A 54,321-nucleotide genomic window follows, 5' to 3' on the forward strand; every position below is an offset into this window, starting at 1 on the left:
GACGCTTCGTCATCGTGACGGCACGGTAACGGCCCGCCAACACATCTCGCGAAATCTTCACTTGCATCAGACATCCGGCTGGTTCACGTGTGGGTTGTATCGCTCACCCAAGCGTCTTCCGCACACCGGAGATTGAAATGCTGCGCCGCTGTCTTCTGGCAACGATCGGCCTGCTCGCATCGATGAGCGTCCTCCACGCGCAGACACCGCCGAGCCCTCCGCCCGCAGCCGAGGGCCCGCCCGTCGAAGCCATGGAAGAGCCGCTGCTCGGCGACCATTGGACCTATGAGCTCCGTGACGAGATCACAGGCGATCTCAAATCGACGATGACGCACACCATTACGGACGTCAGCGCCACCGAGGTCAGCATCCGCATTGCGACCGTTGGCAAGAACGACAGCGGCTTCCAGACTTATAATCGCTCGTGGGACATGGTTGGCGGCCTCTGGCGCTTCACGCCAAACGACGGAATGGGCATTCGCACTCCACTGGAGATCGGCAAGAGCTGGCCGGTGAAATCGACGGCATTCAACAGCTCGAATGGCACCAGCCTCAAAATCTCGGGGACGTCGAAGGTGACGGCCAGGGAGACCGTCACCACGCGGGCCGGCACGTTCGAGGTCTACAAGATCGAGACGTCGATCGAATCGCGAAATGCCAATGACGCGACCAAGAAATTCCTGACTGAGCAGCAGACCTGGTATGCGCCGGCCATCGATCATTGGGTGAAGCGCGCAACTGTCAACCGGTTCGAAGGCAGGGTTCGCGACCGTGCCCAGGTCGAGCTGGTCGAATACGGCCGCCGCTGACCGGTCGGCAGAAATCAATGCCATGGTGGGAGACGTTCCGATGCTTCGTCGATCGATGATGGCGCTCGCTTGCGTGCTTGCCGTGAGCACATCGGCCCGGGCCGCAGGCGATGCGCCGGCAACACCCGCGCCCGTTGCCGCAAAGCCGGCCATCGCGATGGAGGAGCCTCGACAAGGCGACTTCTGGACCTACGAGGTGCACGACGAGATCAGCGGAAAGGTGAGCGCCGTCCGCAAGCACCTGGTCACCGAGGTTTCGCCGACCGACATCAGCATCCGCGTCACGACCGAAGGCAAGGAGTCCGAGGGCCTGGTCGTCTATGATCGATCGTGGAATGTGAAGAACGCCGGTGAGTGGAAACATCAGCCTGGCGATGGCAGCGGCATCCACACGCCGTTGAAGGTCGGCGACAGCTGGAAGTTCTCCGGCGACGACGTCAACAACGCCAAAGGCAACATCTGGAAGCGCTCGGGCCAGTCGAAGGTCGTCGCCCAGGAGACCGTCACGACCAAGGCCGGCACGTTCGAAACGTACAAGATCGAAACGACGCTCATGAGGCGCCCGACCAACGATCCGACACGCAAGAACGACATCATCGGCGTGATCTGGTACGCGCCGGCTATCGATCACTGGGTGAAGCGCAACTTTGCCTCGCGGGGCAATGGCCATCTGCTGGTCAACAACACCGTCGAACTCATCGAATACGGCCGGAAGAACTAGGCGGCCCCTGCCGCCCACTCGACCTCTCGGCCGCAATGCCCTAACCAGCGGCGATGACGACTTCCTCACCTTGGCGCGCGACGGTGCTGACGCTGTTTCCGGAGATGTTTCCGGGACCGCTCGGTGTGAGCCTCGCCGGCCGGGCGCTGGCCTCCGGGCTCTGGGAGATCGAGGCGCGGGACATCCGGGCCTCCGCCACGGATCGCCACCGCAGCGTCGACGACACCCCGGCCGGCGGCGGCCCGGGCATGGTGCTGCGCGCGGATGTTCTGGCCGCGGCGATCGATGCGGCCGAGATCGGCCCAGATCGGCCAAAGCTCCTGATGAGCCCACGCGGTCGGCCATTGACCCAGGCCCGCGTCCTGGAACTCGCCAATGGCCCTGGCCCCCTGATCGTCTGCGGGCGGTTCGAGGGTATCGACCAGCGGGTGATCGACGCCCGCGACCTGGAGGAGGTCTCGATCGGCGATTACGTGCTGTCCGGGGGCGAAATCGCAGCTCTGGCCCTGATCGACGCCTGCGTTCGGCTGCTGCCGGGCGTGATGGGGAAAGAGGCCTCGGGAACCGAGGAGAGCTTTTCGGACGGCCTGCTCGAATACCCCCAATACACCCGCCCGCAGCTGTTCGAGGGAACTCCGATCCCGGAGATCCTGACCTCGGGCGACCATGCCAAGGTTGCCAGCTGGCGGCGGGCGCAATCCGAGGCCCTCACAGAGGCCCGGCGGCCCGATTTATGGGCCCAAATCCCGCCCAAGCCCCCGAATCGGGCCGGGCGCCGAAAAACGCCAAAAAACACGACAGACGGGTGACAAACGCTCCGGCTTGCCTTATAGCAGCGGCCACATCCGCAATAGCTGGATCAACGAATTTCGCGCAGCCCCCGTCCTGCGGCTGGGCGCGCCGATGGAGATTACCCCATGAACCTGATCCAACAGCTCGAAAAAGAGCAATTCGACAAGCTCTCCGCCGGCAAGGAGATTCCGGAGTTCGGTCCCGGCGACACCGTGATCGTCAACGTGAAGGTCGTCGAAGGCGACCGCACCCGCGTGCAGGCCTATGAAGGCGTCTGCATCGGCCGCTCCGGCGGCGGCCTCAACGAAAGCTTCACCGTTCGCAAGATCTCCTACGGCGAAGGTGTCGAGCGCGTGTTCCCGGTGATGTCGCCGATGATCGACTCGATCAAGGTGGTGCGTCGCGGCAAGGTGCGTCGCGCCAAGCTCTATTATCTCCGCAGCCTTCGCGGCAAGTCCGCCCGCATCGTCGAGAAAAAGTCCGAGCACGCCAAGGCGGTCAACGAGTAAGCTCCGCTTACAGACGAGTTTTGGAAAGCGCGGGCCTGGCTCCGCGCTTTTTTGTTGCGTCAGCCGTGCGCGTCAAAGCCCTCGCGATTCCAAACCGGCCTGCTATATATTCCTGGAATGTTTCCAGATCTGACCAGCCTCTCCCCCGTCCAGCGCATCGTCATCGATGATCGCTCGCGGCTGCCTGGCCGGTTCTTCGGACGCTTCGCGACCTCGGCAACGTCAGAGCTTAGTCCCGCAGCTTAAAGGCTGCGCTGAAGACGCCTCTGCTGCCCCGCGCGTGACCGCGCACATCGCTGACACACATCCCTGGAGCTCAAGCTCATGTCCAAGCCGATCACATTGTACGACAAGATCTGGAACGACCATCTCGTGCACGAAGCCGACGACGGCACCTGCCTGCTCTACATCGACCGTCACCTGGTTCACGAGGTGACCTCGCCGCAGGCGTTCGAAGGTTTGCGCGCCACTGGCCGCAAGGTCCACGCGCCGGAGAAGACGCTGGCGGTCGTCGACCACAACGTGCCGACCACCGACCGCACCAAGCCGAATCCCGATCCCGAGAGCATCGAGCAGATCAAGGCGCTGGCCGACAACGCCAGGGAATTCGGCATCGAATATTACGACGAGTTCGACAAGCGCCAGGGCGTCGTCCACGTCATCGGCCCCGAGCAGGGCTTTACCCTGCCCGGCACCACCATCGTCTGCGGTGACAGCCACACCTCGACGCATGGCGCGTTCGGCGCGCTCGCGCACGGCATCGGCACCTCGGAGGTCGAGCATGTTCTGGCGACGCAGACGCTGATCCAGAAGAAGGCGAAGAACATGCGCGTCACCGTCGACGGCAAATTGCCTGACGGCGTGACGGGCAAGGACATCATCCTCGCCATCATCGGCGAGATCGGCACCGCGGGCGGCACCGGCTACGTGCTGGAATATGCCGGCGACGCGATCCGTGCGCTCAGCATGGAAGGCCGCATGACGGTCTGCAACATGTCGATCGAAGGCGGCGCGCGCGCCGGCCTCGTTGCGCCCGACCAGAAGGCGTTCGATTTCCTGCGCGGCCGCCCGAAGGCGCCGAAGGGCGCGGACTGGGATGCGGCGATGCGCTACTGGGAGAAATTGCGCTCCGACGAGGGCGCGCATTTCGACCACGAGCTGCGCCTCGATGCTGCAAAGCTGCCGCCGATCGTCACCTGGGGCACGAGCCCTGAGGACGTGATCTCGGTGACCGGCATCGTGCCCGATCCCGACAAGATCGCGGATGAAGCCAAGCGCATCTCCAAGCATCGCGCGCTGAAATATATGGGCCTGACGGCGGGGACGAAGATCACCGACATCAAGCTCGACCGCATCTTCATCGGCTCCTGCACCAACGGCCGCATCGAAGACTTACGCGCCGCGGCGAAGATTGCTGAAGGCAAGACCGTTTCAGCGCATGTCAACGCCATGGTCGTGCCCGGCTCCGGCCTCGTGAAGGAGCAGGCCGAGGCTGAAGGTCTGGACAAGATCTTCATCAAGGCCGGCTTCGAATGGCGCGAGCCCGGTTGCTCGATGTGCCTCGCGATGAACCCGGACAAGCTGGCTCCGGAAGAACGCTGCGCCTCGACCTCGAACCGCAATTTCGAGGGCCGCCAGGGCTTCAAGGGCCGCACGCACCTCGTCTCGCCGGCAATGGCGGCAGCGGCAGCGATCGCGGGTCACTTCGTGGACGTCAGGGAGTGGCGCTGAGCCACTTCCTGCAATTGTAGCGATTGCGGCAAACGGCCGTTAATCGGCAGCACCGACACTGCGTCCTCGCGACGGTTTCGCGGGGACGCATCTCATGGCCACCAACAAGCCTGAATATGTCGATCTGATCAGTAACGCCACGCGCCAGCACCGGCGGCGCGCGACGCCGCTGCGCATCGTTGCCAAGCCCGAGGTCGAGGAGACCTCCAGGCTCAGCCGCTGGCCGCCGGCGATGTTCAAGCAGTGGAAGATCGAGAATTTGATGCGGTGGAAGTCCGCGAAGGATTGGCTTTAGGCCATACGAACAAAGGGCGCCGTCGGGCGCCCTTTTCGTTTCGATCGTACTCACCAATAGCGGTACGGATGATGCCAGCGATGCCAGCGGCAGACGCGGCGCGGGCCGTAATAGGTCCAGATGATCCGGCAGCGGCGCGGATAGTGATAGGTGGGATAGTAGCCGCCGTAATAATAGCGCCGGTGGAAATGACGGTAGCCGTAATGCGGGCGATAGATCCCGTAGCGCTGATAGCCGCCATAGTGGCGAATTCCGCCGTAGCGGTAGCCGCCGCCGTGAAAGGCCGGCGCGGCACGGAAACCACCGCCGTGAAAACCACCACCTCGGAAGCCGCCGATATGTCCACCACCACCGTGGAAGCCGCCTCCGCCATGGAAACCGCCACCACCGTGAAAACCTCCGCCGCCCCCGCCATGGCCACCGCCGCCGTGTCCACCGCGAACCTGGATCACGTCGTCGGTCGCAGCCTTCGCCGCCGGCAACGCCGTCGGATTGATCGGCGTCATCGCTTCGGCGCGGCGCGCAGTCCCGGTCGACAATATCAGCGTGGCAACAGCCGCAAGCCCGAGCAAGCGTATCGGGCTTGCACCGAGACTCAACATCCTCAGCATCGCGTTCTCCCTGAATCCAGACAGCGGAGTTGCGCCGCGCGTTCCCGCCCCGCGTCCTCGCTGTTCATTGACGGTCGCTCCCAAGATTAAATTAGGGACAGCGACGTGAACGCCTCATGAATGAACGGCGGCGTCACCACCACGGCCCATAGCCAAACACGAACGGCGCGGGCAGGGCATAAGGATAGGGACGGTAATAGACGGGCCGCGCGTAGTAGCGTGGATCACGGCGTATTGTGGGCCGCGCAAATTCGTCATGTCGTGCGTGCCGTCGTGCATCGAAAAATGCGACGCCGGCCGAGGCTTCCGGCTTCGTCGCTCTCTGCGCCGCAGAAGTGCGAGGCAAAGCAGCGGCAAGCCCGACGACAACGGCCAATGCAATCCATTTCGCCATGACGACCTCCGCCGCGAACATGCGGGCATCGCACGGCCGTCTGCAAGTTAAAACAGGCCCGGAGTCCGGGCCTGTCTCAACGCGACCGATCACCAACGACGGTGATGCCAGCGGTGCCCGCGCTGACCCGGCGTTACGACGCAAGGACTAGAGTCGAGCCCTGGAGCCTCAAGCCTGAATCGGGTATGGATCAACGCGCCCGGACATGAATGCAGAGGGCACGGGCTAAGTTCCCCAAGCAGCGGCGCGACATTGCGCGCGCCGACAAAAACCAGCGATCAATGGCGAACGTATCTTCTGGTCGAGCGACTAAGGGAGATGGTCATGTCAAGCTTCTTGCCGAGCTTTCACGGACTGCGGATAACCCGCCTCGCGATCGCGGCGAGTTTTGCTCTCGGAGCGAGTTCGGCGCTTGCCGCGCAGGGGCCGGGCGTCGAAGGCGGCACCGCAACCCCGCTGATGCAGCTCGTGATGGCGATCCTGGTCTACGGCGCATCCGCACTCGTCGTGGGCGCCGGCCTGATCGGCGCGCTGCGCGGGCAGTAAGGGTTCAGCCCCGGCGCCAGTAGCAGCTCATATGCGGCACGATCACCGTGCCGCTGGGCCGGTATTCCTGAACATAGGTGGCGTTGCACTCGCGGACCGCATCGGGGCCGGGATTGTAGCGCGGGTAGACGCCGTCCGGGCTGTAATAGGGCGTGACGCGCAGGCGGGACGGCCGCTTGCGCGGCGGCGGGGCGTCGGGCACACCGGCCTGGGCCATACGGACTTCGGTGCCGGCAGTCTGGGCCTGAGCCTGGCCACCAACGCAAAACTGCGAAAACAACCCCATGCACAGTAGCGTCAGCGCTGTTTTCGCTCGCATTTTTCCGCCCACCTGAAACGCCCCCGTTCGAGGCCTACGCTCCCCGTTTTGGCAGCGCCCGTCAACCTCGACGCGGTTATAAAGCCGGATGCATCGCCGGGAAACCCGCGCTGGCCCGTTCCGATGAATCGGAACGGGCCATCGATTCTTGTTTTGACGCGTTTTCTTTACGCGAACCGGTATCCACTTCGCTCGAAAACGCTCTAAGAGAGGCCCATGTGGACGGAATTGAAAGCGCCAACGCTCGCCGAGATGGAAGCGACGGCTCATGAGATCTTCGATCGCCTGCCGGCGGAGTTTCGTAGGCTGTGCGAGGGCGTGATCCTCCGCGTCGACGACTTCCCGACCGAGGAGGTCATGGACGAGATGGAGTGCGAGAGCGAGTTCGACCTGCTCGGCCTGTTCCAGGGCGTCGGCCTGCCCCAGCAGAGTTTTGGCGACGTGGCGCGGCTGCCCAACATGGTCTGGCTCTACCGCCGGCCGATCCTGGATTACTGGGCCGAGCACGACGAAAGCCTCGGCCACATCGTCCGCCACGTCCTGATCCACGAGATCGGCCACCATTTCGGCCTTTCGGACGACGATATGGCGGCGATTGAGGCCCAAGCAGACTAGACCTGCCGAATTCGGCCTAGGATTTCCGCCCCGATCGCGATAAATACCGTCTCCCTGAACCACCCCCGGGAAAGCGCAACCATGGACAAGTTCACCACGCTGGAAGGCGTCGCGGCGCCGCTGAAGATCATCAATGTCGACACCGACATGATCATTCCGAAGCAGTACCTCAAGACCATCAAGCGCACCGGCCTTGGCAAGGGGCTCTTCTCCGAGCAGCGCTACAAGGACGACGGCAGCGAGAATCCGGATTTCGTCCTCAACCAGCCCGCCTATCGCACTGCGAAGGTGCTGGTCGCCGGCGACAATTTCGGCTGCGGCTCGAGCCGCGAGCACGCGCCCTGGGCGCTGCTTGACTTCGGCATCCGCTGCGTGATCTCGACCTCGTTCGGCGACATCTTCTACAACAACTGCTTCAAGAACGGCATTCTGCCGATCCGCGTGTCGCAGGAAGACCTCGACAAGCTGTTCGACGACGCCGAGCGCGGCGCCAACGCGACGCTGACGATCGACCTGCCGAACCAGGAGATCCGCGGTCCCGACGGCGGCAAGGTCAAGTTCGAGATCGACCCGTTCCGCAAGCACTGCCTGATCAACGGCCTCGACGACATCGGTCTGACGATGGAAAAGAAGGCCTCGATCGACACGTATGAAGAGAAGCTCCAGCGCGAGCGCGCCTGGGCCTGATCTCATATTGTTTGAGCATGATCTCATCGGAAAACCGCTACACAGTTTTCCGGATCATGCTCTAGTTTTCGTCTGGGCCCCGGTGCGACGAGCGCCGGGGCTTTTTCTTTGCCCTGAATCCCTAGTAGCTTGCACGCATGCTGCCCGACATCGTCACCTTCTGGCATGGCCCGATGGACGCACTGCGCCAGACCTGTCTGCGCTCGCAGTTGGCGGCCGGCCACAAGATCACGGTCTACAGCTTTGACGCCATTCCCGGCCTGCCCGCGGGCGTCGCGAACGCGGATGCCGAAGCGATCCTGCCGCATGCGTTCTCCGAACGCTTGCGGCCGCCGCAGCCGGACGGCAGCTGGCGCGACTGGACCACGCTGCAGTTCAGCGATTTCTTCCGCATGAAGCTGATGGCGAAGAACCTCGGCCTCTGGCTCGATGCCGACGTGCTGCTGCTCAAACCTGTCGAGATCGATCCGGCAAAGCCCTACTTCGCCTGGGAGCGGCCGCGCCAGCTTGGCAATTCCGTGATCTACCTGCCGCCGGAGCACGGCATCGTCGCCGCCTTCGAGGAACTGATGGAGCAGGAAGAGCTGACGCCGAACTGGCTGTCGGTGCGCCACCGTATCACCTTCATGATGCGCCGCCTGCGCGGCGGCTCGAACCGCCTTTCGGACATTCGCATCGCGATCTTTGGACCGGCAGCACTCACGGCGCTGGCGCGACGCACCGGTGAATTGCAGAACGCATTGCCAAAACAGTCATTCTACGCGGTGCACGCCGAGCCAAAACTGTTCTTCGATCCCTCGAGCTATCTCGGCCTCGTCACCAATCCCGAGATCATCGGCCTGCACATCTCGCCCAAGGGCCGCGGCGGCGAGAAGCCGATTCCGGGCAGCCTGTATTCCTGGGCGGCGGAGCGATTTAGCTGAGCTCTCGTCTCGTGTCCCGGACGCGGTGCGGCGCGCAGTGCCGCTCCGCAGAGCCGGGACCCAGCAGCACTGCGAGATGGGTCCCGGCTCTGCGCAGCAGCGTACCGGACGATGCTTCGCATCGCCGGGAACGCTGCAGCGCGTCCGGGACACGAGACCTGTTTCCTTGACCATTCCCAATTTGATCCAGCGCAACGCGCTCCTGCATCATCGTGCGTAACCTTGCTCCAATCGCACGAACCCGAATGGAGCTTCGCATGAGCACCGCAAGCAGGCCTTATCCCATCGTCCAGGACCTCATCGAATCCTTCGCCGCTTGGCTGAAGCATCGCCGCGAGCTGAACGAGATGCGGCAGCTCGACCGCTCGGACTTCAACCGGATCGCGAACGATCTCAGGATCGCGCCTGACGATCTGGACGAGCTGGTTCGCCACGGCAGGCACGCCGACGAGCTGCCGAAGATGCTCGAGCAGCTCGGCATCAGCGCGGAAGGGCTAGGACGCGCGCAGCCGCTGCTGCTGCGCGACATGGAGCGGGTCTGCTCGCTCTGCCATCACAAGGCCCAATGCGACCGCGATCTCACTGAGGGTACCGCCGCGGAGAACTACCACGGCTATTGCGGCAATGCCTCGACGCTGGAATCGCTCGATCGCGCCGACCTCGCGCCACGTTGAGCGGTCGCCCGCCTCGATCAACGGTCTAGCGACCCGCTAGATCACTCCGGTTCGTGCGCAAGCCTCCCGCCGGGCAAACCCTTTCACGAGCTTCTTGCAGGCGCGATAGCGCTCTTCCATGCTTCCTCCGCCAACGCCTGCCGGAGCGCGCGGCTCGGCGGTGCTCTCCTTCTTAACGGCATGCGGCTGCGAGGTTTTCTCGGGCTTGGCTGAAGGCCCGACATCCTCCGGCACCGGTACAAGCTGCCAGACCGGGTGAAGCTCTATGCTCGCCGTCTCGGATGGATTTTCCTTTTTGAAGGAAGAGAGGGCAAGAACGTTCCTCTCCAGCCTGACAGTGACCGGTGTCCCGCCGATCGAAAGCTTGTTGTCCGAGATGTACTCTGCGAACGATCGGTTGCCCGCTTCGTCCTTCACCCACGATGTCTTCGTCGGCGGTCCCCAGAGATAGTATCCCTTGGCCAACCCCGTCGCGGAGACCTCCGTGACGATCAGCATGGCGTAGCGCCCCTTGCCGTTCGACCATCCACGCTTGTTGGACCACACGCCAACAAATCTGGAATCGGATTTGAGCGTGACGTCCTGACTGGACGAGATCGTGAAGCTCGGCAGCTTGAGCTGCTGGGCGGTCGCGATGGCGGCAACCTTCTGGTTATCCTCGGGCGAAAAAACGTTCCGAACGACGGCTTTCGTACCTGACCCCGGACGCCCGCTCGTATCCGATGCCGGAGAAGCGGGTGATACTGCCGCCACCTCACTGGCCTTGATATCCCTGATCCGCTGGCGCGCTTCCACCGCATGGCCGCTGCGGGAATATCTGGCCAGAAACTCCTCATACGGGCCTGCCACAGTCGATGTCTGGATCGCCAACCAAAACTTCTCGTCTTCCGCAGGAGCTGCAGGCGCCGGAGACGATACGGCCGGCGCCTGAGCACTCCCGGCAGGCGCTTTCAGGTAAATCTCTTCCTTCGACAAGGAGCCGTACACAAACGGCTGCTGCTCGCGCTTGGTCGCGATCATCACGTCGTCGCGGACCCGGCGAAACAGAAACGAAATCTCGAGGCCCGGTGTTTCGATGTGGCGAAGCAACGACGCGGTAAAGGGACTGTTCCGGCCGTCGCCGTCGCTCGCCGTGGTACCATCGCGGGCGGCGTAGGCAATCAGAACGTTGTCGGACGGCTCGGTCGGCGCAAGCCCGCGAGCCACGGCCCGAGTGGCGATCGACCGCTTCATCTTCGCGGCAAATGGATTGTTGCGACAGGCGTCGAGGATGACGAGGCCCAGCTTCCGGGCCTTCGAGACCTGAAGGCTCACCGAACGCAGGCTGATGGCCTCGCTCTCGATGTCGGAGTCGCTGCGCAGCTCCGCGCTGATCGGAATCAGCCAATTCTCGCCGCCGACTTCCATGCCGTGCCCGGCGTAGAACACGACAGCAAGATCGGCTCCCTCGGCAGCCCGGCCGAACTCGACGACGGCCTTCCTCATCTCTTGCGCGGTTGCGTTCTTGACCTGGGTGACTTTGAAATCGAGTCGCTCCAACGCGCGGCCGACGTCGGCCGCATCGCGCGTCGGGTTCGGCAACTCCGGTACCTTCTCATAGGCGCCATTACCGATGACAAGCGCAACCCGGGTCTGCTGCGCAAGCCCCGGCCGGACGAATGAGAGGGAGGTGGCGAGAAGGACGGCTACCCAAAAAACGCGCATCAAATTCTGGCCCGGATCAAATATCAGGCGTGAGGGTAGCATTGTCATTCACCACCGCAACGGGAAAAGCTGGCATCGCGGGCGTTCAGGGAATCACTGCTTGAGCGCGACCGGGTCGCCCAGCCTTGATTGCAGCGCGCCGGATGGTCGCGTGTCGTTGAACCGGCGCCGGTAGTCACCAGGGCTGACCCCGGCGATCCGGCGGAAGCTCGAACGGAACGTGACGGTCGACTGAAAGCCGCAAGCCGCGGCGATCTGGTCCACGTAAGCTGCGCTGCTCTCCAGCAACTCCTGCGCCCGGCGGATCCGCGCGTTCAGCAGCCATTGCATCGGCGTAGTCCCGATCTGCTCCCGGAAATGGCGCGCAAAACTTCGTTCGCTCATCCCGGCCTGAGCCGCCATTCGTGCCACCGTAAGCGGGTCCGCCAAATGAGCCGCGACCCATTCGAGATGTCGCGCGAGAGAACCGTTCGAGCGCGGCGGATCGCGCCGGATGAATTGTGCCTGACCGCCTTCCCGGTTGACAGGCGCGACGGCCAGCCGTGCGGCATGAGCCGCCACGGCCTGGCCGAAGTCACGCCTGACAAGGTGCAGACACATGTCGATGCCTGCCGACGCTCCGGCCGATGTCACGATCTCTCCCTCGTCCACATAGAGGACGTTCGGATCGACCTGCACTTTCGGATAGCGGCTGGCGAGCTGATCGGCACACAGCCAGTGGGTGGTTGCCCGGCGCCCGTCCAGAAGGCCGGCCTCTGCGAGGACGAAAGCACCGGAGCAGATCGAGGCGATTCTCGCCCCGCGACGGTGAGCCCGGTGCAACGCGCCGAGAATGGCCTTCGACCTTGGAGCCAGAGGATTCTCTATTCCCGGCACGATCACGGTGCCGGCGCGGGCCAGGACCTCAAGTCCGAAAGGCACCACCAGGCCGACTGCGCCGGCATCGACGCGCGCCGCCTCAGCACAAACGCGGACATCGTAGAACGGCTTGCCGCGATCGTCCCTGAGCCGTCCGAACACTTCATAAGCGAGCGTCAGGTCGTAGGGGATCACCTGATCCATCGCGACAATGCAGACCCTGTGAACCATGGCGTTCTATTCCCGGCGGAGCGCGTCGACCTTCATATCACGCTTTGGCAGGAATCGATCGCTCATAGGCAGAAGCGCCACTCATGACTTCTGGCCGGATCCGCTAACCACCATCGGCAGCACACCCGCCAACGGTCAGGCCATGAAAAACGAACTCAAGATCAACGTCTCCCTGCTGGGCCAACTCAAACTCGCCTCCATCATCGAAGCCGCGACGCTGGCTCTGCTCGTTTGCGTTGCCGTTCCCCTCAAGCATCTCTGGGATTGGCCGATCGGGGTGCGAGCGATGGGGCCGGTGCACGGCCTCGCCTTCATTTTCTACGGCTGGGCGCTGCTGCAAACCGCCGGCGCCGGAATCTGGCAGCGGCACCACATCGCCTTGCTTGCCGCCTCGGCCTTCGTGCCGTTCGCGGGCCTTCTCGCGTCCCGGTACATCCGACGACGCATCGAAGCTCTGGATCGGGAATGTTCTGCGACATGAACTTCGCCGACTATTGCATTTGGCTGAAAGCCGCCCACGTCGCCGCCGCGCTGCTTTTCGTCGGCGGCGTCGTTGCAACGTCGTTGACGCTCGCCTTGCTGCCGACGATGCCTGGAGACAGCGCGCCATTCGTTACGGGCATGCGCCGTTACGACCGGTGGGTGACAGTTCCGGCAATCATCGTGGTCTGGCTGTTCGGAACGGGACTTGCCGTATCCGGGGCATGGTTCGGCCAGGGCTGGCTCAGCGCCAAGCTTGGCTTCGTTGTGCTGTTGTCAGGCCTGCACGGCGTCCAGAGCGGTCGGCTTCGGAGGATAGAAGCGGGCGCCTCACCCGCGATGTCGAGATCCCTGCCGTTCGTTCTCTTCGCCGCGATTGCTATCGCGGTTCTCGCTGTCGCAAAGCCGTGAGAGCCTCAACCCTTCCCCATCGCCGCAATCGCATCCGCGATCTCGATCGTCCGCCGCGCCATATCCGCGTGCAGGCGCTCCAACGGGTCTGTTCGCTCTGCTCGCACAAGGCGAAGTGCGATCGCGACCTCGCCGACGGCACCGCTGCGGAGAATTCCCACGGCTATTGCGGCAACGCCTCGACGCTGGAATCGCTCGATCGTGCAGGCGTCGCGCCGCACTGAGCGATCTGCAAATCGAATCGCCCGCACGAGGCGGGCGATCGATGCTCTGAACCAGGGAACGAGACTGAGCTTAGCGACCGTAGAACATCTTGTTGCAGCGGCCGGTGTTTTCCGCCACGTACGGGCCGCGCATTTGGGGGCGCATCGCCTGCCCGCGCTGGTTCACGCCCTGCACGCAATTGACATAGCCTGTATTGTTGGCCCAGCGAAAATCGGTGGTGTAGGCGTGCGAGCTGGAGGTGGAACCGACCAGCGAGCCGAAGCCGAGGATGGCAGCGAGGGCGAAAAGCGCGATGCGGGAGGTCGTCATGGTTGTTATCCGGTTTGTTGGCTGCACCATGCAGCGCGTGAACGAGACAATGCTCGATTTCACCGCGCTGGAATGTGCGTGACATCACAAAGCGGAAGGTCAACGCGCAGAATGCGCGGTCGCACCGTAGTGAGAGCCTCAACCCTTCCCCATCGCCGCAATCGCATCCGCGATCTCGATCGTCCGCCGCGCCATGTCGGCGTGCAGGCGCTCGACCATGGCACCATCCAGCCGGATCGCACCGCGCGAGACGTTCTCCGGCAATTCGAACGCCGCGATGATTTTTCGCGCGCGCGCGACTTCTTCTTCGGGCGGCGTGAAGATGGCGTTGCAGGCGTCGATCTGCGAGGGATGGATCAGCGTCTTGCCGTCGAAGCCGAGGTCGCGGCCCTGTGCGCATTCGGTAGCAAAACCGTCGGAATTGGCGATGTCGCTATAGGGGCCGTCGAGGATTTCGAGGCCATGAGCGCGCGTTGCCAGGATGCAGTGGGTGATCATCGAGAGCATCGCGGCGCGGCCCGGCAGCATCTTGATGCGCGTCTCGCGCGAGATGTCGTTCGGACCGAACACGAAGCCCAACAGGCGCGTCTTCGGATCGCTCCCGGCGGCGGCCAGCTCCTCGGCATGGAGCACGGCGCGCGCGGTCTCGATCATCGCCCAGACCTTGACGGTCGGCGCGGCGCCAAGCTCCGCGAGGCGGCTACCGATCGTCTGGAGATCTTCGACACTTGAAACTTTTGGAACCAGGATGCCGTCCGGAGAAGCCTTGGCGGCCATCGCGACGTCGTCGGCCCACCAGGGCGTATCGAGGCCGTTGGTGCGGATCAGGATCTCGCGCTTGCCAAACCCCTTGTCCGCGATCGCGGCGGCGATGCCGTCACGCGCCACCCCTTTGAGGTCAGGGGCGACGGAATCCTCGAGATCGAGAATCAGGCCGTCAGCGGCGAGATTCCGTGCCTTTTCCAGCGCACGGGGATTGGAGCCGGGCATGAACAGATGGCTGCGGCGCGGGCGGGTCATGCAAGCATTCCTTCCGGTTTCCTCGAACTTACTCTGGAGCATGATCCCGGAAAAGCGTGAGGCGGTTTTCCGAAAGGATCATGCTCAAACAACAAACCAAGCCGATAGCATCTGGCCTGCCTATTCGAAAGGCTTGTTCGCCCCTCTGGTCTATGGTTAGGCATAGGCCATGATCACATTCCCGAAGCATTTGCTGGAAGGCTACCAGGCCTTCGCCACCCAGCGGCTGCCGACCGAGCAGAGCCGCTATCGCGAGCTGTCGGTGAAGGGACAGTTCCCGGAAGTGATGGTGATCGGCTGCTGTGACAGCCGCGTCTCGCCCGAGGTGATCTTCGATGTCGGCCCGGGCGAATTGTTCGTCGTCCGCAACATCGCCAATCTGGTGCCGGTGTATCAGCCCGACGGCAACGCGCACGGCGTCTCCGCCGCGCTGGAATATGCGGTGACGGTGCTGAAGGTGAAGCACATCGTCGTGCTCGGCCACGCGCAATGCGGCGGCATCCGCGCCTTCGTCGACAAGATCGAACCGCTCACGCCCGGCGACTTCATCGGCAAATGGATGCAGATGTTCATCAAGCCGGGCGAGGTGGTCGAGCAGCGCGACCACGAGACCATGGCGCAATTCGTCGAGCGCATCGAGAAGGCCGCGGTGTTCCGCAGCCTGGAAAACCTGATGACGTTCCCGTTCGTGCAGAAGGCCGTGGATGCCGGCCAGATGCAGACGCACGGCGCCTATTTCGGCGTCGCGGAGGGATCGCTGTTCGTGCTGGACCAGGCCGCGAAGGAATTCAAGAGCGTCAAGGACGCCCCCTTGGCCTAGCCTCTAGAAGCCTTGCAGGTCGGTGACCGGCTTGAGCCGCCGGTTGCCGATGATGCGGCCGATGGCGCGGTTCACGACGTCCAGATTATTGTCGAAAGAGCCGTGATTGGCAGGGATCGTTTCATCCTTTTTCGGCTCGCGGCGCGTCGGGACTTCGGTGTCGGTGATCGCCGGATCGAGGACGACGCCCCCGCTCACATCCGACCAGGTGTCCAGGATCTTTTGCGAACCTGACATGAAGGTGTCGTCGTCCGCCTGCCATTTCCGCCAGACCTTCTGCAAGCCCAGGATCGGAGTCTTGTGGTCGGGCTCCAGCGCCCGCGAAACCAGATACAGCAGCGATTTCGAGTAGAGCGCAGGCACGCATGGATCGCTGGTCTCGTTGGCGTCGCTGAGCAGGTCGACAAACGTCGTCTGGGGATCGGCGACCTTGTCCGCAAAGGCACTGCCGTATTTGTCGGACGCAAAGGCGACCGTGCAGGCCGGCGCCCAGAGATGGATCGAGGAGGCTTTCAGGCCTCGGGCTTTCATGGGGGCCAGAAAATACCCGTGCATGATGGCTCCCGCGGAATGTCCGATCAGGTGAATCCGCGGCTGCTGGCTCTTGCTCACCCGACCGAGCCCACGCTCCAGCTCCCGTGCGGCGACAGCGAGGCCGCCGCCCGCACGGCTCGCACCGGCCGCTCTGAATTTCATGTTCTCCCAGATCGCCTTGACGCCGGCATCGCGCGCGAACACCTCGAACGCACGATCCTTGATCTCGTCGATCTTGCTCCTCAGCCAGCCCTTGTCTGCTCCGGAAGGCGCCACCAGCTTGTCCGCCGCGGTCTTCAGAATATCGCCGGCCGATTCCAGCAGGCCGGTCTGCCAGACCACGAAGATCGGCATGATGCGATTGGCCTCGAACCACGGGCCGAGCACCTGCGCCCTGGCGATACCATCGGCGCGGCTGTTCAGACCACCGTGATCAACGATCACCAGATCGGGAAACCCCTCCGCGGCCGCCCGGTCCAGGCATTTCTGGACGACGTGCGCGACGGCATCATCGCCGGAGCCCACCTCGACGAGCTCGCGTTCGGCACTGCCGTTATGCCCGATAAAGATGATGTGCTGGGCTTCTTCGCCATTGATCCAGGGAGAAACCGCGCTCTCATCGCCTGCCACGTCGGAACGAAGCATCGCCCGCTGACGAAGTCGCTCGTCCAGCGACAAATCGGTCCGCATCGACGGGCTGACGAAGCGATGCTCGGCGATCGCTGCGCCTTTGTTGGTTGCGCCTTTCTTGCCCTTGATCGGCGGCAACACGACGCTCATGGGTGCGCCGAGCGTCAGGGCCCAGGCATCGGTCCCGTAGCGGGTCCAATCCTGATAAGGCAGCAGGCCAAATCCGTGGAAGCCCCAATCGGGCCCCCACGAGTTCTGCACGATGAAGCCATCGGAGGTATAGCCGACGAGCGCGAAGGCATGTCCGCCCACGTCATTGGGCTTGTTCGGCGGGAGAATGAGCGCCGCACCGAGCGTCTTGCAGTTTTTACGAACGCGGTCCCAGCCGTCATGGACGTCGGCGGATACGTAGATCGCATGCGTTTCGTAGATCGCCGACTGCATGTCGACGATGGATTTTCCGTCGATCCGGTAATAGGCCCCGAGCGGGTTGAGCGGCGCATCGGCATCCCATCCGCTCTTGGGCCGACCGGGCTTCTGCCGCTTCTCGAAATTCGGCCAGAACTCCTCGCCGCAAACGCCATGCTTGTGAAATCCCTTCATGGCACCGCGACAGCTCGATCCCTCGTAATCCTCGCCCTTCCATTCGTCATAGAGACGCGCATTCTGATACAGCATCCGCGCGCTTCGCCGGGCAATCTCCTTGGCGGCCTTCGGGTCATCGGCTGTGATCGGATCCGTGTTCGCCAGCTCCCATTTGAGATAGTTCACGACCCCGGCGAGGCCGAACCCGGTGCAGGATCCCTCCTGCCCCTGATTGAGAACCATGTCGGCGTTGCGATAGACCGAGAACCAGCGCTCGATCAGCTGGTCGGACGGATAGGCCGGAGGCAGGCTCACCAGTCGCGCGCGATACGGCAGGTCACGGAAATCGAAGCGATCCGGACGCGCGTCGAATTTGCGCTCAGACCTGAACAGGATCTTCGTCGGCATGCGGTACCCCCCTGTTGTCATGCGGGAGTTCTCGGGGCGGCAATATCGCCCACGCGCTCACGCAACCGCTAATTGTGATCCAGCGGAGCCGGCCACGCAACCGGGGGTAGATGACAAAAAGGACGGACCTGCGCGACATCTCGGCGCAGCAGCAAGCCCTGTAGCCCAAGGGTGGGCAAAGCGACTTGGCCGCCGTAGCCCGAAGAGCGAAGGCGGAAGCGTGCCCACCTCGTCTATCGTCATTGCGGAGAGATGGTGGGCACGGCGCTCCGCGCCTTTGCCCACCGCACGGCGGCTATTACGCCGCTTTCTTCTTCGCGTTGATCAGCTTGCGGTTGATCAGCACTTCCGCGATCTGGATCGCGTTGAGCGCGGCGCCCTTGCGTAGATTATCGGACACGCACCACAGCACGAGGCCGTTCTCCACGGTCGCATCCTCGCGGATGCGGCTGATATAGGTCGCGTCCTCGCCGGCCGCTTCGTAAGGCGTCGCGTAGCCGCCGGGCTCATGCTTGTCGATGACGAGACAGCCGGGCGCCTTGCGCAGGATGTCGCGCGCTTCATCCGCGGTGATCGGATTCTCGAACTCGATGTTGATGGCCTCGGAGTGGCCGACGAACACCGGCACGCGCACGCAGGTCGCGGAGAGCTTGATCCTGGGATCAAGAATCTTCTTGGTCTCCATCATCATCTTCCACTCTTCCTTGGTGTAGCCGTCCTCCATGAAGACGTCGATGTGGGGAATGACGTTGAAGGCGATGCGCGCGGGGAATTTCTTGTTGACCAGCTCCTGGTTGGTGTAGACGGCCTTGGTCTGCGAGAACAATTCGTCCATCGCATCCTTGCCGGCGCCCGATACCGATTGATAGGTCGAGACCACGACGCGCTTGATAGTGGCCTTGTCGTGCAAGGGCTTCAGCGCGACCACGAGCTGCGCGGTCGAGCAGTTCGGGTTGGCGATGATGTTCTTCTTCTTGAAGCCGGCGGTGGCGTCGGCGTTCACTTCCGGCACGATCAGCGGCACGTCCGGATCCATGCGCCAGGCGGAGGAATTGTCGATCACGACGGTGCCGGCGGCGCCGATCTTCGGCGACCATTCCTTCGACACCTCGCCGCCCGCCGACATCAGGCAGATGTCGACGTCGGAGAAATCATAGTGTTCGAGCGCCTTGCACTTCAGGGTGCGGTCGCCATAGGAGACCTCGACGCCGATGCTGCGGCGTGACGCCAGCGCCACGACCTCGTCCGCGGGGAATTTGCGCTCATCGAGAATGTTGAGCATTTCCCGTCCGACATTGCCGGTCGCGCCGACAACTGCGACTTTGTAACCCATCGTTCACTCTCCGAGGAAAAAGCCCTTCCCTCAAGCTGACGCTTAAACAGGAAGAGCAGCGCTTCTATGCGAGAACCGGCCTCAAGACAAATTTGGACCATGCCTTAGGGACGTGGATGCAGTCGCCTGAGGCCAGCACGGCCGTTAGCCCCACCCAAATCCATCTGGCGCTCGCCAATTTCGCCGACGAGGTGGTCGGCACCTTGGCCCGCCTGTTCGCTTATGTGGGGATTCTGGTGCTGTTTGCCATCCTGGGCCTCGCGGGCCTCGGCCAGCTGCCCAGCCTGCGCGACGATGAGCCCGCTTCGAGGCCGAGCTGGAGCGAGGCCTCCCGCTCGCATCCGGCGTTCGCCCTCAGCCGGCTCGATTCATCCGAAAAAACAGTCTCTTACACCATCCTGAGGCATCCCGAGGGTGGTCGCAGGGACGTGCTGCGCTGGACCGGCGAGGCGGACAAGCCCGTGGCCGAGCTCGAGATCTACCGGGAAGGCAGCGAATTCGATGTGACGCGCCCGGCAACCGAGGGCCTGGCCGTCCGGATGGGACTGGCGGCAGCCACCCCGCTCGAACAGGCCGGCCTGATCGACACGAAATTCGGCCCCGTCGCCCTGTTCCGGCCGACCGGCACGGCGCAGGGGGCGTGCCTGGGCTATCTCAAGCGTAACGAGGAGCCGGCGCTCCAGATCTCCGGCTTCTCCTGTCACGGCGATACCTTGCCCGCCCAGCGTGCGGCGGTCGCCTGCACGCTGAACCGGCTGACCCTGCTCGCCTCGGGCAACGAGCCGAAGCTCGCGGAATTGTTCGCCCATGCCGAGCTCAAGCGCCGGCCCTGCGCCCCCGCGGGCTCGCCGGACTGGCTGCTGGGCGCCGCGAACGCGCAATTGCGCGGAGCGCTTTGATCCGCACCAAGCTCAAGTGGCTGGTATCCATGCAACTTTTGCCGGCGCGCACGATTATTCAGGCGTGGTGTGACCCAATAGACCTAGTTGCGGACACCCCGGCCGGGCTAGTATGGAGCGAAATCGACTGGCGGCTTGCTGCCTGAAGGGGACGTGATGAGCTCGAAATTTTCTGCCGCGACCAAATTTGCAACCTGGCTTGCGGCGGGCGCCGTCGTTGCATTGGCATGCGCGGCACCGGCCTCGGCCGACACCAAGCCCAAGCGCTATGACGATCGCGGCCGCCACTATTACGGCCCGAGCGGCCCCAACACGGTCTATCAGCAGGGACGCACCCGCCTCTATGTGAGCAAGCGCTCCTGGCTCGACGGCGGCACCGAGGTCAATCCGGGCGACCGCAAGTTCTCCGACTACGCCTTCCCGCCGGCCGTCGGCTATCCGTCCTTCGCTCGCGAGAACAACAACCGCCCGATCGATCGCCAGCCGCTCCCGACGCCGGCCGATCTCGGCGGCTATCCGCAGAATTTCCCGCTGTACTGACACCTCGCAGCGACCGAATCAAAAGGCCGGGCCTACGCCCGGCCTTTTTGTTTTATGAGATCTTGTAGGGTGGGTTAGCTGGGCGGATGCGCGAAGCGCAGTCCGCCCGGCGTAACCCACCTCTTTAGTATCCGCGGAGACAGACTTGGTGGGTTACGCTGCGCTAACCCACCCTACGATTTAGCGGCCTGCTGCAAAAGCCGGGTCGTAGCGCCTGCAAAAATCCTCGATCGCCTCGGAGCGAAAATCGCCGAGGCGCTCGAAGATGAGCTCATCCGGCCAATCCCACCAGGCGATCCGGCGCAGGCTCTCCGCGACGGAATCATCAAAGCGCTTGCGGATGGCGCGTGCGGGAACGCCGCCGACGATGGTGTAGGGCTCGACATCGCGGCTGACCACCGCGCCCGCGGCGATCACAGCGCCGTCGCCGACGATCACACCCGGCAGCAGGATGGCGGCGTGGCCGATCCAGACATCATTACCGACGATGACGCGATCGCCGCGGCGCTCCGCGAAGAAGTCGCGGTCACGCGTTGCGGTCGCGTCGTAATACTCCGGGACATAGGTGAAGCGATGCTGCGACGGCCGTCCCATCGGATGGTTCGGCGCGCCGATCCGCACCGAGTTTGCGATCGCCGTGAACTTGCCGATGACGGCGTCGGCGACTTCGCAGTTCTCGCCGAGATAGGAGTAGTCGCCGAGCGAGGCATATTCGATGCGGGTATGGCTGAGGATCTCGCAACGCCGCCCAATCTGCGCCTCACGCAGGCGCACCGTTTCATGGATGATCGTTTCCGCGATCTTGGGGCGGGGCGAGGTGTCCATGAAGGTGGCTCCGAGAGCAGGTGCCGTAGGGTGGGCAAAGGCGCAAAGCGCCGTGCCCACCATCTCGCGGCAATCGCGATAGAAGTAAGTGGTGGGCACGCTTCGCTTTGCCCACCCTACGATAGCGGTGCTTACCGCTTACGCGTGCAGCTTCTGCAATTCCTTCAGAATCGCTTCGCCCATCTGCGTGGTCGAGGCGGCCTTCGTGCCCTCCGACTTGATGTCGGCGGTGCGCAGGCCGCTGGCCAGCACCGCGGCGATCGCGGCGTCGACCTTGTCGGCGAGCGCGCCCATGTCGAAGGAATAGCGCAGCGCCATGCCGAACGACGAGATCATCGCAATGGGATTGGCGAGGCCCTGGCCGGCAATGTCGGGCGCCGAGCCGTGCACGGGCTCGTACAGCGCCTTGCGCTTCTTGCTCTTGACGTCGACTTCGCCGAGCGAGGCCGAGGGCAGCATGCCGAGCGATCCCGTCAGCATCGCCGCGATGTCGGACAGCATGTCGCCGAACAGATTGTCGGTGACGATGACGTCGAACTGCTTCGGCGCCTTCACCAGCATCATGCCGCCGGAATCGGCGAGCTGATGCTCGAGCGTGACGTCGGGATATTCGCGCTTGTGGACCGCCGTCATGACCTCATTCCAGAGCACGCCCGATTTCATGACGTTGCGCTTCTCCATCGACGTCACCTTGTTCTTGCGCTTCCGGGCCAGCTCGAAGGCGACGCGGCCGATGCGCTCGATCTCATAGGTGTCGTAGACCTGGGTATCGATCGCGCGCTTCTGGCCGTTGCCGAGATCGGTGATGGTCTTGGGCTCGCCGAAATAGACGCCGCCGGTGAGCTCGCGCACGATGACGATGTCGAGGCCCTCGACCGCCTCGCGCTTCAGGCTCGAAGCGTCGGCCAGTGCCGGATAGCACACGGCCGGGCGGAGGTTGGCGAACAGAGCGAGATCCTTGCGCAGGCGCAGCAGGCCGGCTTCGGGGCGAACCTCGTAAGGCACCGCATCCCATTTCGGGCCGCCGACCGCGCCGAAAATGATGGCGTCAGCGGCCAGCGCCTTGGCCATGTCGCCTTCGGAGATCGACACCTTGTGGGCGTCATAGGCGGAGCCGCCGACCAGGCCGGTATCGGTCTCGAATTTGGCGATCCCGGCCGAATTGAGCCAATCGATCAGCCGCTTCACCTCGCCCATCACCTCGGGGCCGATACCGTCGCCGGGGAGCAGCAGCAATTTGTGGGTCGCCATGGTCGTGTCCTCTGAGATCGAATTTCGGCCGGAGTGCTAGAGCGGCGTTGCGCGCTTGGCAAGACACCATTGCCGGGGCGCGGCTGTGCAACGCGGGCGGAGCCTGCCACACTGCGGTCGCCGGAGTACCCCTGTTGCACGCCCCTGATCGTCCCCCGCCTGACGCGCACCCCGCGCGGCTGATCCTGACCCTGTCGCTGGCGGCGACGGTCGGGCTCGGCATCGGCCGCTTTGCCTATGCGCTGGTGCTGCCCGACATGCGGGAGGACCTCGGGTGGTCCTACTCGGCGGCCGGTTTCATGAACACCATCAACGCCGTCGGCTACCTCGTGGGCGCACTGGTCGCCTCCCGGCTGATCCAGCGGGTCGGCTGGTCGGCGGCGATCCGCGGCGGGACCCTCGCCTGCGTCGCCGCACTCGCCACTTGCGCGCTGACAGGCAATTTCGTCGCGCTGAGCCTGGCGCGCCTCGTGCTGGGCCTGGGGGCGGCGGCCGGCTTCGTTGCCGGAGGCGCGCTGGCCGCAACCGTCGCGCAGTCGCAGCCCGCGCGGGCCAATTTCCTGCTGAGCTTGTTCTACGCCGGACCCGGCATCGGCATTCTCTCCTCGGGGCTGATCGCCCCGTTCACGCTGCAATATTTCGGACCGGGCTCGTGGTGGATCGTCTGGTGGGCGCTGACGCTGCTGTCGGCCGTGATGACCGTGCCGCTGTTCCTGATCCGCATCGAAAGCGCCGCGCGCTTCTCGGAAGGCAGCCACGCCGCCTTCGCGCTTCCGCCCGTGCTGATCTATCTCGCAGCCTACTTCCTGTTCGGCGCCGGCTACATCGCCTACATGACCTTCATGATCGCCTATGTGCGCGACGGCGGCGGCGGAGCCGCGGCACAGGCTGCGTTCTGGAGCCTGATCGGTCTCAGCGCCTTCGTCACACCGTGGTTCTGGCGTCGCGTGCTTGCGCTCGACCGCGGTGGACTTGCGACCGCGATCATCCTCGGCACCAACGCGCTCGGTGCCGCCTTGCCGATGCTCGGACATTCGCCGGCGTGGCTCGCGACCTCGGCCGTCGTGTTCGGCGTCGCCTTCTTCGCCGTCGTCGGCTCGACCACGGCCTTCGTCCGCTTCAATTATCCGCCCGAGGTGTGGCCAACTGCGATCGCGGCGATGACGATCTCGTTCGGGGTCGGCCAGACACTCGGCCCGATCGTGGTCGGCGCGATCACGGATGCGCTGGGCAGCTTGAGTTACGCGCTGAATGTGTCGGCGGCGCTGCTGGCGCTGGGGGCGGTGCTGTCGTTGCTTCAGCGCAAGGTCGGGCCGACCAGGCACCCTACGGCACCGGAGAGCTATCCCGGCGCGGGGCCGTAATTGGTGAAGTCGATCTTGAACATGCCGGGATCGAGCTTCTTGGTCGCGTCGAGATTGTAGACCGCGATCGTGGTGTCGTAGCCCTGCGGATCGGTGACGGTCCACTGCTTCAACTGGCCGTCCTTGGCGCCGAACATCAGCATCAGGCGGCTGGTGCCGACCAGCGCCTGCTTCTCCTCGATCGTGACGCTGACGAAGATATCGTCGGCCGTGACGCTGACGACATTGGTGTCCTTCATCAGGTCGATGCGGTCGGACAGCAGGAAGCGCAGCGGCGTCTGTGACAACGGATAGACGTCCTGCGTCGCAAGCTTGCGGTCGCGCACCACCAGCGAGGATCCGTCGGCGACGATGTCGATCGGGCTTGGCGCGTCATATTCGAAGCGCACCTTGCCCGGCTTCTGGATGTAGAAATCGCCCTGCGTCTTGCTGCCGTCGGGGCCGACCTGGACGAAATTCCCGACCAGCGTCGACAGCGACGACAGATAGGCGCTGACCTTGGCCGCCTGCGCCTTCTGGTTGGCGTCAAAAGTCTGGAAGATGCTGCTCGGCACGTTGCGGCGCGGATCCGGAATGACCGGGTTCGGCGGCGTCTGCGTCGCGCCGGTGACGGCGGGCCCACTGGCGGACGCGCCGGCATCGCGGCCCTTCGGCGCGGGTTTTGGCACGGGCACGGTCTGCGCGAATGACGTCGCGGTCACCATCGCGGCGGTGACGAGAAGCACGCCGGCCACGCGCGCGCTCCGCGCAGCGATGGTGGCAGCGAATCGAATGTCCGGAGGTCTGATCAACGCGTCGTCCTGTGTGGCTGGGCGCCTTTTTAGCGTGATTTTGGGCAAAAGCAGATAACGATTTCGCGTGAAATTACGTTTTGAGGCTCCTCGCCTCACATATGGCTGTCTTCTTCCTCGACCAGAATCTCGCGTTTTCCGGCGTGATTGGCGGGTCCGACGATGCCTTCCAGTTCCATGCGCTCCATCAGCGACGCGGCGCGGTTGTAGCCGATCTGCAGGCGGCGCTGGATGTAGCTGGTCGAGGCCTTGCGGTCGCGTTTGACGATGGCAACGGCCTGCGTGAACAGGTCGCCGCCGCCATCCGCGCCCATGCCGCTGGCATCGAACACGGCGCCGCCGTCCTCGTCCTCGGTGGGCTCTTCCGCGGTAACAGCTTCGAGATATTCCGGCTGGCCCTGCGTCTTGAGGTGGCGCACCACCTTCTCGACTTCGTCGTCCGACGCAAACGGTCCGTGCACGCGGCTGATGCGGCCGCCGCCGGCCATGTAGAGCATGTCGCCCTGGCCGAGCAGCTGCTCGGCGCCCATTTCGCCCAGAATCGTGCGGCTGTCGATCTTGGACGTCACCTGGAAGGCGATGCGGGTCGGGAAGTTCGCCTTGATGGTGCCGGTGATGACGTCCACGGACGGACGCTGCGTCGCCAGGATCACATGCAGGCCGGCGGCGCGCGCCATCTGCGCGAGGCGCTGCACCGCGCCTTCGATGTCCTTGCCGGCGACCATCATCAGGTCGGCCATTTCGTCGACGATGATGACGATGTAGGGCAGCGGGTCGAGCGAGAGCTTCTCTTCCTCGTAGATCGCCTTGCCGGTTTCCTTGTCGAAGCCGGTGTGCACCGTGCGCGTCGGCTCTTCGCCCTTGGCCTTCAGTTCGCCCAGGCGCGTATTGTAGCCGTCGATGTTGCGCACACCGAGCTTGGCCATGTTCTTGTAGCGCTCTTCCATCTCGCGCACGGCCCATTTCAGCGCGACGACCGCCTTCTTCGGGTCCGTCACGACGGGGGTGAGCAGATGGGGAATACCGTCATAGACGGAGAGTTCGAGCATCTTCGGATCGACCATGATCAGGCGGCACTGATCGGGGCGCAGCCGATAGACCAGGCTGAGGATCATGGTGTTGATCGCGACCGATTTGCCGGAGCCGGTGGTGCCGGCGATCAGCATGTGCGGCGTGCGGGCGAGGTCGATGATGACAGGGTCGCCGCCGATGGTCTTGCCGAGGCACAGTGGCAGCTTCGCCACCGACTCCGTGGTTTCCTTGGCGACCAGCAATTCGCGCAGATAGACCTTTTCGCGATGCGCGTTCGGCAGCTCGATGCCGATGGCATTGCGGCCGGGCACGACCGCGACGCGCGCCGACAGCGCGCTCATCGAGCGGGCGATGTCGTCAGCCAAGCCGATCACGCGCGACGACTTGATGCCGGGGGCCGGCTCCAGCTCGTACAGCGTGACCACGGGACCCGGATGGGCCTTTACGATGTCGCCGCGCACGCCGAAGTCCTGCAGCACGCCTTCGAGCGCGCGCGAATTGGTTTCCAGCTCGGCCTTGCTGAGCGGCTGGCGATCGCCTGCCTTGGGCGCGGCAAGCACGGAGACGGACGGAAGCTCGAACTTGTCGGAGGATTTTTTGGAAGCGGCTTTTGGCGCAGCTTTCTTGCGTGGGGCACGCGCGGCGGGCTCTTCCTCTTCTTCCTCCTCGTCGTCCGCTTCCTCTTCGTGCGCGTCTTCGTAGTCCTCGTCCTCGGACTGCGGCGAGATCGACGGCGCGGCGCGGCCACCGCCGAGCTTCGGCTCCTGGCGGCTGAAGGCGATCGCCTTGGTCTTCGGCCCGCTCGAGACCAGCGAGCGGTAAGCGGCACCACACAGCCAGATCAGCCGTGCCTTCGTGCTCATCAGCGCGTGGAACAACCAGCCCAGTGACACCGAGCCGCGATCGCTCTCTTCGTTTTCGTCGAGCGGCTTGTCGTCATCCTCGATGTCCGCGAGTTCCTCGTCGTGCTCACGCGCGCCGAGACCGCAGGCGATCAGGAAAGTCGCGGCCAGGCCTGCAAACAGGATCACACCGAGCACCGTGCGATAGATCGCGCCAGGCGGTCCGAAAATTACCGCGGGCGCGCGTACCAGCGCATCGCCGACCACACCGCCCAAACCGGTCGGCAGCGGCCATGCGCCGCCGTGCGGCCAGCAGCTGACGAAGCCAGCCGCGATCACCGTGCAGAGGATCCAGCAGCCGAGCCGCAGCGCTTCGCGGTCGAACGGGCGATGGGTCATCATGCGCCAGCCCCAGACCGCCACGGTCAGGACCAGCATGATCGCGCCGAGCCCGAGGATCTGCATCGCAAGGTCGGCGCCGATCGCACCGGCATAACCAAGAATGTTGCGGATCGGCCGCGAGGTGGCGTGGCTGAGACTGGGATCCTGCACCGACCAGGTCATCATCGCCGCCGAGGCTGTGCCCGACAGCGTGATCAGGCCGAAGCCGGTGAGCTCGCGCACGCGCCGCGTCAACGCCTCGCGGATCGACGGCGGCAAATGGCCGACCAGTGGAATGACACGTTCGATTGCCGACATGCTCACGGGCCCCGCCTAACCCAGAGTCTCGACCAGGCGGTGCAACGCCGCCGCCGTGGTCTCGCCATCCTGCACCAGCGCGAGGCGAATGTAGCCTGCGCCGGGATTGAAGCCGTCGGGCTGGAGCCGGGCCAAAAAGCTGCCGGGCACCACGCGCACGCCTGCTTCCTTGAAGAGTCTTAGACACACCGACACGTCGTCGCCGAGCTCGGACGTGTTGAGCCAGACGCAGAAGCCGGCGTCGGGCCGGCGATAGCCGTAACGATTGCCGATGATCTGGTCGGCGAGATCGAACTTGATCCGGTAGAGCCTGCGGTTCTCCTCGACATGCGCTTCGTCGCCGTAAGCGACGGTCGCGACATGCTGGAGCGGCACCGGGACCTGCGGGGCTGCGATGTTGCGCAGCTCGAGGAACATGCCGATGAATCTCTTGTCGCCGGCGGCAAAGCCGACGCGCAGGCCCGGCAGGTTTGAGCGCTTCGACAGCGACTGGAACGCAGCCACGCGGGTGAAATCGGGGCCGGCGCATTCGAGCGCGCTGCCCGGGGCCTCGCGCGTGTAGATCTCGGAGTAGCACTCGTCGCTGAGGATCATGAAGTTGTAGCGATCGGCGAGCTGCTTCAGGCGCGTGAAATAATCGCGCGATGCGACGGAGCCCTGCGGATTGGCGGGCGAGGCCAGATAGAACGCCACGGTGCGCGCCAGCGTCGCCTCGTCGATGGCGTCGAGATCGGGCAGGAAACCGTTTTCGACGGTGGTCGGCAGATAGACCGACTCGCAAGCTGCGGCACCGGCGCCGGCGCCATAGACCGGATAGAACGGATTCGGCATCAGGATGGCGGGCTTGCCGGGCTTCGGGCCGACATAGCGCGCGGCTGCGATCGCGGCGAGGAACAGCCCTTCGCGGCTGCCATTGAGGACGAGCATTTCGCTCTTGGGGTCGAGCGCTCGCGGCAGCTTGAAGCGCGATGACAACCAGGCGCTGGCTGCAATCCGGAACGGCTCGGTGCCCTGGTTCATCGGGTAACGGCCGAAATCGGCGATGTGCTTGGCCAGCACCGGACCGACGAAATCGGGCACGGGATGCTGCGGCTCGCCGACCGCGAGCGAAATCAAGGGTTTGCCGGGTTGATGCGGCGCCAGTAGCTCGTTCAGCCGGACAAAGGGCGAGCGTTCGCTATCGGAACTTCCACTGGCCTGCGGCGCACGGGATGAAGCGGTCATGACCATTCTGGACGCCAGCACTCTTGGAACAGCCGGTCGCAGCAAGGCGCCGGCGGGAAGCGGTTCAGTTCACCATAGATAGGGCGAGGTTAAGACGCGATTAACCATCGGCGGGCGGGTGCGTCCAGAGCGGGAATATTGGGGCCGAATAACAACGGGATGCGCGGCGGTTCCAGCCTCTCCCGCAAGCGGGAGAGGTCGGCGCGCAAGCGCCGCTGACGCCAGAACAGAGATAGAATGCTGTCAGGGATCGACCTAATGCTCCGGCAGCTTCTCGAACGTCGCCATGCCCGCGGGGATCGCGTGGAACTCCTGGCTGTCGCAGGTGTAGATCGCCATCTGCGGGCGGAACTGTTTCGGCTCGTCCAGCGTGCCGACCTTCAGGATCGCTGCGGGCAGGCCCGGAACCTTGGTCACCAGATGGGTACCGCATTCGGCGCAGAATTCGCGCGTGACGGCGCGTTCGAGATCCTTGCGCGTGAACTGCTTGGGTTGTCCGATGATGTAGCTGAAGCCGGCCGCCGGCATCGCAATGAAGGTGTTGGGCGCACCGCCCGAGATGTACTGGCACTCGCGGCAATGACACTGGGCCTGCATCATCGCATCGCCCTCGGCGACATAGCGCACTTCGCCGCAATAGCATCCGCCTTCCAAACGCATGACGACCTCCCGATTGTTTTTCGTTGTGGTCGGTATTTCTGCGCCGGCAATCTGGAATGGCAATGCTTTTCTTTGTCGCGCTGGGCAAAAAGAAAGGGGCTCCAACTTGCGCTGGAGCCCCTCAACGGTCGGGGCATTGCCGGGTATGTGCCCAAACCGTAGTTGTGGGCGCGGTCCCGAGGAGAACCGCGCCCGGGAGGATCGTTACATGTTGTAGGCGCGCTCGGTGTGCTCGGTGATGTCGAGGCCTTCACGCTCGGTCTCGACATTGGCGCGGAGGCCAACGATCACATCGACGACCTTGTAGAGGATCGCCGAACCGACGCCCGACCACACCAGCGTGGTGCAGACGGCTTCGATCTGGGAGATCATCTGCGCGGTGAAGTCGTAATCGGCAACCTTCGGCGGGATCGCCGTGTAGTCGATGATGCCCGCGCCGCCGAGGGCCGGGTTCACCAGGATGCCGGTGCCGAGGGCGCCGATGATGCCACCGATGCAGTGCACGCCGAACACGTCGAGCGAGTCATCGTAGCCGAGCGCATTCTTCACGACGGTGCAGAAGAACAGGCAGACCACGCCGACCACGAGACCGAGGACAATCGCGCCCATCACGCCGGAGAAGCCGGCGGCGGGGGTGACGGCCACGAGGCCCGCGACAGCGCCGGAGATGACGCCGAGAACGGACGGGTGACCCTTGATGATCCACTCCGCGAACATCCACGACAGCGCGGCGGCTGCGGTGGCGACGAAGGAGTTGGTCATGGCAAGCGCTGCGCCGCCGTTGGCTTCCAGGTTGGAGCCGGCGTTGAAGCCGAACCAGCCGACCCAGAGCAGCGAGGCGCCGATCATCGACATGGTCAGCGAGTGCGGAGCCATCAGCTCCTTGCCGTAGCCGGTGCGCTTTCCGATCAGGAGAGCGCCGACGAGACCTGCAATGCCGGCGTTGATGTGCACCACGGTGCCGCCTGCGAAGTCGATCGCGCCCTTCTTGAAGATCCAGCCGGCGTCGGCATTGATCTCGTCGAGCTTGGCCTGAGCCGCGGTCTTCGCCGCTCCATCAGCAGCAGCAGCGAGAGCCTTGGCCGCATCCTGGATCGCGTCCGGGCCGGGCCAGTACCAGACCATGTGCGCGATCGGAAAGTAGATCAGCGTGACCCAGAGCGGGATGAAAAGAGCGATCGCCGAGAACTTCATGCGCTCGGCGAAGGCGCCGACGATGAGGGCGGGCGTGATCGCCGCGAAGGTCATCTGGAAGCACATATAGATGAGCTCCGAGATATTGGCGTCGACCGAGAAGGTCGCGGCCTTCGAGTCGGTGGTGACGCCCATCATGAAGGCCTTGGAGAAGCCGCCGATGAAGTCGGAACCGCCGGTGAAAGCGAGGCTGTAGCCGTACACAGCCCAGATCACGGTGACGACGCAGACGGTGTAGAACACCTGCATCAGAACGGAGAGCATGTTCTTGGAACGGACGAGGCCGCCGTAGAACAGCGCGAGGCCGGGGATGGTCATCAACAGCACGAGCACTGTCGATGTCAGCATCCAGGCGTTATCTCCCTTGTTGACCGTTGGCTCGGCATAGGCTGCGGTCGCAGCGAACAGGCCGACTGCGAGAGCCGCCAATCCCGCGCCATAGGGACGCTTAAACGTCATTTCATTTACTCCTGATTGAATTTTGATTGAGCGCGAAATCAAAGTGCCGCTGCGTCGGCCTCGCCGGTGCGGATGCGAACCGCATGGTCGAGGTTGATGACGAAGATCTTGCCGTCGCCGATCTGTCCGGTTTTCGCGGCGGACGTGATGGCGTCGATGGTCTTGTCGACCTGGTCGGAGGCGACAGCGACCTCGATCTTGATCTTGGGCAGGAAGCTCACGGCATATTCGGCGCCGCGATAGATTTCCGTATGGCCCTTCTGGCGGCCATATCCCTTGACTTCCGTCACCGTGAGACCGTGAACGCCGATGGCGGTCAGGGCGTCACGGACTTCTTCCAGCTTGAATGGCTTGATAATCGCCATAACAATTTTCATGGGTCCTATCCCCGCTTGGGCCCGGTCCGGACGTGGCCGGGCGTTTCTCGACTGGTTCGCCACGAGGGAGAAAGTTCACTACGCGGGCACAGCCAGGACCCATAGAATCAAATGCCGTGCCAGATCGGGCGGATTGCCTAACGGACTATGAAAACGGGTGTTTTCGCGTTTGACGCGTATTGCGGCGCAGTGCGCCATTACGTCGCGCTCATTACGTGATCACGTCTGGTCAAAAACTGGGCAAGACAGACTGCCGACACAATGCTGCTCATGCGTCGGGCAGACAAAAGGTATCCTATTATGGCGTGAGAGCCTTGCCGTGCTGCGAAATATCGCGCCCCTCGCGGTCCTGCTCATGAGATACGCGCAAATAGGCGCAACCGAATGGCCGGCTTGGGCAGGATGACGCTTGCCGGATGGTCTCCGGCTGGAGGCCGCTGTCGGCCCATCAGGCAGCGTCGCGCTCCGCGAACACCCTGTCGATCAGCCCCCATTCGACCCCCTGCTGCGCGGTCATGAAGTGGTCGCGATCCAGGGTCCGTTCCACCTCCTCCTCGCGGCGCCCGCAATGCCGCGCGTAGAGCCGGATCAGGCGCCGTTTGGTTTCCTGCATTTCGGTGGCGTGGATCAGGATGTCGGACGCCTGGCCCTGGAAGCCGCCGAGCGGCTGATGCACGTGCAAGCTCGCATTGGGCAGCGCGGCGCGGTGACCGGGCTCGCCGGCCATCAGCAGGAACGAGCCCATGGAGCGCGCGGTACCCATGCACAGCGTATGAACCGGCGCCTTGATGAACTGCATGGTGTCGTACATCGCGAGGCCGGAGGTGACCACGCCGCCGTAGGAATTGATGTAGAGATTGATCGGCTTGTGCGGATTCTCCGCCTCCAGGAACAGCAACTGCGCGCAGACGAGGCCCGACATCGCATCATTGACCTCGCCGTTGAGGAAGATGATGCGCTCGCGCAGCAGCCGCGAGTAGATGTCGAAGGACCGTTCACCGCGGGCGGATTGTTCCACAACCATAGGGACGAGCTGAAGCATGTCGCGCATCGGCGACCTCCATGTCTGCGGGTGATGAAGTCTTGCTGGTGTTAGGCGGCTGCGCGCATCAGGCAGCAATTGCTGTTGGCCGGCTTCGGCAGCGCTACGTCGCAGGCTTGCTGGATGATGCGAAAGCGGGTGCCGCCGTCCTCGTTCGGCTCGATCCGGAAGATGACGTGGCTTTCGCGATAGGGCGGCTCGGAATCACGAAGCCGGTAGCGCACCTCTTCGCCTGGAATCGATGATTCCGGTTCGGCGCCCGCGAGGTCGCAATCCGGCAGCCAGCGCTCGCGCAAAGCCGGAATGGTTACGGCGCGCCAGACCTTTGCCGGCGGCGCATCGAACTCATATTCGAGCACCAGCTTTGCGTCGGGACGATCCGTTTCGACTGCGTCGCTCATTGATCCATGTCCTTGAGGAGATCGGCGAGTGCTTCCATGCGCTTCGGCCAATAGGCACGGTAGCGCGCAAGCCATGCCCCGATGGCGACGATTCCGTCGGGGTCGACTTCGTAATTCACAAAGCGGCCCTGCCGCTGCTCGCGCACCAGGCCAGCTGAGCGCAGCACCGCAAGATGCTGCGACATCGCGGGTTGGCTGATCTCCAATCCGTCGCGCAAGGTGCTGGCATTCAGGCTTCCGCCAGCGAGCTTCTCAAAGACCTTGCGGCGCGTCGGGTCGGCCAGCGCCTTGAAGATGTCGGCTTCGATCATGACAACACATAAGCACGTACTTATGTGTTGCGCAAGCCTTATTGCAAAGCCTCGCCATGCTGCGAAATGTCGAGGCCTTCGAGTTCATGCTCGCGCGATACGCGGAGAGGCACGAACAGCGAGACCAGCTTGAGCAGCACAAAACTCACGCCCGCCGCCCAGACGAAAGTGACGGCGACCCCGTAAACCTGGATCAGAAGCTGCTGCGGGTGGCCCTCGATCAGGCCGGCCGTGCCGCCGATCGCGCTGGTGGCAAACACGCCGGCCAGCAAGGTACCGGTCAGGCCGCCGATGCCGTGGACGCCGAACACATCGAGCGAATCGTCATAGTTGAAGCGGTGCTTCAGCCAGGTGCAGGCCCAATAGCAGACGGCACCGGCGATCATGCCGATGACGATGCCATGCCACGGCGCAACGAAGCCCGAGGCCGGCGTGATGGTGCCGAGGCCCGCGACCGCGCCGGAGATCATGCCGAGCACGGAGGGCTTGCGCCGGGTCGACCATTCGATCGCGCCCCAGGTCAGCGCGCCGGAGCAGGCCGCAAGATGCGTCGCGATGATCGCCAGCACCGCGCGCGAACTGGCCGCGCCCGCCGAGCCGCCATTGAAGCCGAACCAGCCGACCCACAGCAGGCCGGTGCCCATCACCGCGAGCGACAGATCGAACGGCGAGAGATTTTCGGTGCCGTAGCCGTGACGGCGTCCCATCACCTTCGCCGCCACGAGTCCGGCGGTGCCGGCCGACAAATGCACCACGAGGCCGCCGGCGAAATCCAGCACGCCCATGCTGGCGAGGAAGCCGCCGCCCCACACCCAATGCGCCAAGGGAATGTAGACGAAGATGAACCAGGCGACCGAAAACACGAGATAGGCGGAGAACCGCATCCGGTCGGCGACCGCGCCCGCGACCAGCGCCACTGTGATGATCGCAAACGTCATCTGGTACAGCATGAACAGCGCCTCGGGAATCGTCTTCGCCGCCGGGTTGACGCTGTCCATGGTCATGCCCGCGAGGAACCAGCGGTCGAGCGTGCCGATCCACGGGCCATCGCCGACGAAGCAGAGCGAATAGCCGAACGCGACCCAGAGAATCGAGATGATCGTCACTGCGGCAAGGCTCTGCGCCATGGTCGCGAGCACATTCTTCTTGCGCACCATGCCGGAGTAGAACAGCGCCAGGCCCGGGATCGTCATCATCAGCACCAGCGCGGTGGCGACGATCATCCAGGCGGTATCGGCGGTGTTGATCTCGGAGTTCGCGGCATGCGCCGGTGACGTCATGGCCCACACAAATCCGATTCCCGCAGCCATAGCAGCTGCGCGGCGCAACAATCTCGCCATGTCGTTCCCCCAGCAGTGATGACGTCGCACGCTGTGGCGTCGTTGCCCGGTGCGATCGAAGCAGAGCGTTTTCGAGCGAAGCGGATACCGGTTCGCGTGAAAAAACGCGTCAAACAAAAAGTTTAGAGCGCGTCGCTGTCGGTTTCGCCGGTGCGGATGCGAATCGCGTGGTCGATCGGCGTGACGAAGATCTTGCCGTCGCCGATCTGCCCGGTGCGCGCGGTCGCGGTGATCACGGCGACGGCCTTCTCGGCGATGTCGGAGGCCACCGCGATCTCGATGCGCAGTTTTGGCAGGAAGTTCACGACGTATTCCGCGCCGCGATAGATCTCGGTGTGGCCCTTCTGGCGGCCATAACCCTTCACTTCGGTCACGGTCATGCCGTGGACGCCGATCGCTGTCAGCGCCTGGCGGACTTCATCGAGCTTGAAGGGTTTGATGATCGCGACGACGAGTTTCATGGTCAGGCCTATTCCCCGGGGATGCGCTGCGCCGTATGTCCCCGGCGCCGCGTCAATCTGGCATCTTTCCGGGCAAATGGCATAAAAATGTTGCAGATTGAAGCGGAAAAACGTCTGGCCATGTGAACGGCCGCCTCTGTACAGGGCAGCCGTTCATCCATCACAATGCATTTTTCGCATGGATGCGGTAAACCCGAGCGGTGAACCTAAGCGTCCCTGCGGGTACATAAGTATGTTTGAGGGGGGACGCTTCATGGCGAGTTGGTTCTACGCATCCGAGGGCAAGCAGCAGGGGCCCTATCCGGACGGGCAATTCCGCGACTTGGTCGCGCAAGGCATTGTGCGCCCGGATACGCTGGTGTGGTCCGAGGGCATGGCCGGCTGGCAGAAAGCCGCCGAAATCCCCGGCCTGATCGGCGGCAGTGGTGCGCCCCCGATGATGCCCGCCGGCGGGCCGCCGATGATGGGCGGCGGCGGTTATGCGGGCGCGGCCGGCGGTGGACCGCTGGTGCCTCATTTCAGCGTGTTTGGTCTTCTCGGCCGCAGCATCGTGTTCGTGATCGGCACGATCCTGGTCATTCCGGCGCCGTGGGTCGCGGTCTGGTTCTACCAATGGATCATGTCGCACATCCAGGTGCCGGGCCGGCCTAATTTCGGCTTTGCCGGCCAGCCGATGGACATCTGGTGGGCGTTCATGGCCAACGGGCTTCTGGCCTACGCCAGCTTCACCGGAATTTCGGTCGCGCCGCTCCTTGCGGTGGTCGTCAATGCCGTCCTGGCCTGGGTGATCATGCGTTGGATCGTCGCCAATCTCACCTCGAATGGAGAGCGTCTGCCGGTCTCATTCCAGGGCAGCGCGATCGGCTATGTCGGCTGGTATCTCCTGATGATGATCTCGACCATCACCATCATCGGCTGGGCCTGGGTGATCGCGTTCTGGATGCGCTGGAATTGCCGGAACATCGAGGGCACGCGGCGCGAGGTCGTATTCAACGGCAGCGGCTGGCAGATCCTGTGGCGATCGGTGGTGTTCTCGCTGGCCTCGAGCTTGATCATTCCGATCCCGTGGATGTTGCGCTGGTACGGCCGTTGGTTCGTGTCGCAATTTGCGCTCGTCGACCGCGGCGCTGCCGCTCGCAGCTTCTGATTATCTTCGCTCGCGCACGGAGCCTTCCTGCGCGAGCGAAGACCACCGCTGGGGCGTCCGGCTTACGGGCGACCCGGCCGCCCACGACCGATCAAGCGTGAATCGCCAATTGTGCGGCGATCGCTTCCGCGACCGCGCGCATGTCGCGCGCAAGCGCCAGCGAGGTCGGGCGATCCAGCTGGCTGCCGAGGCCGACGGCTGCGACCGTGTGCGAGATCGTCCCCTTCGCGTTCAGGACGGGCACGGCGACGATCGTCACGCCGGCAATGTAATTGCCGCGATCGATGCTAAAACCCTGCTTGCGCACCTGATCGACCTCCTTGCGCCAGGCATCATAGCTCGGCGCGTTGTGCCAGCGCAGCAGGCGAAAGCGCCTCTCGATCTCCTTGTCCGGCTGGCCGCTGAAGGCGGCGACACAACGGCCCGTGGCGCTGATCAACGCGGGAAAGCGGCTTCCGATGTCGACATGAAGCCGCACCGGCGCCTGGCTGCGCGCCAGCGCGACGACGATCATGTTGTCCAGGTCCGGCACCTCGACACCGATCGCCATGACGCCGTAGCGGCTTGAGAGCTCTTCGAGCTTCGGCCGCATCAGGCTGGGAAAGTCGGCAGCATTCTCGAGCACGGCGCGCGCCAGCGGCAGCATGCCGACGCCAAGGCTGTAGCGCTTGGTCTGCGGATCGACCTGCAGCAAATCCTCTGCCAGCAGCGCGCGCACGATGTGCAACGCCGTGCTCGGCACCAAATCGAGAGTCTCCGCAATCGCCTTGAGCCCCTGCGGCGTGGGGCTGCGGCTGAGCAGGCGGAGGATGGCGACGGCGCGCGTGACCGCGGGGACGGCACGGACGCGGGGTGATTTGGCATTCGGCATGATTGTATCGGTACAACAGCGGCCGCGAGCCAACAACATCATCTCATCGCAGGCGCGCCGGTACGGCTTTGATCTTTCCTGCCGCGCCGCATGCGCAGCAGCGTTCGCCGCGATCTTTGATAATTGTATATATACAATTGACAGTGCTATTTGACAATTAGCGCGTCGTCGGTATCTTGCCGGCCATGACCAAGCTGACCGACTACACAAGCTACGCAGCCGCGCAGACGATCTTCTCCCCGGAGAAGCTCTGGGAATTGTTCGACGGCAATCGCGCGCAGCTGAACATCGCGCATGAATGCATCGACCGGCACGCCGGCCGTTCCAATCCGGCCGTGATCGTCGTTCGCGCGGACGGCCCGGACGAGGTGCTGGGCTTTGCCGAGCTCGCGGACGCGTCCTCGCGCTTCGCGCATGATCTGGTGAGCCGCGGGATCAAGGCCGGCGATCGCGTCGCGATCATGCTCGAACCCTCGCGCGCCTTCTACGTGTCGGTGTTCGGCACCATGAAGGCCGGCGCCATCGCGGTGCCACTGTTCACGCTGTTCGGCCCTGATGGCGTCAAGCTGCGCGTCGACGATTGCAAGCCGCGGCTGATCGTGACCAATGCGGAGAAGGCGCCGCTGCTCGCCGGGATCGGCACCGAGGTGGTGGTCGCCGACGACGCTTTCCTGAACGAGTTGAATCGCTTCGCGCCGCACTTCACGCCCGATACGGCGGCCGACGCGATGGCCCTGTTCCAATACACCTCGGGCACGACGCGCGAACTGCCCGAGGCGGTCAAGCACACGCATCGTTCGATCGTGACGCTGATGGTGGCGGCACTGTACGGCACCGGCCTGCGCCCGGGCGATCGCTTCATCTGCCCGTCGTCGCCGGCATGGGGACACGGGCTCTGGCACGGCACACTGGCGCCGCTGGCGCTCGGCATCACCATCGGGGCCTATGCCGGCAAGTTCAATCCGGAGCGGCTGCTGGCTGCGCTCGAGCAGCACCGGTTCACCAACATCTCGGCGGCGGCCACGCATTACCGCATGATGCGGAATTCGGGTGCCGCGCCGCGCTACCGCTACGTGCTGGAGAAATTGTCGTTCACCGGCGAACCGATCGACAGCGAGACGGCGACATTCGTCAACGACACCTTCGGCCGCCAGGTGTGCAGCATGTACGGCACCACCGAGATCGGCGTGATCCTGGTGAGTTATCCCGGCGCGCGCGATTTCGTCGTCAAGCCGGGATCCCTGGGCAAGCCGATCCCCGGCGGCCGCGTCGAAGTGCAGGATGCCGAAGGGCGGCCGTGCGCGACCGGTGTGACCGGCGAGCTGAAGGTCTGGCGCCGTGACACGTGGATCGCGACCAAGGACCTCGGGCGCATCGACGAGGACGGGTACTTTTATCACGGCGGCCGGGCCGATGACGTCATCATCTCCGCCGGCTGGACCATGAGCGCGGTCGAAATCGAGGATGCGATCCTCAAGCATCCGCAGGTGCGCGAGGCCGCGGCCATCGGCGTCCCCGATCCGCTGCGCGGCCAGGTGGTGAAGGCCTTCGTGGTCACGGAACGGCCGGGCGATGCGGCCTTCGAGCACGAGATTCAGAACGTCGTGCGCCAGCGCCTCAGCCATCACGAATATCCGCGCCTCGTCAGCTTCGTCACAGAGCTGCCGAAGACGCCGGCCGGCAAGGTCAATCGCAAGGTGCTGCGGGACCGCGAAGCAATCAAGCAATCAGAAGCAACAAGCTAGAGGAAGGAACGCCACATGCTGGACAAGATCGAAAGCAGATTTCCGAAGATCACCGAAGAGGGCCTCGACGATCTGCGCAAGCGCATCGGCGTCACCATCGGCGTGACCGCCGAGCCCTGGTGCTACGAGGCGACGCGCGACAACATCCGTCACTACGCGCACGGCATCGGCGACGACAACCCGCTCTGGTGCGATCCCGATTACGCCGCCAAGTCCAGCTATGGCGGCATCGTCGCGCTGCCGAGCTTCCTGTTCTCGACCAGCCGCATCGTGTCCGGCTATGTCGGCGGCATGCCCGGCGTCCACGCCATGTGGTCGGGCGCGGACTGGACCTGGCACAAGGCTGTCAGGCGCAACGACGTGATTTCGACCGAGGCAAAGTTGAAAGACCTCGTCGAGCATCAGACGCGCTTCGCGGGTCGGGCGATCCAGCAGACCTATCACGTCGATTTCTTCAACCAGCAGGGCGACCTCGTCGCCGAAGCGGATAGCTGGTGCTTCCGGACCGAGCGCGACCATGCGCGCGACCAGGGCACCAAATACAGCGAGGTCAAGGCCCGCGCGCCGCGCCGCTACAGCGACGAGGAGCTCGCCGCAGCCTACAAGCACTATGCCGCCGAGCGGATTCAGGGTTCGCGGCCGCGCTATTGGCAGGACGTCACCGAAGGCGAGGCGCTGCCGGTGATGCTGAAGGGCCCGATGACGGTCACCGGCTTCATCGCCTATGCACAAGGCTGGGGCGGTCTCTACATCCGCGCCAACAAGCTCGCCTGGAAGCTGCAGGACGCCCACCGCGGTCTCGGCATTCCGAACCGTTTCAATATCCCCGACTGTCCCGAGCGCGTGCATTGGGAAGAGGAATTCGCGCTCGAAGTCGGCGCGCCCGGCGCCTATGATTACGGTCCGGAACGCTGCTCCTGGCTGACCCATCACCTCACCAACTGGATGGGCGATGACGGTTTCCTGCGCCGCGCGACCTGCAAGATCCGCCGGCACAATCCCGAGGGCGACATCCTGTTCATCAAGGGCAAGGTGAAGCGCAAGTTCGTCGAGAACGGCCGTCACCTCGTCGAGATCGAACAGGAAGCGCGCAACCAGGACGACGAGCTCTCCGTACTCGGCACCGGTATCGTGGAATTGCCAAGCCGTAGCTAACAGTAACCAACTGGGCGAACGAGCATGCCCGCAACCGAACTCACGCGCGGAGCGGTGACCGGCCTCAAGGTCGTCGATCTCTCGCGCGTGCTGGCGGGGCCGCTGTGCACGCAGATGCTGGCCGATCATGGCGCCGATGTCGTCAAGATCGAGCCACCGTCGGGCGATGAGACCCGCGGTCTCGGGCCACCGTTCGATGCGGCCGGACAGGCCGCGTATTTCGGCGCCGTCAACCGCGGCAAGCGCGGCATGGCGCTCGACCTCTCGCGCACTGAAGGGTGCGCGGTGCTCGACGCGCTGCTGAAGGACGCCGATGTGCTGGTGGAGAATTTCCTGCCCGGCACCATGGAGCGCTGGGGGCTCGGCTACGAGGCGCATTTATCCGCGCGCTTTCCGCGCTTGATCTACTGCGCGATCTCGGGCTTCGGCGCTGACGGGCCGCTCGGCGGATTGCCCGGCTATGATGCCGTGCTCCAGGCCATGTGCGGCCTGATGAGCATCAACGGGACGGAAGGTTCGGGCGCCACGCGCGTCGGCGTTCCCATCGTCGATTACGTCACCGGCTACAATGCGCTCACCGGCGTGTTGCTGGCGCTCGCGGCGCGCGAACGAACCGGACGGGGGCAGCGTGTCGAGGTGACGCTGTTCGACACCGCGCTTGGCCTGCTGGTCCCGCACGCGGCGAACTGGATCTGCTCTGGCAACGTGCCCGGCCGCCTCGGTAGCGCCCATCCCAACATCGCGCCTTACGACAAGTTCGCGGCGGCCGACGGCGAGATATTTCTCGGCATCCTCAACGACGGCCAGTTCCGCCGCTTCTGCCAGAAGGTGAGACGCGGCGACCTGCTCGACGACCCACGTTTCCGCACCAACGCCGATCGGCTCCGTCACGTGGCAGCGCTTCGCACCGAGCTGGAGCGGACGCTGGCCGGATTCAAGTCCGATGATCTCTGCCGCGACTTGATGCAGGCCGGCGTCCCCGCCGGCGTGGTCAACACGGTGCCGCAGGCGTTCGCGCAAGCCCATGTCGCCCACCGCGACATGCTGGTTGAAAGCGAGGGCCATCGCGCGCCCGGCATTCCCGTGAAGCTGGCGCAGACGCCTGGGAGCGTGGAGCGACGGCCGCCCCGCTTTGGCGAGCATGCCCGCGACATTCTGGCGGGGGCCGGTTTTGACGAGGCGATGATCGACCGCCTGATCGACGCAGGCATCGTCATGCCGCAAAGGAAGGACACCGCGTAACGATAAGAAGGCGACCAGGAAAACAATCAAAATAAATAATCGGAGGAAACGATCATGCTGAAATCCGCGAGATGGGCCGTGGGATTGCTGGCCCTGCTATGGAGTTGCGCAAGCCTTGCGCAAACGTTTCCGACCAAGCCGGTCAGGATCATCGTTCCCTACCAGGCGGGCCAGGGCACCGACGTCGTGGCACGATATCTGGCCGACCATTTGTCGCGCACGCTCGGCCAGCGCTTCTATGTCGAGAACAAGCCCGGTGCCGGCGGCAATATCGGTGCCGAGCAGGCGGCGCATTCGGAGCCCGACGGCTACACGCTGCTGATGGGCACCAACGCCACCCAGACCATGAACGAGTTCATGTATCCTTCGATGGGTTTCGCGCCTGACAAGGACTTTGCTCCGATCATCCTGGTCGGCAAGCTGCCGCTGGTGATCACGGCCGGTCCGTCGTTTGCCGGAAACGACGTGGTCGATCTGATCGCTGCGGCCAAGACGAAGCCCGACAAGATCGACGTCGCCCTGCCGAGCACGACGGCGCGTGTCATCTTCGAGTTTCTCAAGGATGTGACCGGCGCGCCGATGTTCGGCGTTCCCTACAAGGGCTCGGCAACGGCGATGACCGACGTGCTCGGCGGACAGGTGCCGCTGCTGATCGATACGGTGACCGCGGTGCGCACCCAGATCGAGGATGGCAAGCTGAAGGCGCTCGGCGTCACCGTGCTGAAGCCGAGCGAGTTGTTGCCGGGCGTGAAGCCGGTCGCCGAGCAGGGCGTGCCTGATTTCGAGATGGCGGGATGGAATGCCTTCTACGCGCCGCGCGACACGCCGCAGGCCATCATCGAGCTTCTGAACGGCGAGTTCGCCAAGGCGCTCGCCCTGCCCGAGACGCGGAAGCGGCTGCAAGAGCTGGGCTTTGATCCGGCCGGCGGAACGCCGATGGACCTCGCCCGGTTCGAGACGCGGGAACGGCTCAAATGGGGGCCAGTGATCAAGGCGACGGGTTTGCAGGGCGGCTAACGTTGCAGCGAGATCAGGTTCTGCGCTCGCGCACCGAGCCTTCCTGCGCCACTGAGGCCACCAGCGTACCATCCGGCTTGAAGATGAGGCCGCGGCTCAGGCCGCGGCCGCCTTGCGCGCTCGGCGAATCCTGCGCGTAGAGCAGCCATTCGTCGGCGCGGAACGGGCGGTGGAACCACATCGCGTGATCGAGGCTCGCCGGCATCATGCGCTTGTCGAACAGCGTGCGGCCATAGCGCGCCATGATCGCGTCGAGCAGCGAAAAGTCCGAGGCGTAGGCGAGCGCGCACAGATGCAGCGCAGGATCATCAGGAAGTTTTGCGGCCGTGCGGATCCAGATATGGATGCGGCCGTCGTCGACCTTCTGGCCGAAATAGCGGCCGATCTCGACGGGGCGCAATTCGATTGGGCGATCCATCTCATAGTAGCGGCGGATGAACTCCGGCATCTCCTTGAACTGCGGCTGCTTTGCAACCTCCTCCGCGGTCAGCTTTTCCGGCGGCGGCACGTCCGGCATCTTGTCCTGGTGATCGAAGGCGCTTTCCTCCTCGGCGTGGAATGACACCATGATCGAGAAGATCGCATTGCCGTGCTGGATCGCGGTGACGCGGCGGGTCGAATAGCTCTTGCCGTCGCGCAGCCGTTCGACCTGGTAGATGATCGGAACCTGCGGGTCGCCGGGCAGGATGAAATAGCAATGCAGCGAATGCGGCAGCCGGCCTTCGACGGTCCGGCAAGCCGCAACCATCGCCTGCCCGATCACCTGGCCGCCAAAGACCCGCTGCCAGTCCGTCTTCGGGCTGTTGCCGCGAAACAAATTCACCTCGAGCTGTTCGAGGTCGAGGATCGAAATCAGGTCGAACAGGCTCTTGGACATGGCGTGAACTTTCTTGCCGTCATTCCGGGTCGGGTGCTCCGGAATGATACAATAGGGGCTTCCGCCCTTGTTTCACCTCACTGTTTCGCCCAGCTATAGTCTGCTAGCAAGACCAAGAATTGACTGGGACTTTGGCAGGAAAACTTGGGTATGTCGGTACAGGGTAGCATTGTCATTGGCGGCGGCGCGTTTGCCGGCCTCGCACTGGCTCTGGCGTTGCGTCAGGGGCTGGGACCTGAGATTCCCGTCATCGTCGCCGACCCCGCGCTTGCCACACGGCCGAGCCGCGACCCGCGCGCGACCGCGATCGTGGCCGCCTGCCGCCGCCTGTTCGAGGCGATCGGCGCCTGGGACGACGTCAAGGGCGAGGCGCAGCCGATCCTCGACATGGTGGTCACCGATTCCAAGCTGGAGGACGCCACGCGTCCGGCATTCCTGAATTTTGCCGGCGACGTCGCGCCGGGCGAGCCCTTTGCCCACATGGTCGAGAACCGCCGCCTGATCGATGCGCTGGTGCTGCGCGCCGAGGCCGAGGGCATCGATCTTCGCGCGACGACTGTGGCAACTTACGACGCGCGCGACGCGGGCATCGATGTAACGCTCGGCGACGGCAGCGTGATTGCGGCAAGTCTCCTTGTCGCCGCCGATGGCGCACGGTCAAAACTGCGCGAACGCGCCGGCATCGCCACCCATGGCTGGGAATACGACCAGTCCGGCATCGTCGTCACCGTCGGTCACGAGCGCGATCACGAGGGCCGCGCCGAAGAGCACTTCCTGCCGGCCGGTCCGTTCGCGATCCTGCCGCTCTCGGGAAAACGCTCGTCGCTGGTCTGGACCGAGCGTCGCAGCGAGGCGGCGCGCATCATTGCGCTCAGCGACGAAGAATTTCATGGCGAGCTCGAGCAGCGTTTTGGCCTGCATCTCGGCGAAGTGAAGGCGCTCGACAAGCCGCGCGCGTTTCCGCTGTCCTATTTCGTCGCGCGCTCCTTCGTCGCCGAGCGCCTCGCGCTGGTCGGCGATTCCGCGCATGTCATTCACCCCATCGCGGGCCAGGGTCTCAACATGGGGCTGAAGGATGTCGCAGCACTGGCCGAGGTCGTGGTCGATGCCGCGCGGCTCGGCATGGATCTCGGTGGCACCGACGTGCTCGAACGTTACCAGCGCTGGCGCCGCTTCGACACCATGGCGATGGGCGTTGCCACCAACTCGCTGAACTTCCTGTTCTCCAACCAGTCGACGTTGCTGCGCACCGTCCGCGACATCGGGTTAGGTCTCGTCGACCGCGCCCCGCCGCTGAAGAATCTTTTCATTCGGCAAGCCGCAGGGCTGACGGGCGAGATACCGCGGTTGCTGAAGGGCGAGGCACTGTGAGGGCGAATGGTGAGTAGCGAATAGCGAGTGGATCCATTCGCTACTCGCCATTCCCTATTCGCCGCCCTCAATCGATCTTGCGCGCCTCTTCCGGCAGCATGATCGGGATGCCGTCGCGGATCGGATAAGCGAGTTTTGCGGACCGCGAGATCAGCTCCTGCTTGGCGGAATCGAACTCCAGCGGGCCCTTGGTCAGCGGGCAGACCAGGATCTCCAGCAGCTTGGGATCGACGCTGTTTTCGGGGCGTTCGGTGGGCGCGTTCATTGTGGTCTCCGACGGTCGGTTGCCTCTAGCACAGAAAACCGCGGTCTAGGCGGAAACCATCCGCATAATTTCGTCGAGCAGGCCCTGGAGCCGTGCCGCCGGCGCCGGCGTGCCCGACAGGGCAAAGCCGAGAAACGTCCAGTACAGGATCTGCCCGCGGGCCTGCGCGGTCGCAGGCGCAAGTCCGCGTTTCTCCAGCAGCCGCTCGATATAGTCGATCCTGCGGCGGTCGATCGCGCGGACCGCGGCTTGCGCGGCGGCATCGAACGCCGCCCAGTTGCGCACGGCACGCTCGACATCGAGCCGCGCGCCAAAAGTCCGCCGCAGCAGCGCTTGCAGCGGCTCGTCGCTTCCGGCTTCGACGTCGGCGATGATCTGCTCAGCCGCAATCTCGCGCCAGCGTTTCAGCACGGCCGCGTGGAACGCGCCGAGATCGGCAAAATGCCAATAGAAGCTGCCGCGCGAAACGCCCATGGCCTTGGCGAGCGGATCGGCCTTCAGCGCCGTGAAGCCGCTCCTGGCGAGCGCCTTCACGCCTTCCTTGATCCAGTCGTCGGCGGAGAGCTGCTCGGTCATGTCGGGTCCCGCAATTCGACCATACACTAGTGTATTGACAGCCGGCGAACCAGCGCTTATCTCACCATACACAGATGTATGGACAGATTCTCGGGAGCTTTGTCGATGCGTGATCTTTTGCTCCAAGGTGCCGGCGTCGCCGCCATAGCCGTCGCCGTCATCCATGGCACCCTCGGTGAGACCAAGGTGTTTCCCCGCGCCCGGATCGAGCCGGAACGGCTCCGGACGCTGATCCGCCTGGTCTGGCAGGCCTCGACCGTCGCCTGGATCGGCGGTGGCGTGCTGCTGATCGCGGCGCCCTGGATGGACTCGGAGCCGGCACGCCGCTGGATCGTCACCACCATGGCCTGCGTATACGGCTTGTCGGCGCTCGCCAACGCATGGGCGACGCGTGGCCGGCATTTTGGTTGGATGGCGCTCAGCGCCGTCGTCGCGCTCGCGGTCGCCGGCTACTAGCAACGCGACTCTGGCCCGTGAGACGTAAGGCCGCAGCGTCGCACGAAATGCACGCTGAACACGGAGCGCGCTGATCTTTTTCGGATCGTTAGAATAACTCTAAAGCAATCCGGCCCCAAACCGGATTGACTTCACCCTCTCCTTTGCTTCCTTCGGCCCCGCTTCGCGCCGCGCGCGCACGACAGAGGAGGAGACGTTCGTGAAGGTCATTCGTGTTGTTGCAATTGCACTGACGGTCGGCATTGGGATGAGCTCGGCGGCCATGGCCGACGGTTTCAGGGATTGCACCAAGCTCGACAAGGCGTCGTGGAAGCCGGCGAGCGAAGCCGAAGCCAAGGCCAAAGCGCTGGGTTACGAAGTGCGGCGCTCCAAGATCGAAGGCTCGTGCTATGAAGTCTACGGCGTCAAGGAAGGCAAGCTCTACGAGCTGTTCTACAGCCCCGAAGATCTCAGCCTGAAGAAGACGGTTGCCAAGTAAGGTTTCAAGTAAGGCTTGAGGATAGTCCCGGCTTGATCGACGAAGCGGTGCCAGAAGCGCGCGGGGCGTCCGACAGGACCCCCGCGGATCGAACGGTTTCGCGGACGGTCGCAGTCTGGGACCTCCCGCTGCGTCTGTGGCATTGGGCCTTCGCGGCCAGCATTCTGGCCGCGTGGTTCACCCCGACCGTTTACGACAGGCTTCACCGCATCGCCGGCTACACGGTGCTCGGGCTCCTGGCCTTCCGCCTGGCCTGGGGTTTTTTTGGAAGCCGCTATTCCCGCTTTCGCATGGTCGGCGTCAGGCTTCGGGCCGCGCCGCGCTATCTCTGGAATCTGCGCCGGGGCATGACCGGCCGCTATATCGGGCTCAATCCGGCCGGCACTCTGATGCTGGTGGCCCTGCTGCTGGCCATCGCCGTCTCGGCCATCACCGGCGCGATGTCGGTGACGGTCACCTTCTTCGGCCTGTGGTGGGTCGAGGACACTCATGCCTATGCGTCGGACGCGGTCATCGTGCTGGTCGTGCTGCACGTGTTGGGCGTGGTGCTGATGGGGCTTCTTCAGCGCGAGAACCTGATCCGCGCGATGATCAGCGGACGCAAGCGCATCCGGCATCACAGCTGAGTGTCACTGCAACGGCGGATCGCCGCTGGTGCGTTTCTTGGCGAGGTCCATCTCGGTGACCGCGATCAGGATCTCGGCGCGGGTCTTCAGATCCATGGCTTCCAGCATGGCCTGCTTCTCCGCGGGGCCATAGGGCGACATCATCGCCAGCGCATTGACGAGCGCTTCGTTCGGCGCGCTCTCGACGCCTTCCCAATCGACCTTGAGATTGTTGGCCTTCAGAAAATCCGACAGCACCGTCAGCAGCGCCTCGCGGTCGACCTCGTCCTCGCCTATGCGCGCGGTGAAGTCGTCGATGAAGGTGAAGAAATCCACCTTGCACTGCCGGTAGGCGGTGAGCACTTCGAGCTCCTCGACCACCTTGAAGCGCGAGACGCCGGTGAGCTCGAGGATGTAACGGCCGTCGCCGGATTCGGCGAGCTGGGTGATGCGGCCGACGCAACCGACCCGGAATAGCGTCGGCTTGTCGGAACCCTTCGGCGAGTGCGCGATATCAGGCTGGATCATGCCGATCAGGCGATGGCCGTCGCGGAAGCTGTCGTCGACCATCGAGAGGTAGCGCGGCTCGAAGATGTTGAGCGGCATCTGGCCGCGCGGCAGCAACAGCGCGCCCGGCAGCGGAAACACCGGAATGATCTCGGGGAGGTCGGCGGGTCCGCGATATTCGATGTTGATCGGCATCTGGTCCCCGCTGACGTCGCTCGCGCGTCTTCCTTAAGAAAACAGGATGATCGACAAGCGCTTGCGTCCCTCGACGGTTGCATCATCCGCGCCGCCCCAGGCCTCGAAGAACTGCACGAGCTGCTTGCGGGCGCCGTCGTCGTTCCATTTGCGGTCGCGCTTGACGATCGCAAGCAGCTGCTCGGTGGCGGCCGCGCGGTTGCCCTGCGCATTCAGCGCGGTCGCAAGATCGAATCGCGCCTGATGATCGAGCGGGTCCGCCGCGACTTTCTGTTCCAGCTCCGCCACCGGCCCCAGCGATTCAGCCTGCTCGGCGAGATCTATCGCGGCCTGCACCGCCTTCACGGCAGGGTCGTTGCGCTTGGACTCCGGCACCATGGCGAGCGTCTGCTTGGCCTGCTCCATCGCGCCGGAGACGGCGTAGCATTTTGCCAGCCCGGCGAGGGCGGCGATGTTGGTCGATTCATGCTGCAGCACTTCGGCGTAGATCTGGGCGGCCGCAGCGGCATCGCCCTCGGCGAGCACGGCCTCGGCCTCCTGGAGAATCTCGGCGATGTTCGCCTCGCCCGGCGCCGTGACGCCCTTGGTGACCTTTTCGATGAAGGCGTTGATCTGGCTCTCCGGCACCGCGCCCATGAAACCGTCGGCGGGCTGACCGTTGACGAAGGCGATCACGGCAGGGATCGACTGGATCCCCATCTGGCCCGGGATCGCCGGATGCTGGTCGATGTTCATCTTGACCAGCTTGACCTTGCCCTTGGCCGCCTTGACCGCCTTTTCCAGGATGGGGGTCAGCTGCTTGCAGGGACCGCACCACTCCGCCCAGAAGTCGATCAGCACCGGCTGCAGCTTCGATTCCTCGATGACGTCGTTCACGAAGGTCTGGGTCGTGGTGTCCTTAATCAGATCGGCCGCAGCCGGGCCCGCTCCGTTACCCTGGTCGATGATCGTCACGGGATTCCCTCGTCTGATGTCTGGAATGGCGGGCTCTTTAGCACGTCGCCAATGCATATGCTTTGTCGTCGGCTCCTAAATTGGGCCGGGACGGCCGAATTTCAATCCATCGGGATCGATTCGCCGGTTCTGGGGCATTTCCGGGCCATTTGGCCGCATTCGGGGTCCATATAGGGCCCGGATCGCGAATCTATCCCGCCGGTAGCTGTTGCATTCCCCGCCCGGTTTTGGCATACGACAGCCGTTGCCGGGCGCGTCACGCGGTCGACACAGGATGCGGGTGTAGCTCAGTGGTAGAGCACGACCTTGCCAAGGTCGGGGTCGAGGGTTCGAGCCCCTTCGCCCGCTCCAATTTACCTCTTGGCAGATTTTGGGCTGTTCAGCGCCGGTTCAGGCGGCTCCTGGTTTAATCCGGAGCGTTCCGTCAGGGTCGCAAAATTGATCCGGAACCCGGGCAAATCCTTGCAGGTTTTGTAAATAAGCTTAAATTACGATCCAGAGGTTGCATCCTGAGCGGATGCGGAGTCAGACGATGATGAAAGCCCAAATTTTTATGCTCGTGATCGCGCTGATGCTCTGCTTGCAGAGCGTGGCGATGGCGAAGACGATCTAGCTCACCCCTATTTTGTCTTCGCCTCTGAGAGCTTGGCTTGGCTTCCTGCGTCCGTCCAGGAGCAGGTATCGCCGACACGATTCGCAACAGTTCTGATTAATTGGCGCAAGTGGTGCTCTTGTGCCTTGTCGAGTTCGTTCACCTCTATGGTTGGTTGCACGGATGCCGAAGCTTCGTTCACATAGAACAACGCTGCGGTACAATTTTGTACGCTGACGCGATTTCTATCCGGCAAAAGGATGGAGGTTAGCGCTATAGCCAAGTCCGCCTGCAGCAGAAAATCTGGATCAATCTTGATGTCGGACTGAAGATCGAGGCCCTCGTCCTCATGCAGATGAGCCTTCATTCTGGCGTTCAATTCAACTGTGAACAGGCCATCAATATTTGCGACGGGAAGGTTCAGCCGAGCTTGCAGCATTGCTTGTAATCGGCTTGCTGCCTTTACCCAGCTTTGGCGATGTCCTTCGGGAATTTTTTCGTCAGCTAAGATATGACGAACGTAGACGTCAACTTCGGCGGTAAGCGTCGCAAATGAGTTTCTGAGAAAGATGCCATAAATTGTCGACATGTTCTTCGCATCTTTCTTGCGCTGCTTTTCCTCCTCTGTGACTTGTTCTGGCGTTTTGCGTTCTTGCGAGTCTGCCGAGGCCCTCTTTTCGATCTCGTCTAACCTCGACCCGCTACGTGCCATCAAGACATCAACGCCGTGAATGGCGTACTCAATCTGCGATCGTACCAGATCAAGAGGCAATGACCCGATACTGTTGAGCCATGAGTCCGTGACCTGATAGTGGAGATTTATGATCCCGGGCGTTATGTCGTCGTCGGATGGGTCAAAATCACTGAGAATATTCAGCAGGAAATCAGCTTTTTCTCCTTCCCCAGAAATCAAGGCAACTAGGTCTGCCGCTGCACCGGTCAAATATGGGTCGAAAATCCTCAAGGAGCGAACCGACGCCTTGTTGACCTTTTGTTGTTTGTCCAACGCGTTTTTGTAGAGCAGAGCGACTTGATCGGCTGCGATCGTATTTATCAACGTTCGAGAGTAAGCAGGCTCAATCGCGGGTAAATCTTCTTTGCATTCGGGATATGCATCGCGGACGCGCTTAATGAAGGGAGCAGATTTGCGAGGCAACGAAATCAGAAAAGTCTTTAAGAGACTCGACGTAAGCAGGCGATCATCACGATGAATCTGCAGCAAGAAGTCCTGCCAAGCCGAGCTATAAAGTGACAGGTCGGGGTCATGAATAGCTTCGTTCAGGGCATGTGCCCTCGCTAAGCAAAGAACAGATGAAAGCACCGGGTTGACGTATTGCTCGAATATCAACGAAGCGATTTCACCCGATTCCTGTTGAATATCGACAATTGTGGGAGAGCTTAGATCCCGCCGCGCCAACCCTCTCGGCGAGCTTGCCGATATAAAATCTTCTCTAAATTTCTTGTACTGCCTAACAGCAATCTTCTCGCGGAATTCTCTTAGATTGAGGCGGGCGTCTCTCAACGGCAAGGGTCCCTGATCCCCGAATGTCGCCTCCACGGTCCCGAATTTGAACGACTTCAAATACAGCAGCAGATCCGGTCTCACGACGAATAGACCGATCGCAATCAGTCCGACCGCCAACGCGCCCTGCAACGCCCAAGCCGTGCTGCCGTCTTTGTCTCCGATGACGGCATTTCCCAACCGCCGTCCAAAGTTGCCAAGTTGCCGCCGATATTGTCTGAAGACAAGTCCGCTCAGTATCCCGACAATAAATGCCTGAACGCGAATACCGACAAGGTATGACTTTACGACGAGCACGCACTGGAGCAGCTGAGCGTTGTCGGTGGCTGCGGCAAAAGCGATCACGAGCAACGCGATCACGATCAAGGCCGCGAGCCATCGTCCGAGGGTCTTAACGGAAGGTCGAACGAGGTCTGTTGAGCCTTCTTCGTGCGGCTGAATAGCAGGCGGGTACCCGTATAGCGCCGCGAGAACCCTTTGGAGTGCCAGCAATGCTTTTGTCAGAGCGTTAAGCTGATCCAACGAGCTGGCATCCAGAGCCTGCCGCCGACGCTCCGATCGCCAAATCTTGTAAAATTGCCAGATAAACCAACCAAGAAGAACGCCAGTCAGCCACCACGCGACTAAAAACATCTTTGCACCCCATAATGGGTGCAATCCTAATATAGGGTGGAACCATCTTACAACCGTCGTCGCGACACCTCCGCGATCACTTCTGGCGTCAGGATCGAAGATGACGATTCTCATCACCGGCAGCGCGGGCCACCTTGGGGAGGCCATCTTGCGGACGCTCCGGGCGGGCGTGTCCCCTGTGCGTGGGATAGACCTGAAGCCATCGCCCTTCACCGATGCCGTGGGCTCGATCGTCGACCCCGGCTTCGTCCGGGAGCAGATGGATGGCGTCACCGCCGTCATTCACACCGCGACGCTGCACAAGCCGCATGTGGCGACCCACGGCAAACGGGACTTCGTCGACACCAACGTCACCGGCACGCTGAATCTGCTCGAGGCGGCGGTAGCTGCCGGTGTGCGCAGTTTTGTTTTCACCAGTACCACCAGCGCGTTTGGTTCGCAGCTTCGCGCCGAGGCCGAAGAGGCTGCCGTGTGGGTCACCGAGGACCTGCCGCCAGTGCCGAAGAATATCTACGGCTCCACAAAACTGATGGCGGAGACCCTGTGTGAGCTGTTCTTCCGCGAGCGCGGCCTGCCGGTGGTTGTCTTACGGACCTCGCGCTTCTTTCCCGAGGACGACGACGATCCGGCGATGCGCTCGGCTTACCCGCTGGACAACGCGCAGGCCAACGAGCTGCTCTGTAGGCGCCTGGATATAGCGGATGCGGTGAGCGCCCATCTGCTCGCCGTCGAGCATGCGCCGAAGATCGGTTTCGCCCGCTACGTCATCTCCGCAACGAGCCCGTTCGAGCCACGCCATCTCGCGGCCCTGGCACGCGACGCGGCCGGCGTCGTGCGCGAGCTCTATCCGGATTGCGCGCAGCTTTATGCGCTACGCGGCTGGCGGCTCTTCCCCGGGATCGACCGCGTCTATGTCAACGAGCGCGCGCGGCGCGAGCTGGGCTGGCGGCCTGAATTCGACTTTGCTCATGTGCTGAACAGCCTGCATGCCGGAACCGACTTTCGCAGCGCGCTGGCGCGCGAGGTCGGGTCGAAAGGCTATCACGAGACGATTTTTGACGACGGGCCCTACCCCGTCCGGCTGCCTCCAAATTAAGCCGCACGCCATTATGATTCCGCGTTGCAGCGAGATCATTGCCGCTGCATGCGCGGCGGGAGGAAATCTGTCTCAATTTTTATTGAGCGCAACTACTGCGCACGCGACGCGCTTCTCAGCGCTCGCAGATGTGCTAACCTTTTCGCGCCTGCCTCTCAGGCGGACTCCAAACTTCGCCTCTCGACTAGCCATAATAAAATAACGTGCAGCCCTGACGGCTGCCATAGGGGAGTGACGCGATGACATCGATGTTCAATCGATCCGTGTTGGCGCTTGCGGCCGTGGCCCTTCTTGCGGGGACCAGCGTTGGCAATGCGCAGGACAAGAGCAAACCGCTCAAGAAATACGAATCCGGCACCAAGGAGTTCTGGACCCATCCGCCGGATGACTGGTTCCTCGGCGACGAGACCGAGGCGCAAAAGGGCCTCGCGCCGCCGTCGGGCCCGCCGACCGGCGCGTCGGAGGCCGAGCTCGCGGCGATGATGAAGAAGATCAAGCTGCCGGCCGGCTTCAAGATCGAGGTCTATGCGCCCGGCGTTCTCGCCGCGCGGCAGATGGCCTGGGGCGACAAGGGCACGCTGTTCGTCGGCTCGTTCGGCCTTGGCAACGTCTATGCCATCAAGGACAACAACGGGAAGAAGGAGGTCAAGACCATCCTGAAGGGGCTGAACATGCCCACGGGTCTGGCCGTCAAGGATGGTGCGCTCTATGTCATCGCGGTCGACAAGCTGATCCGCTACGACGACATCGAAAACAAGCTCGACAATCCCGGCGAGGGCAAGGTCGTCTATGACGACATGCCGTCCTATGCCGCGCATGGCTGGAAGTACATCGCGGTCGACAAGGACGGCTGGTTCTATTTGCCGTTCGGGCCGCCCTTCAATGTCGGAATCCCGCCCACCAGCGTGTCGCAGATCCGACGCGTCGATCCCAAGACCGGCAACGCTGAAATCTACGCGCTTGGCGTTCGCAACTCGGTCGGCGGCGACGTCGATCCGCGCAGCGGCAAATACTGGTTCACCGAGAACGCGCGCGACTGGATCAGCGACGATCTGCCCAGCGACAAGCTGAACATGATCTCGAAGATGGGCGAGCACTTTGGCTATCCCTACTGTCACCAGGGCGATCTTCCCGATACGAAGTTCGCGATGGGCCACAAATGCTCCGAGTTCACGCCGCCCGTGCTGAATCTCGGCGCCCACGTCGCTCCGCTCGGCATGAAGTTCTATACCGGCGACCAATTCCCCGCCGAGTACAAGAACAACATCCTGATCGCCGAGCACGGCTCCTGGAATCGTCACAAGTACCAGGGTGGCAATATCACGCGCGTGATCGTCGGGCCCGACGGCAAGAATGCCAAGAAGGAGGTGTTCGCTTCCGGCTGGATCGAGGGGGACCAGGGCTATCTCGGCCGTCCCAATGACATCATCCTCGCCAAGGATGGATCGATCCTCGTCGCCGACGACTGGGCCGGCGCGATCTATCGCATCAGCTACAGCAAGAAGTAGCGCGCTGCTGAAACGGAGGCTGCGGTGGCCGGGAGGTGCCGCAGCCTCTTTTCCTTTCAACTTTGTTGCCGTTCCGGATTGCGCGCCAGCGCAAGTCCGGAACCCATATCCACGAACCGGGGTTATGGATTCTCAGATGCGCAATCGCGCATCGCAGCTTGTGCTCCGCACGCCCCGGAATGACGAGTTCGATAGATCGGAATCCCAATCATGCGCCGGCAGTTCATCTCGCACGCAATCAGCGTGGTTGCGTTCGCAGCATTCGCATTCGTCCCGGCCCGGGCCGCCGACAATGCCGCGATCAAGGAGAAGGCCGCTGTCTGCTCCGGCTGTCACGGCGAGAACGGCATTTCGCAGACGGAGAACATCCCCTCGCTGGCGGGCCAGCCGGATCAGTTCATCCAATGGCAGCTCGTGTTCTTCCGCGCCGGTTCGCGCAAGAACGACCAGATGCAGCCGATCGCCGAGGAAATTACCAACGAGGACGTCCGCAATCTCGGCGCCTATTTCGCGGCGATGACGCCGCCGACAGCGGCGGAGGACAAGGATCCGGACCTGTCGAAAAAGGGCGCGCAAGTCGCCGTCGGCCGCCGCTGCGCTTCATGCCATACCGATAGCTTCGC

Annotated in this window: 60 protein-coding genes and 1 tRNA gene (2 of these 61 running past the window's edge); 32 read left to right on the forward strand and 29 right to left on the reverse strand. The window is 63.4% G+C overall.

The annotated features are described in order from the left end of the window. The 7 genes from rimM to IVB29_RS03150 all read left to right on the forward strand — a co-directional run. Positions 1–18, forward strand: partial view of a ribosome maturation factor RimM gene (gene rimM, locus IVB29_RS03120; RefSeq protein ID WP_247502340.1) — the final stretch only. Its footprint begins 519 nt before the window's first position; only the last 18 of its 537 coding nucleotides appear in the window; the start codon falls outside the window, past its left edge; its stop codon occupies positions 16–18. A gap of 119 nt (positions 19–137) precedes the next feature. Beyond that, positions 138–809: a hypothetical protein gene (locus tag IVB29_RS03125; protein ID WP_247501932.1), complete on the forward strand. Its 672-nt coding sequence runs from the start codon at positions 138–140 to the stop codon at positions 807–809. Positions 810–849: 40 nt separating this feature from the next. Continuing rightward, positions 850–1,530: a DUF3108 domain-containing protein gene (locus tag IVB29_RS03130; protein ID WP_247501933.1), complete on the forward strand. Its 681-nt coding sequence runs from the start codon at positions 850–852 to the stop codon at positions 1,528–1,530. A 53-nt stretch (positions 1,531–1,583) separates the two neighbouring features. Next, on the forward strand, positions 1,584–2,339 hold the full coding sequence (gene trmD / locus IVB29_RS03135; RefSeq protein ID WP_247501934.1) for a tRNA (guanosine(37)-N1)-methyltransferase TrmD: 756 nt from the start codon (positions 1,584–1,586) through the stop codon (positions 2,337–2,339). Positions 2,340–2,447: 108 nt separating this feature from the next. Next, positions 2,448–2,831, forward strand: coding sequence for a 50S ribosomal protein L19 (gene rplS / locus IVB29_RS03140; RefSeq protein WP_247501935.1), 384 nt, complete (start codon positions 2,448–2,450; stop codon positions 2,829–2,831). 324 nt (positions 2,832–3,155) lie between these two features. Beyond that, positions 3,156–4,562, forward strand: a complete 1,407-nt coding sequence (leuC, locus tag IVB29_RS03145) for a 3-isopropylmalate dehydratase large subunit (RefSeq protein ID WP_247501936.1) — start codon at positions 3,156–3,158, stop codon at positions 4,560–4,562. A gap of 94 nt (positions 4,563–4,656) precedes the next feature. Further along, positions 4,657–4,857 (forward strand): hypothetical protein, encoded by a 201-nt coding sequence (locus IVB29_RS03150; RefSeq protein ID WP_247501937.1) that lies wholly within the window; start codon positions 4,657–4,659, stop codon positions 4,855–4,857. 50 nt (positions 4,858–4,907) lie between these two features. Here IVB29_RS03150 and IVB29_RS03155 read toward each other — a convergent pair whose 3' ends face one another. Further along, positions 4,908–5,468 carry a hypothetical protein gene (locus IVB29_RS03155; protein WP_247501938.1) on the reverse strand — a complete coding sequence of 187 codons (561 nt, stop codon included), beginning with the start codon at positions 5,466–5,468 and terminating at the stop codon, positions 4,908–4,910. Between the two features lie 133 nt (positions 5,469–5,601). Then, on the reverse strand, positions 5,602–5,862 hold the full coding sequence (locus IVB29_RS03160) for a hypothetical protein (protein WP_247501939.1): 261 nt from the start codon (positions 5,860–5,862) through the stop codon (positions 5,602–5,604). A 324-nt stretch (positions 5,863–6,186) separates the two neighbouring features. Here IVB29_RS03160 and IVB29_RS03165 point away from each other — a divergent pair, with 324 nt between their 5' ends. Next, the gene (locus IVB29_RS03165; RefSeq protein WP_247501940.1) at positions 6,187–6,408 is read left to right on the forward strand and encodes a hypothetical protein; all 222 of its coding nucleotides are present in this window, start codon (positions 6,187–6,189) and stop codon (positions 6,406–6,408) included. A gap of 4 nt (positions 6,409–6,412) precedes the next feature. Here the strand turns inward: IVB29_RS03165 and IVB29_RS03170 are convergent, their stop codons facing one another. After that, a complete protein-coding gene (locus IVB29_RS03170; RefSeq protein WP_247502341.1) occupies positions 6,413–6,694 on the reverse strand; it encodes a hypothetical protein in 282 nt (93 codons plus the stop codon). Between the two features lie 249 nt (positions 6,695–6,943). On the opposite strand from IVB29_RS03170, the gene IVB29_RS03175 reads away from it, so the two are divergent. The 4 genes from IVB29_RS03175 to IVB29_RS03190 all read left to right on the forward strand — a co-directional run bounded on the left by IVB29_RS03175 (position 6,944) and on the right by IVB29_RS03190 (position 9,626). Beyond that, positions 6,944–7,342 (forward strand): metallopeptidase family protein, encoded by a 399-nt coding sequence (locus IVB29_RS03175; RefSeq protein WP_247501941.1) that lies wholly within the window; start codon positions 6,944–6,946, stop codon positions 7,340–7,342. A gap of 81 nt (positions 7,343–7,423) precedes the next feature. Continuing rightward, positions 7,424–8,029 carry a 3-isopropylmalate dehydratase small subunit gene (gene leuD / locus IVB29_RS03180; RefSeq protein ID WP_247501942.1) on the forward strand — a complete coding sequence of 202 codons (606 nt, stop codon included), beginning with the start codon at positions 7,424–7,426 and terminating at the stop codon, positions 8,027–8,029. A gap of 137 nt (positions 8,030–8,166) precedes the next feature. Beyond that, positions 8,167–8,952: a capsular polysaccharide synthesis protein gene (locus IVB29_RS03185; protein WP_247501943.1), complete on the forward strand. Its 786-nt coding sequence runs from the start codon at positions 8,167–8,169 to the stop codon at positions 8,950–8,952. 257 nt (positions 8,953–9,209) lie between these two features. Continuing rightward, positions 9,210–9,626 (forward strand): DUF6455 family protein, encoded by a 417-nt coding sequence (locus IVB29_RS03190; RefSeq protein WP_247501944.1) that lies wholly within the window; start codon positions 9,210–9,212, stop codon positions 9,624–9,626. 36 nt (positions 9,627–9,662) lie between these two features. Here the strand turns inward: IVB29_RS03190 and IVB29_RS03195 are convergent, their stop codons facing one another. Together IVB29_RS03195 and IVB29_RS03200 are read right to left on the reverse strand one after the other, a co-directional pair. Next, on the reverse strand, positions 9,663–11,372 hold the full coding sequence (locus IVB29_RS03195) for a caspase family protein (RefSeq protein ID WP_247501945.1): 1,710 nt from the start codon (positions 11,370–11,372) through the stop codon (positions 9,663–9,665). Between the two features lie 51 nt (positions 11,373–11,423). After that, positions 11,424–12,419: a helix-turn-helix domain-containing protein gene (locus tag IVB29_RS03200; protein ID WP_247501946.1), complete on the reverse strand. Its 996-nt coding sequence runs from the start codon at positions 12,417–12,419 to the stop codon at positions 11,424–11,426. Between IVB29_RS03200 and IVB29_RS03205 the strand changes: the two genes are divergently transcribed. The 3 genes from IVB29_RS03205 to IVB29_RS03215 are packed head-to-tail and all read left to right on the forward strand — an operon-like array spanning position 12,418 to position 13,534. Then, positions 12,418–12,900, forward strand: a complete 483-nt coding sequence (locus tag IVB29_RS03205; RefSeq protein WP_247501947.1) for a DUF3817 domain-containing protein — start codon at positions 12,418–12,420, stop codon at positions 12,898–12,900. The two genes, IVB29_RS03200 and IVB29_RS03205, sit on opposite strands and share 2 nt — an antisense overlap. Then, positions 12,897–13,310 carry a CopD family protein gene (locus IVB29_RS03210; protein WP_247501948.1) on the forward strand — a complete coding sequence of 138 codons (414 nt, stop codon included), beginning with the start codon at positions 12,897–12,899 and terminating at the stop codon, positions 13,308–13,310. Before IVB29_RS03205 ends, IVB29_RS03210 begins: the two co-directional genes overlap by 4 nt. Continuing rightward, positions 13,307–13,534, forward strand: a complete 228-nt coding sequence (locus IVB29_RS03215; RefSeq protein WP_247501949.1) for a hypothetical protein — start codon at positions 13,307–13,309, stop codon at positions 13,532–13,534. Before IVB29_RS03210 ends, IVB29_RS03215 begins: the two co-directional genes overlap by 4 nt. A gap of 70 nt (positions 13,535–13,604) precedes the next feature. Here IVB29_RS03215 and IVB29_RS03220 read toward each other — a convergent pair whose 3' ends face one another. Together IVB29_RS03220 and IVB29_RS03225 are read right to left on the reverse strand one after the other, a co-directional pair. Next, positions 13,605–13,844, reverse strand: coding sequence for a hypothetical protein (locus IVB29_RS03220; RefSeq protein ID WP_247501950.1), 240 nt, complete (start codon positions 13,842–13,844; stop codon positions 13,605–13,607). Between the two features lie 138 nt (positions 13,845–13,982). Beyond that, positions 13,983–14,864: a CoA ester lyase gene (locus IVB29_RS03225; RefSeq protein WP_247501951.1), complete on the reverse strand. Its 882-nt coding sequence runs from the start codon at positions 14,862–14,864 to the stop codon at positions 13,983–13,985. Between the two features lie 169 nt (positions 14,865–15,033). Here IVB29_RS03225 and IVB29_RS03230 point away from each other — a divergent pair, with 169 nt between their 5' ends. Then, on the forward strand, positions 15,034–15,684 hold the full coding sequence (locus IVB29_RS03230; protein WP_247501952.1) for a carbonic anhydrase: 651 nt from the start codon (positions 15,034–15,036) through the stop codon (positions 15,682–15,684). Between the two features lie 3 nt (positions 15,685–15,687). Here the strand turns inward: IVB29_RS03230 and IVB29_RS03235 are convergent, their stop codons facing one another. Both IVB29_RS03235 and IVB29_RS03240 read right to left on the reverse strand, forming a co-directional pair. Beyond that, the gene (locus IVB29_RS03235; RefSeq protein ID WP_247501953.1) at positions 15,688–17,841 is read right to left on the reverse strand and encodes a C1 family peptidase; all 2,154 of its coding nucleotides are present in this window, start codon (positions 17,839–17,841) and stop codon (positions 15,688–15,690) included. Between the two features lie 298 nt (positions 17,842–18,139). After that, positions 18,140–19,174 carry an aspartate-semialdehyde dehydrogenase gene (locus tag IVB29_RS03240; RefSeq protein WP_247501954.1) on the reverse strand — a complete coding sequence of 345 codons (1,035 nt, stop codon included), beginning with the start codon at positions 19,172–19,174 and terminating at the stop codon, positions 18,140–18,142. Positions 19,175–19,290: 116 nt separating this feature from the next. On the opposite strand from IVB29_RS03240, the gene IVB29_RS03245 reads away from it, so the two are divergent. Then, positions 19,291–20,073: a hypothetical protein gene (locus IVB29_RS03245; protein WP_247501955.1), complete on the forward strand. Its 783-nt coding sequence runs from the start codon at positions 19,291–19,293 to the stop codon at positions 20,071–20,073. A gap of 156 nt (positions 20,074–20,229) precedes the next feature. Next, positions 20,230–20,613, forward strand: a complete 384-nt coding sequence (locus IVB29_RS03250) for a hypothetical protein (RefSeq protein ID WP_247501956.1) — start codon at positions 20,230–20,232, stop codon at positions 20,611–20,613. A 180-nt stretch (positions 20,614–20,793) separates the two neighbouring features. Here the strand turns inward: IVB29_RS03250 and IVB29_RS03255 are convergent, their stop codons facing one another. Together IVB29_RS03255 and leuB are read right to left on the reverse strand one after the other, a co-directional pair. Then, positions 20,794–21,438 (reverse strand): DapH/DapD/GlmU-related protein, encoded by a 645-nt coding sequence (locus tag IVB29_RS03255; RefSeq protein WP_247501957.1) that lies wholly within the window; start codon positions 21,436–21,438, stop codon positions 20,794–20,796. Positions 21,439–21,576: 138 nt separating this feature from the next. Next, complete coding sequence (gene leuB / locus IVB29_RS03260) at positions 21,577–22,689, reverse strand: 3-isopropylmalate dehydrogenase (protein ID WP_247501958.1); 1,113 nt, start codon at positions 22,687–22,689, stop codon at positions 21,577–21,579. A 134-nt stretch (positions 22,690–22,823) separates the two neighbouring features. Between leuB and IVB29_RS03265 the strand changes: the two genes are divergently transcribed. After that, a complete protein-coding gene (locus IVB29_RS03265) occupies positions 22,824–24,053 on the forward strand; it encodes a YbfB/YjiJ family MFS transporter (RefSeq protein ID WP_247501959.1) in 1,230 nt (409 codons plus the stop codon). Here the strand turns inward: IVB29_RS03265 and IVB29_RS03270 are convergent. The 11 genes from IVB29_RS03270 to IVB29_RS03320 form a co-directional block, all read right to left on the reverse strand. Beyond that, a complete protein-coding gene (locus IVB29_RS03270; RefSeq protein ID WP_247501960.1) occupies positions 24,032–24,787 on the reverse strand; it encodes an outer membrane lipoprotein carrier protein LolA in 756 nt (251 codons plus the stop codon). The two genes, IVB29_RS03265 and IVB29_RS03270, sit on opposite strands and share 22 nt — an antisense overlap. 152 nt (positions 24,788–24,939) lie before the next feature. After that, the gene (locus IVB29_RS03275) at positions 24,940–27,423 is read right to left on the reverse strand and encodes a DNA translocase FtsK (protein ID WP_247501961.1); all 2,484 of its coding nucleotides are present in this window, start codon (positions 27,421–27,423) and stop codon (positions 24,940–24,942) included. Between the two features lie 9 nt (positions 27,424–27,432). Beyond that, positions 27,433–28,647 carry an aminotransferase class I/II-fold pyridoxal phosphate-dependent enzyme gene (locus IVB29_RS03280; RefSeq protein WP_247501962.1) on the reverse strand — a complete coding sequence of 405 codons (1,215 nt, stop codon included), beginning with the start codon at positions 28,645–28,647 and terminating at the stop codon, positions 27,433–27,435. 249 nt (positions 28,648–28,896) lie between these two features. Then, positions 28,897–29,301 carry a GFA family protein gene (locus IVB29_RS03285; RefSeq protein ID WP_247501963.1) on the reverse strand — a complete coding sequence of 135 codons (405 nt, stop codon included), beginning with the start codon at positions 29,299–29,301 and terminating at the stop codon, positions 28,897–28,899. 204 nt (positions 29,302–29,505) lie between these two features. Continuing rightward, on the reverse strand, positions 29,506–30,954 hold the full coding sequence (locus IVB29_RS03290; protein ID WP_092027722.1) for an ammonium transporter: 1,449 nt from the start codon (positions 30,952–30,954) through the stop codon (positions 29,506–29,508). A 38-nt stretch (positions 30,955–30,992) separates the two neighbouring features. After that, complete coding sequence (locus IVB29_RS03295; protein WP_008142813.1) at positions 30,993–31,331, reverse strand: P-II family nitrogen regulator; 339 nt, start codon at positions 31,329–31,331, stop codon at positions 30,993–30,995. A 448-nt stretch (positions 31,332–31,779) separates the two neighbouring features. Next, entirely contained in the window at positions 31,780–32,382 is a 603-nt protein-coding gene (locus tag IVB29_RS03300; RefSeq protein ID WP_247501964.1) for an ATP-dependent Clp protease proteolytic subunit, read from the reverse strand. A 41-nt stretch (positions 32,383–32,423) separates the two neighbouring features. Beyond that, positions 32,424–32,774: a hypothetical protein gene (locus tag IVB29_RS03305; RefSeq protein ID WP_247501965.1), complete on the reverse strand. Its 351-nt coding sequence runs from the start codon at positions 32,772–32,774 to the stop codon at positions 32,424–32,426. Continuing rightward, a complete protein-coding gene (locus IVB29_RS03310) occupies positions 32,771–33,085 on the reverse strand; it encodes a metalloregulator ArsR/SmtB family transcription factor (RefSeq protein ID WP_247501966.1) in 315 nt (104 codons plus the stop codon). The genes IVB29_RS03305 and IVB29_RS03310 overlap by 4 nt, the downstream gene beginning before the upstream one ends. A gap of 38 nt (positions 33,086–33,123) precedes the next feature. After that, a complete protein-coding gene (locus IVB29_RS03315; protein WP_247501967.1) occupies positions 33,124–34,425 on the reverse strand; it encodes an ammonium transporter in 1,302 nt (433 codons plus the stop codon). Between the two features lie 122 nt (positions 34,426–34,547). Next, a complete protein-coding gene (locus IVB29_RS03320; protein WP_007604102.1) occupies positions 34,548–34,886 on the reverse strand; it encodes a P-II family nitrogen regulator in 339 nt (112 codons plus the stop codon). Positions 34,887–35,139: 253 nt separating this feature from the next. On the opposite strand from IVB29_RS03320, the gene IVB29_RS03325 reads away from it, so the two are divergent. After that, complete coding sequence (locus IVB29_RS03325) at positions 35,140–36,033, forward strand: DUF4339 domain-containing protein (protein ID WP_247501968.1); 894 nt, start codon at positions 35,140–35,142, stop codon at positions 36,031–36,033. A 91-nt stretch (positions 36,034–36,124) separates the two neighbouring features. On the opposite strand, the gene IVB29_RS03330 is transcribed toward IVB29_RS03325, so the two are convergent. Beyond that, positions 36,125–36,904 (reverse strand): IclR family transcriptional regulator, encoded by a 780-nt coding sequence (locus IVB29_RS03330; RefSeq protein ID WP_247501969.1) that lies wholly within the window; start codon positions 36,902–36,904, stop codon positions 36,125–36,127. 185 nt (positions 36,905–37,089) lie between these two features. Between IVB29_RS03330 and IVB29_RS03335 the strand changes: the two genes are divergently transcribed. The 4 genes from IVB29_RS03335 to IVB29_RS03350 are packed head-to-tail and all read left to right on the forward strand — an operon-like array spanning position 37,090 to position 42,063. Then, positions 37,090–38,649 (forward strand): acyl-CoA synthetase, encoded by a 1,560-nt coding sequence (locus IVB29_RS03335; protein WP_247501970.1) that lies wholly within the window; start codon positions 37,090–37,092, stop codon positions 38,647–38,649. 15 nt (positions 38,650–38,664) lie between these two features. Further along, positions 38,665–39,804 carry a MaoC family dehydratase N-terminal domain-containing protein gene (locus tag IVB29_RS03340; protein ID WP_247501971.1) on the forward strand — a complete coding sequence of 380 codons (1,140 nt, stop codon included), beginning with the start codon at positions 38,665–38,667 and terminating at the stop codon, positions 39,802–39,804. Between the two features lie 24 nt (positions 39,805–39,828). Further along, positions 39,829–41,046 carry a CoA transferase gene (locus tag IVB29_RS03345; protein WP_247501972.1) on the forward strand — a complete coding sequence of 406 codons (1,218 nt, stop codon included), beginning with the start codon at positions 39,829–39,831 and terminating at the stop codon, positions 41,044–41,046. A 54-nt stretch (positions 41,047–41,100) separates the two neighbouring features. Continuing rightward, the gene (locus IVB29_RS03350; RefSeq protein ID WP_247501973.1) at positions 41,101–42,063 is read left to right on the forward strand and encodes a tripartite tricarboxylate transporter substrate-binding protein; all 963 of its coding nucleotides are present in this window, start codon (positions 41,101–41,103) and stop codon (positions 42,061–42,063) included. A gap of 13 nt (positions 42,064–42,076) precedes the next feature. Here the strand turns inward: IVB29_RS03350 and tesB are convergent, their stop codons facing one another. Then, positions 42,077–42,940, reverse strand: coding sequence for an acyl-CoA thioesterase II (tesB, locus tag IVB29_RS03355; protein ID WP_092027739.1), 864 nt, complete (start codon positions 42,938–42,940; stop codon positions 42,077–42,079). Between the two features lie 150 nt (positions 42,941–43,090). Between tesB and IVB29_RS03360 the strand changes: the two genes are divergently transcribed. Next, positions 43,091–44,311, forward strand: a complete 1,221-nt coding sequence (locus tag IVB29_RS03360) for a ubiquinone biosynthesis hydroxylase (protein WP_247501974.1) — start codon at positions 43,091–43,093, stop codon at positions 44,309–44,311. A 67-nt stretch (positions 44,312–44,378) separates the two neighbouring features. On the opposite strand, the gene IVB29_RS03365 is transcribed toward IVB29_RS03360, so the two are convergent. Both IVB29_RS03365 and IVB29_RS03370 read right to left on the reverse strand, forming a co-directional pair. Further along, positions 44,379–44,576, reverse strand: a complete 198-nt coding sequence (locus IVB29_RS03365) for a Trm112 family protein (RefSeq protein WP_092232493.1) — start codon at positions 44,574–44,576, stop codon at positions 44,379–44,381. A 45-nt stretch (positions 44,577–44,621) separates the two neighbouring features. Continuing rightward, complete coding sequence (locus IVB29_RS03370) at positions 44,622–45,152, reverse strand: TetR/AcrR family transcriptional regulator (RefSeq protein WP_247501975.1); 531 nt, start codon at positions 45,150–45,152, stop codon at positions 44,622–44,624. Between the two features lie 105 nt (positions 45,153–45,257). On the opposite strand from IVB29_RS03370, the gene IVB29_RS03375 reads away from it, so the two are divergent. The 3 genes from IVB29_RS03375 to IVB29_RS03385 all read left to right on the forward strand — a co-directional run bounded on the left by IVB29_RS03375 (position 45,258) and on the right by IVB29_RS03385 (position 46,712). Continuing rightward, entirely contained in the window at positions 45,258–45,608 is a 351-nt protein-coding gene (locus tag IVB29_RS03375) for a hypothetical protein (RefSeq protein WP_247501976.1), read from the forward strand. Between the two features lie 199 nt (positions 45,609–45,807). Continuing rightward, positions 45,808–46,086, forward strand: a complete 279-nt coding sequence (locus IVB29_RS03380) for a PepSY domain-containing protein (protein WP_247501977.1) — start codon at positions 45,808–45,810, stop codon at positions 46,084–46,086. A 32-nt stretch (positions 46,087–46,118) separates the two neighbouring features. Next, entirely contained in the window at positions 46,119–46,712 is a 594-nt protein-coding gene (locus tag IVB29_RS03385; RefSeq protein ID WP_247501978.1) for a cytochrome b/b6 domain-containing protein, read from the forward strand. A 3-nt stretch (positions 46,713–46,715) separates the two neighbouring features. Here IVB29_RS03385 and IVB29_RS03390 read toward each other — a convergent pair whose 3' ends face one another. After that, positions 46,716–47,393, reverse strand: coding sequence for an LON peptidase substrate-binding domain-containing protein (locus tag IVB29_RS03390; RefSeq protein ID WP_247501979.1), 678 nt, complete (start codon positions 47,391–47,393; stop codon positions 46,716–46,718). Positions 47,394–47,426: 33 nt separating this feature from the next. Beyond that, positions 47,427–48,347 carry a thioredoxin gene (trxA, locus tag IVB29_RS03395; protein WP_247501980.1) on the reverse strand — a complete coding sequence of 307 codons (921 nt, stop codon included), beginning with the start codon at positions 48,345–48,347 and terminating at the stop codon, positions 47,427–47,429. A 276-nt stretch (positions 48,348–48,623) separates the two neighbouring features. On the opposite strand from trxA, the gene IVB29_RS03400 reads away from it, so the two are divergent. Further along, positions 48,624–48,698 (forward strand) — tRNA-Gly (locus tag IVB29_RS03400). Between the two features lie 269 nt (positions 48,699–48,967). On the opposite strand, the gene IVB29_RS03405 is transcribed toward IVB29_RS03400, so the two are convergent. After that, on the reverse strand, positions 48,968–51,208 hold the full coding sequence (locus tag IVB29_RS03405) for a hypothetical protein (RefSeq protein WP_247501981.1): 2,241 nt from the start codon (positions 51,206–51,208) through the stop codon (positions 48,968–48,970). On the opposite strand from IVB29_RS03405, the gene IVB29_RS03410 reads away from it, so the two are divergent. From IVB29_RS03410 to IVB29_RS03420, 3 genes are all read left to right on the forward strand, one after another. Further along, a complete protein-coding gene (locus IVB29_RS03410) occupies positions 51,195–52,190 on the forward strand; it encodes an NAD(P)-dependent oxidoreductase (RefSeq protein WP_247501982.1) in 996 nt (331 codons plus the stop codon). The genes IVB29_RS03405 and IVB29_RS03410 overlap by 14 nt on opposite strands. 239 nt (positions 52,191–52,429) lie before the next feature. Beyond that, positions 52,430–53,698: a PQQ-dependent sugar dehydrogenase gene (locus IVB29_RS03415; RefSeq protein ID WP_247501983.1), complete on the forward strand. Its 1,269-nt coding sequence runs from the start codon at positions 52,430–52,432 to the stop codon at positions 53,696–53,698. Positions 53,699–53,908: 210 nt separating this feature from the next. Continuing rightward, on the forward strand, positions 53,909–54,321 hold the 5' portion of the coding sequence (locus tag IVB29_RS03420; protein WP_247501984.1) for a c-type cytochrome. 181 nt of this gene lie beyond the right edge of the window; 413 of the gene's 594 nt are visible here — the first part of the coding sequence; its start codon is at positions 53,909–53,911; its stop codon lies off the right edge, out of view.

Source organism: Bradyrhizobium sp. 1, assembly GCF_023073315.1.
In the GTDB taxonomy this organism is placed as follows: Bacteria; Pseudomonadota; Alphaproteobacteria; order Rhizobiales; family Xanthobacteraceae; genus Bradyrhizobium.

Coding starts and splice junctions, on each gene's coding strand:
- IVB29_RS03125 (WP_247501932.1), top strand. CDS start 138: ATGCTGCGCCGCTGTCTTCTGGCAACGATCGGCCTGCTCGCATCGATG.
- IVB29_RS03130 (WP_247501933.1), top strand. CDS start 850: ATGCTTCGTCGATCGATGATGGCGCTCGCTTGCGTGCTTGCCGTGAGC.
- trmD (WP_247501934.1), top strand. CDS start 1,584: ATGACGACTTCCTCACCTTGGCGCGCGACGGTGCTGACGCTGTTTCCG.
- rplS (WP_247501935.1), top strand. CDS start 2,448: ATGAACCTGATCCAACAGCTCGAAAAAGAGCAATTCGACAAGCTCTCC.
- leuC (WP_247501936.1), top strand. CDS start 3,156: ATGTCCAAGCCGATCACATTGTACGACAAGATCTGGAACGACCATCTC.
- IVB29_RS03150 (WP_247501937.1), top strand. CDS start 4,657: ATGGCCACCAACAAGCCTGAATATGTCGATCTGATCAGTAACGCCACG.
- IVB29_RS03155 (WP_247501938.1), bottom strand. CDS start 5,468: ATGCTGAGGATGTTGAGTCTCGGTGCAAGCCCGATACGCTTGCTCGGG.
- IVB29_RS03160 (WP_247501939.1), bottom strand. CDS start 5,862: ATGGCGAAATGGATTGCATTGGCCGTTGTCGTCGGGCTTGCCGCTGCT.
- IVB29_RS03165 (WP_247501940.1), top strand. CDS start 6,187: ATGTCAAGCTTCTTGCCGAGCTTTCACGGACTGCGGATAACCCGCCTC.
- IVB29_RS03170 (WP_247502341.1), bottom strand. CDS start 6,694: ATGGGGTTGTTTTCGCAGTTTTGCGTTGGTGGCCAGGCTCAGGCCCAG.
- IVB29_RS03175 (WP_247501941.1), top strand. CDS start 6,944: ATGTGGACGGAATTGAAAGCGCCAACGCTCGCCGAGATGGAAGCGACG.
- leuD (WP_247501942.1), top strand. CDS start 7,424: ATGGACAAGTTCACCACGCTGGAAGGCGTCGCGGCGCCGCTGAAGATC.
- IVB29_RS03185 (WP_247501943.1), top strand. CDS start 8,167: ATGCTGCCCGACATCGTCACCTTCTGGCATGGCCCGATGGACGCACTG.
- IVB29_RS03190 (WP_247501944.1), top strand. CDS start 9,210: ATGAGCACCGCAAGCAGGCCTTATCCCATCGTCCAGGACCTCATCGAA.
- IVB29_RS03195 (WP_247501945.1), bottom strand. CDS start 11,372: ATGCTACCCTCACGCCTGATATTTGATCCGGGCCAGAATTTGATGCGC.
- IVB29_RS03205 (WP_247501947.1), top strand. CDS start 12,418: ATGGCGTTCTATTCCCGGCGGAGCGCGTCGACCTTCATATCACGCTTT.
- IVB29_RS03200 (WP_247501946.1), bottom strand. CDS start 12,419: ATGGTTCACAGGGTCTGCATTGTCGCGATGGATCAGGTGATCCCCTAC.
- IVB29_RS03210 (WP_247501948.1), top strand. CDS start 12,897: ATGAACTTCGCCGACTATTGCATTTGGCTGAAAGCCGCCCACGTCGCC.
- IVB29_RS03220 (WP_247501950.1), bottom strand. CDS start 13,844: ATGACGACCTCCCGCATCGCGCTTTTCGCCCTCGCTGCCATCCTCGGC.
- IVB29_RS03225 (WP_247501951.1), bottom strand. CDS start 14,864: ATGACCCGCCCGCGCCGCAGCCATCTGTTCATGCCCGGCTCCAATCCC.
- IVB29_RS03230 (WP_247501952.1), top strand. CDS start 15,034: ATGATCACATTCCCGAAGCATTTGCTGGAAGGCTACCAGGCCTTCGCC.
- IVB29_RS03235 (WP_247501953.1), bottom strand. CDS start 17,841: ATGCCGACGAAGATCCTGTTCAGGTCTGAGCGCAAATTCGACGCGCGT.
- IVB29_RS03240 (WP_247501954.1), bottom strand. CDS start 19,174: ATGGGTTACAAAGTCGCAGTTGTCGGCGCGACCGGCAATGTCGGACGG.
- IVB29_RS03245 (WP_247501955.1), top strand. CDS start 19,291: ATGCAGTCGCCTGAGGCCAGCACGGCCGTTAGCCCCACCCAAATCCAT.
- IVB29_RS03250 (WP_247501956.1), top strand. CDS start 20,230: ATGAGCTCGAAATTTTCTGCCGCGACCAAATTTGCAACCTGGCTTGCG.
- IVB29_RS03255 (WP_247501957.1), bottom strand. CDS start 21,438: ATGGACACCTCGCCCCGCCCCAAGATCGCGGAAACGATCATCCATGAA.
- leuB (WP_247501958.1), bottom strand. CDS start 22,689: ATGGCGACCCACAAATTGCTGCTGCTCCCCGGCGACGGTATCGGCCCC.
- IVB29_RS03280 (WP_247501962.1), bottom strand. CDS start 28,647: ATGGTCATGACCGCTTCATCCCGTGCGCCGCAGGCCAGTGGAAGTTCC.
- IVB29_RS03285 (WP_247501963.1), bottom strand. CDS start 29,301: ATGCGTTTGGAAGGCGGATGCTATTGCGGCGAAGTGCGCTATGTCGCC.
- IVB29_RS03290 (WP_092027722.1), bottom strand. CDS start 30,954: ATGACGTTTAAGCGTCCCTATGGCGCGGGATTGGCGGCTCTCGCAGTC.
- IVB29_RS03295 (WP_008142813.1), bottom strand. CDS start 31,331: ATGAAAATTGTTATGGCGATTATCAAGCCATTCAAGCTGGAAGAAGTC.
- IVB29_RS03300 (WP_247501964.1), bottom strand. CDS start 32,382: ATGCGCGACATGCTTCAGCTCGTCCCTATGGTTGTGGAACAATCCGCC.
- IVB29_RS03305 (WP_247501965.1), bottom strand. CDS start 32,774: ATGAGCGACGCAGTCGAAACGGATCGTCCCGACGCAAAGCTGGTGCTC.
- IVB29_RS03310 (WP_247501966.1), bottom strand. CDS start 33,085: ATGATCGAAGCCGACATCTTCAAGGCGCTGGCCGACCCGACGCGCCGC.
- IVB29_RS03315 (WP_247501967.1), bottom strand. CDS start 34,425: ATGGCGAGATTGTTGCGCCGCGCAGCTGCTATGGCTGCGGGAATCGGA.
- IVB29_RS03320 (WP_007604102.1), bottom strand. CDS start 34,886: ATGAAACTCGTCGTCGCGATCATCAAACCCTTCAAGCTCGATGAAGTC.
- IVB29_RS03325 (WP_247501968.1), top strand. CDS start 35,140: ATGGCGAGTTGGTTCTACGCATCCGAGGGCAAGCAGCAGGGGCCCTAT.
- IVB29_RS03330 (WP_247501969.1), bottom strand. CDS start 36,904: ATGCCGAATGCCAAATCACCCCGCGTCCGTGCCGTCCCCGCGGTCACG.
- IVB29_RS03335 (WP_247501970.1), top strand. CDS start 37,090: ATGACCAAGCTGACCGACTACACAAGCTACGCAGCCGCGCAGACGATC.
- IVB29_RS03340 (WP_247501971.1), top strand. CDS start 38,665: ATGCTGGACAAGATCGAAAGCAGATTTCCGAAGATCACCGAAGAGGGC.
- IVB29_RS03345 (WP_247501972.1), top strand. CDS start 39,829: ATGCCCGCAACCGAACTCACGCGCGGAGCGGTGACCGGCCTCAAGGTC.
- IVB29_RS03350 (WP_247501973.1), top strand. CDS start 41,101: ATGCTGAAATCCGCGAGATGGGCCGTGGGATTGCTGGCCCTGCTATGG.
- tesB (WP_092027739.1), bottom strand. CDS start 42,940: ATGTCCAAGAGCCTGTTCGACCTGATTTCGATCCTCGACCTCGAACAG.
- IVB29_RS03360 (WP_247501974.1), top strand. CDS start 43,091: ATGTCGGTACAGGGTAGCATTGTCATTGGCGGCGGCGCGTTTGCCGGC.
- IVB29_RS03365 (WP_092232493.1), bottom strand. CDS start 44,576: ATGAACGCGCCCACCGAACGCCCCGAAAACAGCGTCGATCCCAAGCTG.
- IVB29_RS03370 (WP_247501975.1), bottom strand. CDS start 45,152: ATGACCGAGCAGCTCTCCGCCGACGACTGGATCAAGGAAGGCGTGAAG.
- IVB29_RS03375 (WP_247501976.1), top strand. CDS start 45,258: ATGCGTGATCTTTTGCTCCAAGGTGCCGGCGTCGCCGCCATAGCCGTC.
- IVB29_RS03390 (WP_247501979.1), bottom strand. CDS start 47,393: ATGCCGATCAACATCGAATATCGCGGACCCGCCGACCTCCCCGAGATC.
- IVB29_RS03410 (WP_247501982.1), top strand. CDS start 51,195: ATGACGATTCTCATCACCGGCAGCGCGGGCCACCTTGGGGAGGCCATC.
- IVB29_RS03405 (WP_247501981.1), bottom strand. CDS start 51,208: ATGAGAATCGTCATCTTCGATCCTGACGCCAGAAGTGATCGCGGAGGT.
- IVB29_RS03415 (WP_247501983.1), top strand. CDS start 52,430: ATGACATCGATGTTCAATCGATCCGTGTTGGCGCTTGCGGCCGTGGCC.